The sequence below is a fragment of the Streptomyces sp. NRRL F-5630 genome, assembly GCF_000719475.1.
Taxonomy (GTDB): Bacteria; Actinomycetota; Actinomycetes; order Streptomycetales; family Streptomycetaceae; genus Streptomyces.
Genome location: NZ_JOGO01000029.1, coordinates 1 through 55,239, shown reverse-complemented (window position 1 = coordinate 55,239; position 55,239 = coordinate 1). Strand labels below are relative to the sequence as shown.

General features: G+C 73.0%; 53 protein-coding genes. 13 read left to right on the top strand and 40 right to left on the bottom strand.

Annotated elements, in window-relative coordinates:
- Positions 1–206: 206 nt before the first annotated feature.
- The 3 genes from IF99_RS0115800 to sigE all read right to left on the bottom strand — a co-directional run bounded on the left by IF99_RS0115800 (position 207) and on the right by sigE (position 3,399).
- On the bottom strand, positions 207–1,466 hold the full coding sequence (locus IF99_RS0115800) for a S1C family serine protease (protein WP_234340715.1): 1,260 nt from the start codon (positions 1,464–1,466) through the stop codon (positions 207–209).
- Positions 1,467–1,678: 212 nt separating this feature from the next.
- Positions 1,679–2,602 (bottom strand): zf-HC2 domain-containing protein, encoded by a 924-nt coding sequence (locus tag IF99_RS0115795; protein ID WP_051703521.1) that lies wholly within the window; start codon positions 2,600–2,602, stop codon positions 1,679–1,681.
- Positions 2,599–3,399, bottom strand: a complete 801-nt coding sequence (gene sigE, locus IF99_RS0115790) for an RNA polymerase sigma factor SigE (protein WP_078655110.1) — start codon at positions 3,397–3,399, stop codon at positions 2,599–2,601. Before sigE ends, IF99_RS0115795 begins: the two co-directional genes overlap by 4 nt.
- 219 nt (positions 3,400–3,618) lie before the next feature.
- On the opposite strand from sigE, the gene IF99_RS0115785 reads away from it, so the two are divergent.
- Positions 3,619–4,317, top strand: coding sequence for an O-methyltransferase (locus IF99_RS0115785; protein WP_078655109.1), 699 nt, complete (start codon positions 3,619–3,621; stop codon positions 4,315–4,317).
- 243 nt (positions 4,318–4,560) lie between these two features.
- Here IF99_RS0115785 and IF99_RS32355 read toward each other — a convergent pair whose 3' ends face one another.
- Positions 4,561–4,728: a DUF3117 domain-containing protein gene (locus IF99_RS32355; protein ID WP_003966491.1), complete on the bottom strand. Its 168-nt coding sequence runs from the start codon at positions 4,726–4,728 to the stop codon at positions 4,561–4,563.
- A gap of 388 nt (positions 4,729–5,116) precedes the next feature.
- Here IF99_RS32355 and IF99_RS0115775 point away from each other — a divergent pair, with 388 nt between their 5' ends.
- Positions 5,117–5,917, top strand: a complete 801-nt coding sequence (locus IF99_RS0115775; RefSeq protein ID WP_030997130.1) for an enoyl-CoA hydratase/isomerase family protein — start codon at positions 5,117–5,119, stop codon at positions 5,915–5,917.
- Positions 5,918–6,085: 168 nt separating this feature from the next.
- On the opposite strand, the gene IF99_RS0115770 is transcribed toward IF99_RS0115775, so the two are convergent.
- Both IF99_RS0115770 and IF99_RS0115765 read right to left on the bottom strand, forming a co-directional pair.
- A complete protein-coding gene (locus IF99_RS0115770) occupies positions 6,086–6,718 on the bottom strand; it encodes a DNA-3-methyladenine glycosylase I (protein ID WP_030997129.1) in 633 nt (210 codons plus the stop codon).
- Positions 6,715–7,047 carry a DivIVA domain-containing protein gene (locus IF99_RS0115765; protein ID WP_030997128.1) on the bottom strand — a complete coding sequence of 111 codons (333 nt, stop codon included), beginning with the start codon at positions 7,045–7,047 and terminating at the stop codon, positions 6,715–6,717. Before IF99_RS0115765 ends, IF99_RS0115770 begins: the two co-directional genes overlap by 4 nt.
- 185 nt (positions 7,048–7,232) lie before the next feature.
- Here IF99_RS0115765 and folP point away from each other — a divergent pair, with 185 nt between their 5' ends.
- Positions 7,233–8,093, top strand: coding sequence for a dihydropteroate synthase (gene folP, locus IF99_RS0115760; protein WP_030997127.1), 861 nt, complete (start codon positions 7,233–7,235; stop codon positions 8,091–8,093).
- A gap of 324 nt (positions 8,094–8,417) precedes the next feature.
- Here folP and IF99_RS0115755 read toward each other — a convergent pair whose 3' ends face one another.
- From IF99_RS0115755 to IF99_RS0115740, 4 genes are all read right to left on the bottom strand, one after another.
- The gene (locus IF99_RS0115755; RefSeq protein ID WP_030997126.1) at positions 8,418–8,630 is read right to left on the bottom strand and encodes a DUF397 domain-containing protein; all 213 of its coding nucleotides are present in this window, start codon (positions 8,628–8,630) and stop codon (positions 8,418–8,420) included.
- A 102-nt stretch (positions 8,631–8,732) separates the two neighbouring features.
- The gene (locus IF99_RS0115750) at positions 8,733–8,945 is read right to left on the bottom strand and encodes a DUF397 domain-containing protein (RefSeq protein ID WP_030997125.1); all 213 of its coding nucleotides are present in this window, start codon (positions 8,943–8,945) and stop codon (positions 8,733–8,735) included.
- Positions 8,946–9,106: 161 nt separating this feature from the next.
- Positions 9,107–9,316, bottom strand: a complete 210-nt coding sequence (locus IF99_RS0115745; protein WP_030997123.1) for a DUF397 domain-containing protein — start codon at positions 9,314–9,316, stop codon at positions 9,107–9,109.
- Positions 9,313–10,143 carry a helix-turn-helix domain-containing protein gene (locus IF99_RS0115740; RefSeq protein ID WP_030997122.1) on the bottom strand — a complete coding sequence of 277 codons (831 nt, stop codon included), beginning with the start codon at positions 10,141–10,143 and terminating at the stop codon, positions 9,313–9,315. The genes IF99_RS0115745 and IF99_RS0115740 overlap by 4 nt, the downstream gene beginning before the upstream one ends.
- 107 nt (positions 10,144–10,250) lie before the next feature.
- Between IF99_RS0115740 and IF99_RS34315 the strand changes: the two genes are divergently transcribed.
- Together IF99_RS34315 and IF99_RS0115730 are read left to right on the top strand one after the other, a co-directional pair.
- Positions 10,251–10,409: a hypothetical protein gene (locus IF99_RS34315; protein ID WP_199806500.1), complete on the top strand. Its 159-nt coding sequence runs from the start codon at positions 10,251–10,253 to the stop codon at positions 10,407–10,409.
- Positions 10,406–11,134 (top strand): hypothetical protein, encoded by a 729-nt coding sequence (locus tag IF99_RS0115730; protein WP_030997121.1) that lies wholly within the window; start codon positions 10,406–10,408, stop codon positions 11,132–11,134. The genes IF99_RS34315 and IF99_RS0115730 overlap by 4 nt, the downstream gene beginning before the upstream one ends.
- A 23-nt stretch (positions 11,135–11,157) precedes the next feature.
- Here IF99_RS0115730 and IF99_RS0115725 read toward each other — a convergent pair whose 3' ends face one another.
- Entirely contained in the window at positions 11,158–11,907 is a 750-nt protein-coding gene (locus IF99_RS0115725; RefSeq protein ID WP_030997120.1) for a TIGR00730 family Rossman fold protein, read from the bottom strand.
- Between the two features lie 189 nt (positions 11,908–12,096).
- Entirely contained in the window at positions 12,097–13,215 is a 1,119-nt protein-coding gene (dapE, locus tag IF99_RS0115720) for a succinyl-diaminopimelate desuccinylase (RefSeq protein ID WP_051703520.1), read from the bottom strand.
- Between the two features lie 288 nt (positions 13,216–13,503).
- Here dapE and IF99_RS0115715 point away from each other — a divergent pair, with 288 nt between their 5' ends.
- The gene (locus tag IF99_RS0115715) at positions 13,504–14,517 is read left to right on the top strand and encodes a hypothetical protein (protein WP_030997118.1); all 1,014 of its coding nucleotides are present in this window, start codon (positions 13,504–13,506) and stop codon (positions 14,515–14,517) included.
- Positions 14,518–14,718: 201 nt separating this feature from the next.
- Positions 14,719–15,132 carry a hypothetical protein gene (locus tag IF99_RS0115710; RefSeq protein ID WP_030997117.1) on the top strand — a complete coding sequence of 138 codons (414 nt, stop codon included), beginning with the start codon at positions 14,719–14,721 and terminating at the stop codon, positions 15,130–15,132.
- Positions 15,133–15,245: 113 nt separating this feature from the next.
- Here IF99_RS0115710 and dapC read toward each other — a convergent pair whose 3' ends face one another.
- Both dapC and fdxA read right to left on the bottom strand, forming a co-directional pair.
- A complete protein-coding gene (gene dapC / locus IF99_RS0115705) occupies positions 15,246–16,355 on the bottom strand; it encodes a succinyldiaminopimelate transaminase (protein ID WP_030997116.1) in 1,110 nt (369 codons plus the stop codon).
- A gap of 190 nt (positions 16,356–16,545) precedes the next feature.
- Complete coding sequence (gene fdxA, locus IF99_RS0115700; RefSeq protein ID WP_010267089.1) at positions 16,546–16,866, bottom strand: ferredoxin; 321 nt, start codon at positions 16,864–16,866, stop codon at positions 16,546–16,548.
- A 143-nt stretch (positions 16,867–17,009) separates the two neighbouring features.
- Here fdxA and IF99_RS0115695 point away from each other — a divergent pair, with 143 nt between their 5' ends.
- The gene (locus IF99_RS0115695) at positions 17,010–18,185 is read left to right on the top strand and encodes a GNAT family N-acetyltransferase (RefSeq protein WP_030997115.1); all 1,176 of its coding nucleotides are present in this window, start codon (positions 17,010–17,012) and stop codon (positions 18,183–18,185) included.
- On the top strand, positions 18,182–19,003 hold the full coding sequence (locus IF99_RS0115690; protein WP_030997114.1) for a transglutaminase-like domain-containing protein: 822 nt from the start codon (positions 18,182–18,184) through the stop codon (positions 19,001–19,003). Before IF99_RS0115695 ends, IF99_RS0115690 begins: the two co-directional genes overlap by 4 nt.
- Before the next feature lie 213 nt (positions 19,004–19,216).
- On the opposite strand, the gene IF99_RS0115685 is transcribed toward IF99_RS0115690, so the two are convergent.
- From IF99_RS0115685 to IF99_RS0115650, 8 genes are all read right to left on the bottom strand, one after another.
- Entirely contained in the window at positions 19,217–19,837 is a 621-nt protein-coding gene (locus IF99_RS0115685) for a response regulator transcription factor (RefSeq protein ID WP_030997113.1), read from the bottom strand.
- Positions 19,834–21,063, bottom strand: a complete 1,230-nt coding sequence (locus tag IF99_RS0115680) for a sensor histidine kinase (RefSeq protein ID WP_030997112.1) — start codon at positions 21,061–21,063, stop codon at positions 19,834–19,836. The genes IF99_RS0115685 and IF99_RS0115680 overlap by 4 nt, the downstream gene beginning before the upstream one ends.
- Before the next feature lie 8 nt (positions 21,064–21,071).
- Positions 21,072–21,896, bottom strand: a complete 825-nt coding sequence (locus IF99_RS0115675) for an ABC transporter permease (RefSeq protein ID WP_078655108.1) — start codon at positions 21,894–21,896, stop codon at positions 21,072–21,074.
- Positions 21,893–22,834: an ABC transporter ATP-binding protein gene (locus IF99_RS0115670; protein ID WP_030997110.1), complete on the bottom strand. Its 942-nt coding sequence runs from the start codon at positions 22,832–22,834 to the stop codon at positions 21,893–21,895. The genes IF99_RS0115675 and IF99_RS0115670 overlap by 4 nt, the downstream gene beginning before the upstream one ends.
- A 263-nt stretch (positions 22,835–23,097) precedes the next feature.
- Complete coding sequence (locus IF99_RS32350) at positions 23,098–25,344, bottom strand: hypothetical protein (RefSeq protein ID WP_030997109.1); 2,247 nt, start codon at positions 25,342–25,344, stop codon at positions 23,098–23,100.
- A 227-nt stretch (positions 25,345–25,571) separates the two neighbouring features.
- Complete coding sequence (locus IF99_RS0115660) at positions 25,572–26,009, bottom strand: DUF6113 family protein (RefSeq protein WP_030997108.1); 438 nt, start codon at positions 26,007–26,009, stop codon at positions 25,572–25,574.
- Entirely contained in the window at positions 26,006–26,935 is a 930-nt protein-coding gene (gene mshB / locus IF99_RS0115655) for an N-acetyl-1-D-myo-inositol-2-amino-2-deoxy-alpha-D-glucopyranoside deacetylase (RefSeq protein WP_030997107.1), read from the bottom strand. Before mshB ends, IF99_RS0115660 begins: the two co-directional genes overlap by 4 nt.
- A gap of 156 nt (positions 26,936–27,091) precedes the next feature.
- Complete coding sequence (locus IF99_RS0115650; RefSeq protein ID WP_007822441.1) at positions 27,092–27,286, bottom strand: DUF2304 family protein; 195 nt, start codon at positions 27,284–27,286, stop codon at positions 27,092–27,094.
- Between the two features lie 223 nt (positions 27,287–27,509).
- Here IF99_RS0115650 and IF99_RS0115645 point away from each other — a divergent pair, with 223 nt between their 5' ends.
- Entirely contained in the window at positions 27,510–29,648 is a 2,139-nt protein-coding gene (locus IF99_RS0115645; RefSeq protein WP_030997106.1) for a prolyl oligopeptidase family serine peptidase, read from the top strand.
- Here the strand turns inward: IF99_RS0115645 and IF99_RS0115640 are convergent.
- The 14 genes from IF99_RS0115640 to IF99_RS0115575 all read right to left on the bottom strand — a co-directional run bounded on the left by IF99_RS0115640 (position 29,632) and on the right by IF99_RS0115575 (position 48,995).
- Entirely contained in the window at positions 29,632–30,579 is a 948-nt protein-coding gene (locus IF99_RS0115640; RefSeq protein ID WP_234340714.1) for a hypothetical protein, read from the bottom strand. The two genes, IF99_RS0115645 and IF99_RS0115640, sit on opposite strands and share 17 nt — an antisense overlap.
- 258 nt (positions 30,580–30,837) lie before the next feature.
- A complete protein-coding gene (locus IF99_RS0115635; RefSeq protein ID WP_030997104.1) occupies positions 30,838–31,965 on the bottom strand; it encodes an ABC transporter ATP-binding protein in 1,128 nt (375 codons plus the stop codon).
- Complete coding sequence (locus IF99_RS0115630) at positions 31,952–32,932, bottom strand: ABC transporter ATP-binding protein (RefSeq protein WP_030997103.1); 981 nt, start codon at positions 32,930–32,932, stop codon at positions 31,952–31,954. Before IF99_RS0115630 ends, IF99_RS0115635 begins: the two co-directional genes overlap by 14 nt.
- Before the next feature lie 10 nt (positions 32,933–32,942).
- The gene (locus tag IF99_RS0115625; protein ID WP_030997102.1) at positions 32,943–33,956 is read right to left on the bottom strand and encodes an ABC transporter permease; all 1,014 of its coding nucleotides are present in this window, start codon (positions 33,954–33,956) and stop codon (positions 32,943–32,945) included.
- A complete protein-coding gene (locus IF99_RS0115620; protein ID WP_030997101.1) occupies positions 33,949–34,872 on the bottom strand; it encodes an ABC transporter permease in 924 nt (307 codons plus the stop codon). Before IF99_RS0115620 ends, IF99_RS0115625 begins: the two co-directional genes overlap by 8 nt.
- Before the next feature lie 257 nt (positions 34,873–35,129).
- A complete protein-coding gene (locus IF99_RS0115615; RefSeq protein WP_030997100.1) occupies positions 35,130–36,770 on the bottom strand; it encodes a peptide ABC transporter substrate-binding protein in 1,641 nt (546 codons plus the stop codon).
- A gap of 184 nt (positions 36,771–36,954) precedes the next feature.
- Positions 36,955–38,100, bottom strand: a complete 1,146-nt coding sequence (locus tag IF99_RS0115610) for an ABC transporter ATP-binding protein (RefSeq protein WP_030997099.1) — start codon at positions 38,098–38,100, stop codon at positions 36,955–36,957.
- Positions 38,093–39,154: an ABC transporter ATP-binding protein gene (locus tag IF99_RS0115605; protein ID WP_030997098.1), complete on the bottom strand. Its 1,062-nt coding sequence runs from the start codon at positions 39,152–39,154 to the stop codon at positions 38,093–38,095. The genes IF99_RS0115610 and IF99_RS0115605 overlap by 8 nt, the downstream gene beginning before the upstream one ends.
- 11 nt (positions 39,155–39,165) lie before the next feature.
- The gene (locus IF99_RS0115600) at positions 39,166–40,134 is read right to left on the bottom strand and encodes an ABC transporter permease (RefSeq protein WP_030997097.1); all 969 of its coding nucleotides are present in this window, start codon (positions 40,132–40,134) and stop codon (positions 39,166–39,168) included.
- Positions 40,127–41,056, bottom strand: coding sequence for an ABC transporter permease (locus IF99_RS0115595; RefSeq protein ID WP_030997096.1), 930 nt, complete (start codon positions 41,054–41,056; stop codon positions 40,127–40,129). The genes IF99_RS0115600 and IF99_RS0115595 overlap by 8 nt, the downstream gene beginning before the upstream one ends.
- 146 nt (positions 41,057–41,202) lie before the next feature.
- Entirely contained in the window at positions 41,203–42,831 is a 1,629-nt protein-coding gene (locus tag IF99_RS0115590; RefSeq protein ID WP_030997095.1) for a peptide ABC transporter substrate-binding protein, read from the bottom strand.
- 817 nt (positions 42,832–43,648) lie between these two features.
- Positions 43,649–44,230, bottom strand: a complete 582-nt coding sequence (locus tag IF99_RS0115585) for a hypothetical protein (RefSeq protein WP_030997094.1) — start codon at positions 44,228–44,230, stop codon at positions 43,649–43,651.
- A 335-nt stretch (positions 44,231–44,565) separates the two neighbouring features.
- Positions 44,566–46,470, bottom strand: a complete 1,905-nt coding sequence (gene typA, locus IF99_RS0115580) for a translational GTPase TypA (protein ID WP_030997093.1) — start codon at positions 46,468–46,470, stop codon at positions 44,566–44,568.
- A gap of 155 nt (positions 46,471–46,625) precedes the next feature.
- On the bottom strand, positions 46,626–48,995 hold the full coding sequence (locus IF99_RS0115575; protein WP_030997092.1) for an ABC transporter family substrate-binding protein: 2,370 nt from the start codon (positions 48,993–48,995) through the stop codon (positions 46,626–46,628).
- 173 nt (positions 48,996–49,168) lie between these two features.
- Between IF99_RS0115575 and IF99_RS0115570 the strand changes: the two genes are divergently transcribed.
- Entirely contained in the window at positions 49,169–49,783 is a 615-nt protein-coding gene (locus tag IF99_RS0115570; protein ID WP_030997091.1) for a dihydrofolate reductase family protein, read from the top strand.
- Positions 49,784–49,862: 79 nt separating this feature from the next.
- On the opposite strand, the gene IF99_RS0115565 is transcribed toward IF99_RS0115570, so the two are convergent.
- Both IF99_RS0115565 and IF99_RS0115560 read right to left on the bottom strand, forming a co-directional pair.
- Positions 49,863–50,417, bottom strand: coding sequence for an isochorismatase family protein (locus IF99_RS0115565; RefSeq protein WP_030997090.1), 555 nt, complete (start codon positions 50,415–50,417; stop codon positions 49,863–49,865).
- A 392-nt stretch (positions 50,418–50,809) separates the two neighbouring features.
- Entirely contained in the window at positions 50,810–51,286 is a 477-nt protein-coding gene (locus IF99_RS0115560) for a MarR family winged helix-turn-helix transcriptional regulator (protein ID WP_037827015.1), read from the bottom strand.
- A gap of 176 nt (positions 51,287–51,462) precedes the next feature.
- Between IF99_RS0115560 and IF99_RS0115555 the strand changes: the two genes are divergently transcribed.
- Positions 51,463–52,548: a LacI family DNA-binding transcriptional regulator gene (locus IF99_RS0115555; protein WP_030997088.1), complete on the top strand. Its 1,086-nt coding sequence runs from the start codon at positions 51,463–51,465 to the stop codon at positions 52,546–52,548.
- Between the two features lie 24 nt (positions 52,549–52,572).
- On the opposite strand, the gene IF99_RS0115550 is transcribed toward IF99_RS0115555, so the two are convergent.
- Positions 52,573–53,376, bottom strand: coding sequence for an AraC family transcriptional regulator (locus tag IF99_RS0115550; RefSeq protein ID WP_030997087.1), 804 nt, complete (start codon positions 53,374–53,376; stop codon positions 52,573–52,575).
- Positions 53,377–53,438: 62 nt separating this feature from the next.
- On the opposite strand from IF99_RS0115550, the gene IF99_RS0115545 reads away from it, so the two are divergent.
- Positions 53,439–53,870, top strand: coding sequence for a DUF2000 domain-containing protein (locus IF99_RS0115545; RefSeq protein WP_030997086.1), 432 nt, complete (start codon positions 53,439–53,441; stop codon positions 53,868–53,870).
- Positions 53,871–53,915: 45 nt separating this feature from the next.
- On the opposite strand, the gene IF99_RS0115540 is transcribed toward IF99_RS0115545, so the two are convergent.
- Positions 53,916–54,941, bottom strand: coding sequence for an acetylxylan esterase (locus IF99_RS0115540; protein ID WP_030997085.1), 1,026 nt, complete (start codon positions 54,939–54,941; stop codon positions 53,916–53,918).
- Between the last annotated feature and the right edge of the window lie 298 nt (positions 54,942–55,239).

Here is a 55,239-nt window from a genome sequence, read left to right as displayed (position 1 = left end):
GCCGTCCCCGGCGAGCGGCGCGTCCACCGCACGTCCCCGGGCCTGCTCCACGGTACCCGGCGCCTGACACGGAGGGTACGGCGCCGCCCGTCCCGTTTGCGGCGGTGGCGCCCGTGGCCCCGGAGGTTCGCGGAAGCTTGGCCGGGTCTTTGCCTCCGCCCTCTTGTCCCGTGCCGGGCCTCCGTCCGCCCGGCCCTCACCGGGCTTCAGTCCGCCGCCGCCAGCGTCAGCGTGGCGTGGTGCTCCTTGCCCTCGCGGACGTAGGTGAGGCGCAGGCGGTCGCCGGGGCGGTGGGCGCGGATGCGGACGATGAGGTCCTCGGTGGACGTGACCGGCCTGCCGTCCGCGGCGGTCACCAGGTCGCCGGGGGCGAGGCCCGCGCGGTCGGCGGGGCCGCCCGGCGTCACGGCGTCCTCGTCGCCGCCGATGAGGGCGCCGTTCCTGTCCTCGCGGGAGTCGAGCGCGACTCCTATGACGGGGTGGGCGACGTGTCCGTGGGCGAGGAGTTCACCGGCGACCCAGCGGGCCTGGTTGACGGGGATCGCGAAGCCGAGCCCCACGCTGCCGGCCTGCCCCTCGCCCGTGGTGTCCGCGGAGCGTATGGCGCTGTTGACGCCGATGACGTGCCCGGTGGCGTCGAGCAGGGGGCCGCCGGAGTTGCCGGGGTTGAGCGGGGCGTCGGTCTGGAGCGCGTCGACGTAGGAGATGTCGCTCTGTTCGCCCTCGCCCCCGGCGGTCACGGGGCGCTCCTTGGCGCTGATGATCCCCGAGGTGACGGTGTTGGGCAGGTCGAAGGGGGAGCCGAGGGCCACGACGGGGTCGCCGACCCGGACGCCTTCGGAATCGCCGAGGGCGAGCGGGGTGAGGTTCTTCACGCCGCGCACGCGGACCACGGCGAGGTCGTAGCCCGCGTCCCTGCCGACGACTTCGGCGCGCAGGGTCTGCCCGCCGGAGAAGGTCACGGTGAGCGCGCCGCCTCCGGCCGCCGGGGCGACGACGTGGTTGTTGGTGAGGATGTGGCCCCGCTCGTCGAGGACGAAGCCCGTCCCGGTACCGGCCTCGCCCGAGCCCGAGGCGCGCAGGGTGACAACGCCCGGCAGGGAGCGGGCCGCGAGGTCGGCGACGCTCCCGGCGGGCCGTTCGGGGCCCGGGGCGGGCGCGGGCAGGACGAGCGTGCGGGCGCCGCCGTCGCGTTCGTACCGCGCGCCGAGGTAGCCGCCGAGTGTTCCCGTGACGAGCGCGGCGAGCGTCACGGCGATGATCACGCCCCGCCGCCGGGCCCGGGTGCCGGGTTCGGAAGGGGACTCCGGGGAGGGGGCGGACTCGTGCGAGGGGTCTGTGGGCCGGGTGGGGGGCGGCTGCGCGCCGCTCGGCGTCGCCGGGGCGCTCCTCCACGGGTCGTACCTGGCCCAGGGCTCCACCGGACCGTCGTCCGCACCGGTGCGGCCACGCTCACCGAGATCCATGCTCTCCCGCATCTCCACCCACCGGCCGCCCCCTCCACCGGGGCCGGCGCACAGGGAAATTGAACCAGGTCGGCGGCAGGCGCGGGCCCGGCTCGACGCGGGGCACGGGCGTACGGTTCTGCGCCGGGCACCGGCGTGGCGTCGGTCCCGCGCGGGGCTGGGGACATCCGGACGGCCCGCACGGCAGGGGCGGCGTCGCCGCGCGGGACGGGTCAGTCGTCGGCCGCCGGGCGCTGCGGGGAGGGTTGGGGGGTCGGGTTCTTCTCCGTCGCCCCGGCCCGGAGGGGGCCGGGGAGCGCCGCGCCGACCGGGGGGAGGGCGAAGGCGGAGTAGGGGGCGGCGACCGGGAGCACCGGGGTGCCGGGGAGGAGGGGCGCGGAGACGAGGAGGGGGCGGGCGGGGCCCGACCGCGTGCCGCTGCCGCCCGAGCGGCTGCCGAGGAGGCCGGGGGCGCGACGGCGTACCGCCTCGCCGGGCTGGCCCGCCGCGCTCGGTGCGCGCTGCGGGGTGACGCTGCTGCCGCGCGCCTCGGGGACGTCACCGGCCGGGGCTCCGGAGGAGACCCCGCCGAGGGCGAGCGCGGCGAGCGAGACGGCGCCCGCCGCCGCGTAGGCGAAGCGGCGTCCGCGCGAGGAGGTGCGGCCGCTCTCGGCGTGCGGCGGGGAGGGCAGGGGGAAGGGGGCCACGGGGCTCAGCACGGGGGCGAGCGCGGGGCGGGTCAGGGCGGCGACGGCGGTGCGTCCGGCGGGGGTGCCGAGCCGTCCGGCCGGTCGCGGGGTCGCCGCAGGTGCCGGGGGGATGCCGAATCCTGCTCCCGGGCCGCTCGCGAAGGGGGCGAAGCCGCCGGTTCCGCGTTCGTGTCCGAGGCCGGGTGCGCGGGGAGGGCCTCCGGGAAGCCCTTGAAGACGCTCCAGAAGAGCGGGCGGCAGCGCGGGGGCCGCGGCCTGGGCGAAGGCGTTCTTCAGCCGCCGCTGTTCGTCGGCGTCGGCCTTGCAGCGGGGGCAGGTGGCGAGGTGGGCGAGGACTCGCTCACGGGCCTCGTGATCCAGCTCACCGTCCACGAAGGCGGCGAGGCGGTCACCGAGGTGCTGCTCGGAGAGGCAGCGCCGGGTGGCTGGGGGACGTGATCCGCTCACGCGCTCGCGCTCCTCCCTCCCAGCGCGGGCACCGGGCTCCTCAGCAGCCCGCGCCGCTCGGCGCGCGCTTCGGGGGAACGGTGCTTGAGGGCCTTGCGGAGCTGGGAGCGGCCCCGGTGGATACGGCTGCGCACGGTGCCGAGCTTGACGTCGAGGGTCGCCGCGATCTCCTCGTACGAGAGTCCCTCAATGTCGCACAGGACGACGGCGGCGCGGAACTCGGGCGCGAGGGTGTCGAGCGCCTGCTGCACGTCGGCGTCGAAGTGCGTGTCGTGGAGGACCTGCTGCGGCGAGGGCTCGCGGCTCGGGAGCCGCTCGGCGGCGTCGTCGCCGAGGGCGTCGAAGCGGATGCGCTGCTTGCGGCGGACCATGTCGAGGAACAGGTTCGTCGTGATGCGGTGCAGCCAGCCCTCGAAGGTGCCGGGCGTGTACGTGGACAGCGAGCGGAAGACGCGGACGAAGACCTCCTGCGTGAGGTCCTCGGCGTCGTGCTGGTTGCCCGTGAGTCGGTAAGCGAGGCGGTAGACGCGGGCGCTGTGGGTGCTGACGATCTCCTCCCAGGTGGGTGGCGTCCACGCCTGCGATTCCGCGTCGGCGGCGAAGGTCGCGGTGCGTACGGAATCGTCGGCGGGGCCGCCCTCACGGGCCGCGCGGGCCTGCGGAAGGGCTCGGTCAGCGGTGTCGGTCACGGATTTCGGCTTGGCGGGCGGTCCGGGACGCCAGGGTGGCGCCGTCTCACCAGCCGCAGCCGCACCTCCCCTGTCAGCTCTGGTGGTGTCCAGTGGAGCACCCACCATAGCCATACGGACCGTTAGCTCCGGATAAGCGATTTTGCCGGGATTGACCTCGGCATCGCCGCTGGTCATCCCGCACGCCCGCGTTCTCTCGCGCACCGCGGTCGCGGCCATCCTCCACCTCCCGAACCTGCCTGGGGCCTGACTTCCCGTACTTCCCGTGCGGCCGCGCGGCGGGGGCACTGCCCGCGACCGGCGCACACCCTCTTAACGTCCGGTCCCATCTGCGGGTTCCCTTGGCCAACGGATACAGTCACGGCCAGGCAACTACGGGGCAAGGAGAGGCTCATTACCGGCAACCGGGAGACGGGCTGGGCGTTCGCCGACGCCTTCGTCGCCGAGGACGAGACGCTGTTGTGGGCCCGGGAGCGGGCGCGCGAAGCGGGCCTGCGTCCGGTGTCCCCCGCCACCGGCGCGGCGCTCGCGCTGCTCGCCGCCTCCGTGGACGCCAAGGCGGTGGCCGAGATCGGCACGGGCACGGGCGTCTCGGGGCTGTACCTGCTGCGCGGGATGCGCCCGGACGGGGTGCTCACGACGGTGGACCCGGAGCCGGAGCGGCAGCAGTTCGCGCGGCAGGCGTTCCGCGCGGCGGGCTTCGCGGGCAACCGGGCCAGGTTCATCCCGGGCCGCGCCCTGGACGTCCTGCCCCGCCTCGCCGACAACGGATACGACCTCGTCTTCTGCGACGGCGACCGGCTGGAGTGCCTGGAGTGCCTGGAGGAGGCGCTGCGGCTGCTGCGCCCGGGCGGCGCGGTCTGCTTCGAGGGCATCTTCGCCGACGGCCGGACGTACGCGGCGGGCCCGCAGCCCGTCGAGGTGGTCCGCCTGCGCGAACTGGTCCGCGCGATACGCGAGCACCCCACCCTCGTACCGTCGCTGCTGCCGGTGGGGGACGGGCTGCTCAGCGCGGTAGCGAGGTAAGGCGGCCGAGCCGAAGGAAGCGCGACGGTGTCGGGACGCCCGTCGCGCGCGGGTCGTGAGGAACGAACGACCGAGCACGTCGGGGGCCAGACACCGGCACCGGCGCTTCCGGAGGCGAAGGCCGCCGCGAAAAGAGGCAGGCATGACTCTGCCCCGCGTCGCGGAGCGGCGCGGGGCAGAGTCATGGTGACGTGCTCGGCGGTCACGGTGGAACGTGTGTGACAGGCCGTGCGGGAGATTTCGTCAGCCGACTACCTTCTTGAGGGCGTCGCCCAGGGCGTCCGCCTCGTCAGGGGTCAGCTCGACGACGAGTCGGCCGCCGCCTTCGAGCGGAACGCGCATGACGATGCCCCGCCCCTCCTTGGTCACCTCGAGCGGGCCGTCGCCCGTTCGCGGCTTCATGGCCGCCATGCTCGTTCCCCTTCCTGAAACCAGCTCATCGCAGCCGGCGGCCCCGTCACAGGCGCTGCCTCACCGGCATCGAACACATTGCTTCCGCTGTCATTATCCCGCATGCGGGGGCTTGGTGACCAACATCGGGCGGACTCATCTGCGCAACCCGCTTGTTCAAAACCACTCATTCCGGCGATGTGACTGGAATACTGCCCCACTTCACCCCGTACCCCCGCCTCTGATTTGTTGACGCAGATCACAGAGGCGGAAGGAATGCGTGGGCTTCGTGGAGCCCGTCGTGATCCCGGTCATGCCGGTACCGGGCGCTCGCGAGGATGATGGGACGGTTGCCCGTCCGCCCGGCAGCGGAGCCCGGCGGAGGGCTGGATCAGAGGGGACCTCCTTCATGGCCGACTCCGTCCTGTACGACGTGACCGACGCGCTCGCCACGATCACGCTCAACCGTCCCGATGCCATGAACGCCCTCGACACCGCGACGAAGGAGGCGCTGCGGGACGCCCTCCAGAACGCGGCGGCCGACCCGGAGGTGCGGGCCGTGCTGCTCACCGCGACGGGGCGGGCCTTCTGCGTCGGGCAGGACCTCAAGGAGCACGTCGCCACCCTCCAGCGGGCCAGGGAGACGGGCGACGGCGGCCCGATGAGCACGGTGCGCGAGCACTACAACCCGATCGTGCGGGCGATCACGGCGATGCCGAAGCCCGTCGTCGCGGGCGTCAACGGGGTCGCCGCCGGGGCGGGTTTCGGTTTCGCGCTGGCGGCGGACTACCGCGTCGTCGCGGACACGGCCACGTTCAACACCTCCTTCGCCGGGGTGGCGCTCACCGCCGACTCGGGGCTCTCCTTCACGCTCCAGCGCGCGGTGGGGCACAGCCGGGCGAGCGACTGGCTGCTCTTCCCGCGCAACATCAGCGCGCGGGAGGCGTACGAGCTGGGGCTCGTGAACCGCCTCGTCCCGGCCGCCGAACTGGCCGGGACGGCGCTGGAGGTCGCGCGCGAGCTCGCGGCGGGCCCGACGGTCGCGTACGCATCGCTCAAGGGCTCGCTCGCCTACGCGGCCTCCCACACGCTCGACGAGGCGCTCGACAAGGAGGACGAACTCCAGACCGTCGCGGGCACCTCCGAGGACCACGTGATCGCGGTGGAGGCGTTCCTGAAGAAGGAGAAGCCGCGCTACCTGGGGCGCTGAGACAGGCGCGCGGGGTCGGCGGGCGGCCGGTGGGCGGGGCGCCGGTACGCGCGGAAGCCGGAACGCCCCCGCCGGGAGGCGGGCACGGCCGCTCCCCCACCACGCCCGTCGTCCCCACCCGCCCCCGTCGTCCCGGCCGCGTCCGTACGGGACCGGGGCCCGGCCCGCTCAGTCCCTGTCCCTCTCCCCCGGCTCCCGTCGCGGCCGGTCCGCGCGGCCCCTGCCCCTGGCCGCGCAGGCCACGAGGTGGTCGTCGACGAGTCCGCACGCCTGCATGAGCGCGTACGCCGTGGTGGGGCCCACGAAGCGGACGCCCTGCTTCTTGAGGCCCTTCGCGAGCGCCGTGGACTCCTCGGTGACGGCGGGCACGTCGGCGGTCGTGCGGGGGGCGGGGCGGCTGTCGGGGGCGGGGGCGAAGGACCACAGGTACGTGGTCAGTTCGCCGGGCGCCCAGGTGGCGAGCAGGCGCGCGTTGGCGAGGACGGCGTCGATCTTGCGGGCGTTGCGGATGATCCCGGCGTCGGCGAGGAGGCGGGCGCGCTCGGCGGGGCCGTAGGCGGCGACGGCGGACAGCTTGAAGTCGTCGAAGGCGGCGCGGAAGGCGGGCCTGCGGCGCAGGATCGTCAGCCAGGAGAGCCCGGACTGGAAGGCTTCGAGGCTCAGCCGCTCGAAGAGCGCGTCGTCGCCGAGCAGCGGCCTGCCCCACTCCTCGTCGTGGTAGCCGAGGTAGTCGGGGGCGCTCAGGCCCCAGGGGCAGCGGAGTCTGCCGTCGGGGCCCGGCAGCGCGCCGGTCGCGGTCACGGCCGCTCGCCCTCCTCGGCGACCCGCGCCGGACGGCTCGCGAGCGCCGATTCCAGGTCGGCGATGCGGGCCTCGCGCTCGGCGAGTTCGGCGGCGAGACGGGCGAGTGCCTCGTCTACGTCCCCCATGCGGTAGCCGCGCAGGGTCTGCGGGAAGCGCAGCGCCTCGATGTCGGCGCGGCGCACCGGCCGGTCGGCGGGGAGCGGGTCGGTGAGCCGCTCGGGCGGGGCCTCGGGCAGGGCAGCGCCCTCACCGTGGCCGAGCACGGCGAGCGTGACGGCGCCGACCACCACGACCAGCGCGATGACCAGGAACCAGAACATCAGCATGCGTCTTCCCCAACTCCCCGGGCGCGGTCCCCGCCCGGTGCTCTTCTCGTACGGCCCGCCCGACGACCGGTGCCGCGTGGCCACGATCGTGCCACGTCCGGGCGCGGGCTAGGGTCGCAGGCGGCCCGGGAGCCATGATCACGGGTGACGGCTTGGGGCCTTCGGCCCGGAAGGGAAGCGCTGGGATGTTGCGTCTGGGTCGCAGGGAGTTCGGCGAGCACGAACCGGTGATCATGGCGATCGTGAACCGGACCCCGGATTCCTTCTACGACCAGGGGGCGACCTTCGCCGACGAGCCGGCGCTCGACCGGGTCGAGCGGGCGGTCGCCGAGGGCGCGGCGATCATCGACGTCGGCGGGGTGAAGGCGGGGCCCGGCGAGGAGGTGAGCGCCGAGGAGGAGGTGCGGCGCACGGTGGGCTTCGTCGCGGAGGTCCGCAGGCGCTTCCCCGAGGTCGTGATCAGCGTGGACACGTGGCGGCACGAGGTGGGCGAGGCGGTCTGCGCGGCGGGCGCGGACCTGATCAACGACGCGTGGGGCGGCGTGGACCCGAAGCTCGCCGAGGTCGCCGGGCGGCATCGCGCCGGAATCGTGTGCACGCACGCGGGCGGCGCCCGTCCCCGGACGAGGCCGCACCGCGTCGCGTACGAGGACGTCATGGCGGACATCCTGGAGGTGACGACGGCCCTCGCGGAGCGTGCCGTCTCGCTCGGCGTCCCGCGCGAGTCCGTCCTCATCGACCCCGGCCACGACTTCGGCAAGAACACCCGCCACTCCCTGGAGGCGACCCGGCGCCTCCCCGAGATGACGGCGACGGGCTGGCCGGTCCTCGTCTCCCTCTCCAACAAGGACTTCGTCGGGGAGACCCTGGACCGCCCGGTGAAGGAACGCCTCCTCGGCACGCTCGCGACGACAGCGGTCTCGGCGTGGCTGGGTGCGCGGGTCTACCGCGTCCACGAGGTCGCGGAGACCCGCCAGGTCCTCGATATGGTCGCCTCGATCGCAGGATGGCGCGAACCGGCGGTGGCGCGGCGGGGGCTGGCGTGAGAGAGGTTCAGGGCGCGGCGCGCTGAGCGGCTTCGCGCCAGTGGCCACCGGGCATCCCGGTGGGCCGGGCGGGCCGACGCGTCGCGGCCCGGGGGCATCTCTCGGAAGTACGGGACCAGGCCGGGCACCGGGTCCCGTCCACCGCGCCGAGGTTCGCCGGTCGAGCGCCTTCCCGTACAGCGGGATTCCTCCGCCGGACAGTACGGGCCGCCGTGGCCTCGGGCCAGGTCGGGGCCGAAGCGGCCGCGACGCCGTGCGCACTCCGGGTACGCCGAGACCACGTCGTCAGTGGCGGCCTCAAGGCACGGCCCGTACCGGCCCCGCTCAGGCGGAAACCCCGCCGGACTTGACGCCCGCCACGAAACCGGCGAACGCCGACAACGCGACCGTAAGGACCGGACCGGCCACGCACTTCGAGTCACGCACGGGGACGACGCCCTGCGAGACGACGAGATCGGCGGCCACCTCCACACACGAGCCACCGTTGTTACCGCTGTAGGAAGACTTGAACCAGTGGAGACCAGCAACGGGGATCATGTGAGCGCTCCTTCTACGTCGCTTGTCACGATGATGCGCCCGGAAGACGTCCAGCGCCACCGTCCCGAGAGGGCGGCAAGCTGTCGTGAGTACCAGGCGCGATCAGGCGGCATACTCACCGGACTTGACGCCCGCCACGAAACCAGCGAACGCCGACAACGCGACCGCGAGAACCGGACCCGCCACGCACTTCGAGTCACGCACGGGGACGACGCCGCGCGAAGCAACGAGATCGGCGGCCACCTCCAGGCACGCACCACCGTTGTTTCCGCTGTAGGAGGACTTGAACCAGCGGAGGCCAGCAACGGACGTCATGTAAGCACTCCTTCTGCGCCGCTTGGCGAGCGCGCTTCCACGCACACACCCTTCACACGATGATGCGCCCGAAAGACGTCCAGCGCAGCACCGCACCCGACATGACGAAGCCCACCGGCCCCCAGGAGAGGGCGGCGGGCTGTCATACCTACCAGGCGCGATCAGGCGGAAAAATCGCCGGACTTGACGCCCGCCACGAAACCAGCGAACGCCGACAACGCAACCGCGAGAACCGGACCCGCCACGCACTTCGAGTCACGCACGGGAACCACGCCGCGCGAAGCAACGAGATCAGCGGCCACCTCCAGGCACGCACCACCGTTGTTCTCGCTGTAAGAGGACTTGAACCAGTGGAGGGGGTGGGTCGTCACGATGTTCCCTTTCGTACGCGTTCGATCATGGCCGCGGACTCTGCCTGGGGCAGCGATTCGACCTGTAGGTGATGGTAGTCCGTGAAAAGAGGCTCCACATAGCGCGATTCACGCTCCAAGCATCCCCTCTGGGCAGATTCGGTATACGCGACACGTGACCCATTGCGGAATGTCAACAGATAGACCGGAAACCCCAAGGGTCGATGCTCACCTAGGGAGAAAGGAGCCACTTGCAGCACCGAGTTGGGAAGAGCCGCGAAGTCGAGCAGCCGCTGATACTGGTCAGACATGGTGTCCGCCCCGCCTACGCACCGCCGCAGAGCCCCCTCGTCAATCACCATAAAGATCTTGGGCGGAGACTCGCGCTCAAGGTCGCCCTGCCGTGCAAGTAGTCGGGCCATTCGCTCCTCTGCTTGCTGCGCGGTAACGGCGCCTCGTGCCATCACACCGGCTTGTATGGCACTGGCGTAGCGCAGAGTTTGGACGAGTCCAGGCATGATGCCCAGCTCGAAAACCCTGATTTCGATAGCTTCTCGCTCCAAAGCCACATAGTCGTCGAAGCCGTCCAGTATCGCCGGGTTCCGCAGCGCGTCACCCTGCTGGGTCAGCGCATCGCCCGTACCGAACACACGGTCAGCGCTGGCAGTGAACTTGGCAGTTGCATTTCGCGAACCAATTTCGACGCCTGAAATATGCGAGGGGGCATATCCCATCCGCGCGCCCAACTCCGGCTGCGTCCAGCCCCGTTGCTCCCGCAAGCTGCGCAAACGCGCACCGAAGGCCGCGCGCGGGCCTCCCTCGGGGTCGAGCGTTCTGCGGTTGACCATGAATCCCCCGGCCTATCTGCCAACAGGATGAAACTTGATAGCTCGTTCAGGCTAGTTCAGCCTGAGGACTCCCGGTAGCCGCTTCGCTACAACGAGGAGTGATCCGTATGCCCGTTCCCTTCCCTCCCCCCGCCGAAGACTGCCCTGTCTGCGAACGGCTCCGTGCCGTCGAGCGGGACGCCGAGGCCGCCGGGGACCGCTCGAAGGCCACCGACTGCCGGGTGCTGCGCGCGCGGCACCCGCACGGGCGAGGAGAGGGCGCGTGAGCGGGCAGGTCGCGGGGAGGGGCGCCACTCTTGAAGTCGGCACCGTCTTCCTCGCCACCTCGCGTGGTGGGGACGCCTCCGGGGGGTGGTTGCTCGCGCGGGCGCGGTTGGAGGACGTGGCCGAGGCGGCGGGATGGCTGCGCGGGGAGGCGTGCCGGCTCGCCGATCGGCTCGATCCCGAGCCGGGGGCCCGGTGGGCCCGCGCGGGTGCCGTTCACCCGGCGACCGGGACGGGACCCGATGCTCCGGCCGCCCTGCGGGCGTGGGCCGTGGACGGCGAACGGCAGTCGCTCGTGCGGGAGTTGCTCCGTCTTCGGCAGCCCTTCGCCCTGCGCTTCCCCGATCCCGGGGGTGCCTGGTACGAGCTGGGCGCGGGCCCCGTTCCGGCGTACGCCTCACGCGCGGACGGCGCGCCGGGGCCGCCCCGGTGCGAGGCGGCCGGGCACGTCACGCCGTACGTGGCCGACATGGCGCTGCGTGCGGCCCGTCCACCCGGGGACCCGCCCCGTACGCTCGTACGCTGCGCCCTCGCCCCGCATCTGACGCACGAACACGAGGGCATCGTGCGGGAGTTGAGCGGGCCGGGCGGGCACGTATGGGGCTCGTTCGGGATCGGGGTCCCCGTGTGGCGCCTGCGCGTCGCGGCGCCCTGTTCCCGGCAGGCGGGACGCGGGCCCTGCGGTCTCTACGCGGACCACCCGGGCGGTTGCGTCCCCGCCGCCTGAATCACCGGGAAACGAGGGCCGCCTCAGGTCCCCGCCTCCTTCGTCACGAGGGCCACCGCCTCGTCCACGTCGTCCGTCAGGTGGAAGAGGTCCAAGTCGTCAGGGTTCGCCTTGCCCTCGGCGATGAGGGTGTCGCGGAGCCAGTTGACGAGGCCGCCCCAGTACGCCGTGCCGAAGAGGACGATCGGGAAGCGGGTGACCTTCTGGGTCTGGACGAGGGTCAGGGCCTCGAAGAGTTCGTCGAGCGTGCCGAAGCCTCCGGGGAGGACGACGAATCCCCTCGCGTACTTCACGAACATGATCTTGCGGACGAAGAAGTAGCGGAAGTTCACCGCGATGTCGACGTACCGGTTGAGCCCCTGCTCGAAGGGAAGCTCGATGCCGAGGCCGACGGACGTCCCCTGCGCCTCCCACGCGCCCCGGTTCGCCGCCTCCATCGCTCCCGGGCCGCCCCCGGTGATCACCGCGTAACCGGCCTCCGTGAGGGCGCGCCCGAGGCGGACTCCGAGGGCGTACTCCGGCGCGTCGGGCTTCGTCCGAGCGGAGCCGAAGACGCTGATGGCCGGGGGGAGTTCGGCGAGGGCGCCGAAACCGTCGACGAGTTCTGACTGCATCCGCATGACCCGCCAGGGGTCCGTGTGCACCCAGTCCGTGGCGCCGCGCGAGTCGAGCAGCCGTTGGTCCGTCGTCCCGGACTGCACCTGGTCACGCCTGCGCACCACCGGTCCCAGACGCTGTTCCTCCACCGGGCCGTTCGATTCGAGACTGGCCATCGCGCTCCCCTCTCATTCGTGCGTCCGGACAGCGTAGGACCTCCGGCATGGCCAGGGACGCAAGCGGAGATGAGCGGGAGGTGGTGGCGGACCGAAGGGGCGGAATCCGGCCGTCCGCGCGCGCCCGCCCCGGGCCCCGCAGGGCCGGACAGCGTCGCGCTCCCGGAGGCGAAGCCGACGCGGAGAAGATCAGAGCGTGAGCCAGCTCCGCAGGCGCTCCTCCGCCGCCAGGACGTGGCGGATCTCGACGTTCTCCTCGCGCTTGTGGGCGAGCAGCGGATTGCCCGGCCCGTAGTTGACGGCCGGGACGCCGAGCGCGCTGAAGCGGGCCACGTCCGTCCAGCCGAACTTGGGGCGGGGAGTCCCGCCGACGGCCGCGACGAACGCGGCGGCGGCCGGGTGGGTCAGCCCCGGGCGCGCGGCGGGGCTGTGGTCGTCCACGACGAAGTCCGTGACACCGCAGCCCGCGAAGACCTCCTCGACGTGCGCGAGTGCCTCGTCCCCCGAGAGGTCGGGTGCGTAGCGGTAGTTGACGGTGACGACGCACGCGTCCGGGATGACGTTCCCGGCGACCCCGCCCTCGATCCGCACCGCGTTGAGGCCCTCGCGGTACTCCAGCCCGTCGACGAGCGGGCGGCGCGGCTCGTACGCGGCGAGCCGGTCCAGGATCGGTGCGGCGGCGTGGATCGCGTTCGCGCCCATCCACGCGCGCGCCGAGTGCGCGCGTTCGCCGCGCGTGTGGAGGTGGACGCGCAGGGTGCCCTGGCAGCCGCCCTCGACCTCGCCGTCCGAGGGTTCGAGGAGGACGGCGAAATCGCCCGCGAGCCAGTCGGGGTGCGCGCTCGCGAGGTGGCCGAGGCCGTTGCGGTCGGCGGCGACCTCCTCGTTGTCGTAGAAGACGAAGGTCAGGTCGCGGTTCGGGTCCGGCAGGGTCGCGGCGAGGCGGAGTTGCACGGCGACGCCGGCCTTCATGTCGCTCGTGCCGCAGCCCCACAGGAGCCCGTCCGCGTCGAGGCGCGAGGGCACGTTGTCCGCGATCGGGACCGTGTCGATGTGGCCCGCGAGGACGACGCGCTCGGCGCGGCCGAGGTGCGTGCGCGCCACGATGTTGTTGCCGTGGCGGTCGACGGTGAGGTGCGGCAGCGGGCGCAGCGCGGCCTCGATCGCCTCGGCGAGCGGCCCCTCCTCGCCGCTGACGGAGGGCACGTCCACGAGGGCGGCCGTGAGGGTCCCCGCGTCGAGCCCGAGGTCGAGCACGGGCGCCGCCGCGGCGGTCCGGACGGGGCGGGGGGCGGTGGTGTCACGCATGTGGCGAGCCTAACGCGCGGGCCCGAGGGGCTTGGGGGGCGGCGGCGCGGGGGCCTCACGCGGTACGGGGCGGGCGGTGCGGGGCCGGGCCCGGCGCCGGTACCCGCCGCTCCGTCCCGCCCGCTCGCCCCCGTCCCGACGGCCGGTCCCGTACGGGCCGCGCACAGGCCGCGCACAGGTCCGTACGGACCCCGCCCCGCCCCGTACGAGCCCTCTCCCACAGGCCGCGCACAGGGTTTCCGGTGTCTCCCCAAGGGGGCTCGTCCCGGAGCCCGGAGCCGTTACCTTATGGACGTGCCCGAGCTTTCGCCCTCCCGTCCCTCGCGCCGCCGCAGGCTGCTCCGTCTCGGAGCCGCGCTGACCGTCTCGTGCGCGCTCGCCGGTTACCTCGTGGTGCGCTTCGGGCCCGACGCGCAGCACGCGCGGCCGGGCTGCGAGGTCGTCTCGGCGGACGGCGACGGGGCCACGTACTCCTTCGGCGCCGACCAGGCGGTGAACGCCGCGACGATCGCCGCCGTGGGCACCTCGCGGGGGATGCCCGAACGGGCCGTGACGATCGCCCTCGCGACCGCGCTCCAGGAGTCGGGGCTGCGCAACCTCGACCACGGCGACCGCGATTCCGTCGGTCTCTTCCAGCAGCGGCCCTCGCAGGGCTGGGGCACTGTGGCGCAGATCATGGACCCCGTCTACAGCGCGGGGAAGTTCTACCAGCGGCTCGACAAGGTCGACGACTACGCGAACCTGCCGCTCACGGTCGCCGCGCAGAAGGTGCAGCGCTCCGCCTTCCCCGAGGCCTACGCGAAGCACGAGCCCGACGCGGCGCTCCTCGCCGCCGCGCTCACCGGGCGGGCCGAGGCCGCGCTCACGTGCGAGTCCACCGTGCCGGACGGCCCCGGCGACCCCTCGGCGGTACGGGCCGCGCTCATCAGGGACTTCGGCGCGAGCGTGCTCCCCGGCGCCCCCGAGGCGCGGAAGAAGGCCACGACCGCCGCTGCCACCACCACGCCCGCGCCGGTCGCGGGCACGCTCGCGCAGGCGCCCGCGCGGGCCCGCACCGTCGTCGTGCCGGTCGCCGCACCCGCGACCGCCAAGGACCCGAAGGCCGGGCGGCGCGGCTGGGAACTCGCGCAGTGGGCCGTCGCGCACGCCTCGGTGCTGCACCTCTCCGAGGTCGCCTACGCGGGCCGCGAGTGGCGTGCTTCGGGCACGGGGCACACGTGGCGCGAGATCGGCGCGGAGAAGTCCGCGGGAGCCCGCCAGGCGGACGGGGCCGAGGGCGTACGGATCGTCACGGCGCCCTGAGCGGCCCGCGCGGGCTCAGCCGTACGACACCTCGCCCGCAAGGGGGACTCCGGGGCCCAGGAGAGGCCGACAATACGACGCATTGCAAAGTCTTTGCCCGCGCGCCCCGCAACCTTCGCCCGGCTCACGCGGTAGTCACGGCGTCGTCCGGGGCCCCGGTGGGTCCCGTACGCGTTCACTGATCCCCCGCGAAGGAGCACCATGTCCAAGCCCCTCACCCGCCGCCTCGCCGGTGCCGCGCTGCTGCTCGCCGCCGGTGCCGCGCCCGTGATCGGCGCGGCCGGCGCCGCGAACGCCGCCGAGCTTCCCTCGACGAACGGCCTCGGGGTCTCCTCGCTCGACGGCGACGCCGTGGGCTCGACCGTCGACGGTGCGGCCAAGGGCGCCACGCAGACCCTCGGCGAGACCGGCGGCAAGGCGGTCGGCAAGGCGGCGCCCGAGGCCGGGAAGCTCGTCGGTCACGCCGGGCACACCGTCGCCCCCATCACCGAGCGCGCCGGCAACGGCGACCTGCTCGGCACGACGGGCAAGACCGTCAGCGGCTCCGGCAAGGGCGGCGGCCTCACGGGCGGCCTCACCGGCATCCTGCCCACCAAGGGCCTCCCGCTCGGCTGAGCCACGGGCACCGCACGCACGAGGGCCGGGCCCCGGGGAGCACGAACTCCCCGGGGCCCGGCCCGTTTACTACTGCCCGTGGACGGCCGCGGTCGCCCGCGACCGATCCGCGCTCAGGCCGTGAGCCGCGCCACCGCCGAGGCGATCCGCTCATCGCTCGCCGTGAGGGCGACGCGTACGAAGTGCTCGCCCGCCTGCCCGTAGAAGTCGCCGGGCGCCACGAGGATGCCGAGCGAGGCCAGGTGCGCGACCGTCTCCCAGCAGGACTCGCCGCGCGTCGCCCACAGGTAGAGACCGGCCTCGCTGTGCTCGACGCGGAAGCCGTGGTCGAGCAGGGCGGTGCGCAGCGCGGTGCGGCGGGCCGCGTAGCGCTCGCGCTGCTCCTCGACGTGCTTGTCGTCGCCGAGCGCCGCCGCCGCCGCGGCCTGCACGGGCGCGGCCGTCATCATGCCGCCGTGCTTGCGGACCTGGAGCAGGTGGCCGAGCACGTCGGGGTCGCCGAGGACGAACGCGGCGCGGTACCCGGCGAGGTTGGAGCGCTTCGAGAGCGAGTGGACGGCGACGAGTCCCTCGAAGGAACCGCCGCACACGTCCGGGTGCAGCACGGAGACCGGGTCGGCCTCCCAGCCGAGTTCGAGGTAGCACTCGTCGCTCAGGACGAGAACGCCGTGCGCGCGCGCCCACGCGACGATCCGGGTCAGCTCGTCCTTGCCGAGCACGCGACCCGTCGGGTTGGAGGGCGAGTTGAGCCAGAGGACGCGCAGGCCCTCGGGGTCGAGCGCCGTCGGGTCGTCGTAGGCGACGTGCTCCGCGCGGGCGAGGCGGGCGCCGACCTCGTAGGTGGGGTAGGCCAGGCGCGGGTAGGCCACGCGGTCGCCGGGGCCGATACCGAGCTGGAGCGGGGCCCAGGCGACGAACTCCTTGGAGCCGACGACGGGCAGGACGTGGCGGTGGCTCAGGCCGCGGGCGCCGAGGCGCCGCTCCGCCCACTCCACGATCGCGTCGCGCAGCGCGGACGTGCCCCACACGGTCGGGTAGCCGTGCGCGTCGGTGGCGGCGGTCAGCGCGTCCTGGACGAAGCCGGGTACGGGGTCGACGGGGGTGCCGACGGAGAGGTCGACGATCCCTTCGGGGTGCGCCGCCGCGGTCTTCTTGTACGGCTCCAGCTTGTCCCAGGGGAAGTCGGGGAGCAGCGCGTCGAGCGGCTGCGGGTGTGCGGGCACGGTGTCTCTTTCCGGGCGAGGGGGCGAGGGGACGGGGCGGTGCGGGGGACGGGGCACGCCGGGCGCGGGCGGGTGGCGGCGTGCGGCCCGTCCCGCCAACGCGCAGGTCCCGCCGGTGCGGGTGCACGGGCGGGACCGGAAGTGCGCGGGCGCACCGGGGAAGCGGAGACGGGCCGCAGGGGCCCGCGGCTCACCCGTTCTGCGGCGGAAGGGCGGCGACGAAGGGGTGGTCGCGCTCGATCAGGCCGAGCTTGCTGGCACCGCCGGGCGAGCCCAGCTCGTCGAAGAACTCGACGTTCGCCTTGTAGTAGTCCTTCCACTCCTCCGGGGTGTCGTCCTCGTAGAAGATCGCCTCGACCGGGCAGACCGGCTCGCAGGCACCGCAGTCGACGCACTCATCCGGGTGGATGTAGAGGGAACGCTTCCCCTCGTAGATGCAGTCGACCGGGCACTCCTCGATGCAAGCCTTGTCCTTGACGTCGACACAAGGCTGCGCGATGACGTAGGTCACGCTGTCGTTCCTCCTCGATAGGGCGCTGGCGGGCCCGTCCTGGGGTCCCGCCGCCTGGCGCGCGCGGGAGCGGCGTCGTCGATGCCCGGCACCTAGTATCTCCGCTCGGGGTCATGATCCGAACAGGAGGGGCGGTCCACACCATGGAATTCGCGGCGGGAGCACGCCTTGAAGTCCGGATCACCGCGTCTGACGTGGGCAAACGGGTCACCGTGCGGAGTGTCGCCGAAGAGGCCGCTCCCGGGGCCGCTTTCACGGACACGGTGGGCATTCTCACATCCTGGGAGGAGGGCGTGCTGCTCGTGACCCGGCGGGACGGGACGCGGGTGCGGCTCGCGGAGGAAGCCGTGGTCGCGGCGAAGACCGTCCCGGCGGCCCCGGCGCGTCGGCGCGGTCCCGCGGCGGACTACGCGGAGCTGGCGGGGGTTCAGGAGCGGGGCTGGCGGGCGGCGGAGCGCGAGGCGCTCGGCGGCTGGCTGCTGCGGGCCTCGGTGGTGGACGGGGCCGGTTTCACGCGGCGCGCCAACTCCGTGCTGCCGCTCGGGGACCCGGGGATGCCGCTCCCGCTGGCCCTCGACCGGGTGCGGGAGTGGTACGGGGCGCGGGGGCTGCCCGCGTACGCGCAGCTCGCGACCGGTGCGGGGGACACGCAGGAGGTGCTGGCCGCCGAGCTGGAGGCGCTCGGGTGGCGGCGCGAGGTGTCGGCGCTGGTGATGGTCGGCGCGCTGGCGCCGCTCGCCGAGCTGGGGCCCGAGCCCGTGGGTTCCCTGGCCGTCGCGGCGCCGGTCGCCGAGGGGCCGGAGGCGGTCGATCCGGGGGTGCGGCTCGGCAGGACGCCGGACGAGGCGTGGCTGAGGCGGTACCACCGGGCGGCGGGCCAGGAGTCCGGCGGGGTGCCGGAGGGGGTGCGGGCCGTGCTGGCGAGCGGGCCCTCGCCGTGGTTCGCGCGCATCGACGCGGCGGACGTCCCAGCGGGCGGGGGCGGGGAGGGCGTGGAACCGGCCTCCGGGGGCGGGGGTTTCGCACATACGGGCACGGGGGTGTCCGGGACCGCCGGGGTGCCGGACGCCATCGGCCGGTGCGTCGTGGACGGACGGTGGGCCGGGTTCGCCGCGGTCGAGGTGGCCCCGGAACAGCGGCGGCGCGGGCTCGCGCAGCGGGTCATGGGGGCGCTCGCGCGGACGGCGCTCGCGGAAGGCGCCTCGGCGGCGTGGCTCCAGGTCGAGCGGGACAACGAGGCGGCGATCGCGCTGTACACGCGGCTCGGCTTCACGGTCCACCACCACTACCACCACTACCGGGCCCCGGAGGCGGCGTGAACCGGGCCGAGCGCAGGGCGCTGTTCGCCGCCGAGGCGCGCGAGGAGCGGCCCTCGCTCTCGCGCCTGTGCCTGCTGCTCGCGGCCGAGGGCGACGAGGAGCTGACCCCGGCGGGCATCGAGGCGGCCGAGGCCGAACTCGACCGGCTCGCGGGCGCGCTGCCCTTCCGTCCCGGGGGCCCGGCGGACTGGGCGCGGGCACTGCGCGAGGTGCTCGGCGCGCGCGAGGGCTTCCACGGGGAGCCGCGCGACTACGCGCGCCTGGAGTCCTCGCTCCTGCACGAGGTGCTGCGGCGCAGGCGGGGGCTGCCGATCCTGCTCTCCGTGGTGTGGATCGAGGTGGCGCGGCGGGCGGGGGCGCCGGTGCACGGGGTCGCGCTGCCGGGTCACTTCGTCGTGGGTCTCGGCGAGCCGGGCGAGGTCCTCGTGGACCCCTTCGGCGCGGGACGGCCCCTGGACCGTGCGGAGGCGGCCGGCCTCGTGGAGCGGACGGCGGGCGGCCCCCTGACGCCTGACCGCCTCTCCCCGGCGGGCCCGCTGGAGATCGTCCGGCGCGTCCTCGGCAACATCGCCGCCTGGGCACAGGCCCGCCCCGAGCGCACGGACGTCGCCCTGTGGGCGGCCGAGCTGGGCCTGCTCCTCCCCTCCCACCCGGCCGGACTGCGCCGCGACCGGGCGCGCCTCCTGGTGCGCCGCGGCGACTACCTGGAGGCGGCGGCGGAGTTCGAGCGGTACGCGGAGGTCGTCGAGGCGGTCTCGGGCGAACTCGCGGAGGCGGTACGAGCCGAGGGCCGCGCGGCGCGGGCACATCTGAACTGAGGCCGCGCGGGTGCCCGTGCGGGTGTGCCCGTGCGGGAGGGGGGTCCGCAGGCGCACCCGGGCCGGGGCCTGCGGCACTGAGGCCCGGTCCGGCGCGAGGTCCCGCCCCCGCGCGGGCGGCCCCGGGCGGCGCCGGACGCGGGCGGAGCGGGAGGCGCCGGGCGACCGGGACGCGACGCGTCTCCCGCTCTACGGGTGACCGGGCTCAGGCCCTCACAGCCACCCCTTCTCGCGCGCGATGCGGACGGCGTCGGCGCGGTTGCGGGCGGCGAGTTTCTGGATCGCCGTGGAGAGGTAGTTGCGGACGGTGCCCTGGGAGAGATGGAGGGCGGTGGCGAGTTCGGCGTTGCCCGCGCCTCCGGCGGCGGCGCGCAGGACCTCCGCCTCGCGTGCCGTGAGGGGGTTGGCTCCCTCGGCGAGCGCCGCGGCGGCGAGGGCGGGGTCGATGACGCGTTCCCCGGCGAGCACCTGGCGCACGGCGGCGGCGAGTTCGGCGGCCGGGGCGTCCTTGACGAGGAAGGCGCTCGCGCCCGCCTCCATGGCGCGCCGCAGGTACCCGGGCCTGCCGAAGGTCGTGAGGATGACGACGCGGACGCCGGGCAGCGCGCGGTGCAGCGCGGCGGCGGCGTCGAGCCCCGTCATGCCGGGCATCTCGATGTCGAGCAGCGCGACGTCCACGGCGTGGGCCCGCGCGGCGGCGAGCACCTCGTCCCCGCGCGCGACCTGCGCGACCACGGTCATGTCGCCCTCCAGGCCGAGCAGGGCGGCGAGCGCCTCGCGCACCATCGCCTGATCCTCGGCGAGCAGGAGGCGTACGGGGGACTGCGTCGTCATGCGGGCAGCTTAGGCGGGTCACCGGGCGGCGCGTCGTCCAGCGGCACGTGGGCGTGCAGGACGAATCCGCCGCGGCGCCCCGCGCGGGCCGGCCCCGTCGTCAGGGTGCCGCCGACCGCGGCGAGGCGTTCCCGCAGCCCCGTCAGGCCGTTGCCGTACGAGGCTCCGGCCGGGCCCTCGCCGTCGTCCTCGACGCGCAGGTCCAGGTATCGGCCCTGGAGGCTCTGGCGGGTCGTGAGGCTCACGTGGCAGGCGCGGGCGCCGCTGTGGCGCACGACGTTGGTGACGGCCTCGCGCAGGACCCAGGCGAGCGCGGCGGCGGGCTCAGGGGGCAGCGCGGGCGCCTCGTCGGGGAGGTGCGCGGCGATTCCGGCGGTGGCGAGGGCGATGCGGGCACCGGCGAGTTCGCCGTCGAGCGTCGGCTGCCGGTAGCCGCCCACGGCGGCGCGGACGTCGGTGAGGGCCTGGCGGCCGACCTGTTCGATCTCGGTGACCTGGCGGGCGGCCTCGGCGGGGTGCGCGGGCAGCAGGCGGCCCGCGAGTTCGCTCTTGAGCGTGATGAGCGAGAGCGAGTGCCCGAGCAGGTCGTGCAGGTCGCGGGCGAGGCGCAGCCGCTCCTCGTTCGCCGCGAGTTCGGCCACGGTCGCGCGGGCGCGGCGCAGTTCCACGGTCGTGCGCACCAGTTCCCGCACCCCCGTCATGGCGAACCCGCCGAGCAGGACGGGGATCACCGTCTCCCAGGCGGGGTCGTGGCCGCGCAGCGGCGGCAGGGCGAGGAGCAGCGCGGCCGAGGCGACGACCGCGTACCGCGAGTACGGCAGCGGCAGCGCGGCGGCGCACGAGACGGCGAAGTACACGAGCAGGACGTACCAGGACTCGCCGAGGCCGAGCGGCAGCGCGACGGCCAGGGCGAGCATGAGGCCGAGCAGGACGAGGGCGCGGAGCGACGTGTACGGCCGGGTGACGTCCCGTACGACGAGCGTCAGGTAGCACGCGACGAACACGAGCAGCCCCGCCCACCCTGCGGCACGCGCGGGGGCTCCGTGGGGGCCGCTGACGAGGTCGTCGAGCGGGTCGATCAGGAAGACGAGCCAGACCCCGATCCACAGGACCTTCCCGCGCAGCGCGCGCCGGTTGCCCGGCGGGCTGCCGAGGAGCGCGGGGCGGGCGAACGGCGCGAGCAGACGTGGAAGGCGGGAGCGGGGCGGGGGTGCGCTGGTCGTCATCGGTGCCGTCACGCCTTCAGGGTGTCCTTGCGGTAGAGCCGGGCGGCGACCGCCGTGAAGAGGAGAAGGTAGCCGACGACGAGGAGGATGTCCTTCAGGTGCGGCGCGCCGCCCGCCTCGACGGACTGGCCGAGCGCCGCGTAGGCGTGGGTCGGGGTCCAGGAGGCGATGCTCTGGAGCCACTGCGGGAAGTTCGTGGTGGGCAGCCACAGCCCGCCCAGCAGGGAGAGCCCGAAGTAGACGAGCATCGTGAGCGGGCGGACCGCGTCGCCCGTCGCGAGGTAGCCGATCGCGACGCCCAGCGCGGCGAAGACGAGGCTGCCCGCCCAGATGAGGCCGAGGAGCGCGAGCCACTGCCAGGCGTCGAGCCGCACGCCCTTGGCGAGCGCGCCGACGACGAAGACGACGACGATCGAGGGCAGGCTCACGACGGCCGCCGAGCCGATCTTGCTGACCACGTAGCCGTGGCCCGGCAGCGGTGTGAGCCGCAACTGCCGCACCCAGCCCTTCTCCCGCTCCCTCGCGATGCGCTCGCTGTTGCCGACGAGCACGGCGGTGAGCGCGCCGAAGGACGCCATCGAGACCATGAAGTACGCGGACAGGCTCAGGTCGCCGACCTTGGCGTCGCCGTTCTGGCCCGCCGTGATGAGGAGGAAGAGACCGGCCGGGTAGAGCACCGAGAAGAAGAGGAACTTCCCGTTGCGCGTGGTCCTCGCGATCTCCAGGCGCAGGAGGGCGAGGGTGCGGGTGAGCGAGGAGCGGGGGACGGTGGCGGGCGCGGGGCGGGCCGGGGCCGTCAGGGGGACCGTGGCGGCGGCGGGTTCGTTGCTCATGCGGTCGTGGCCTCCTCGGCCGTGGTGAGGGCGATGAATGCCTGTTCGAGGCCGAGGCCCCGGACTTCGAGGTTGCGCGGGTAGAGGTCGCCGAGGGCGTACAGGGCGTGCACGGTGGCGTCGGCGTCGTGCGAGGCGAGGCGTACGGAGTGGCCCGAGACGGTGACCTCGGTGAGCCCGGGGAGCGGGCGCAGGCGCTCGGCGAGTCCCGGGGCCGCGGCGGGTTCGAGGTCGAAGGAGATCCGGCGGGCACCGGCGCGCGCCTTGACCTCGGCGGCCGTGCCGTCGGCGAGGAGGCGGCCCTTGTTGAGGACGAGGACGCGGTCGGCGATCGCGTCGGCCTCCTCCAGGTAGTGGGTCGCGAAGAGGACCGTACGGCCGGAGGCGGCCTGTTCGCGCATCGTCGCCCAGAAGGCGTGGCGCGCGGTGACGTCCATGCCGGTGGTGGGCTCGTCGAGCACGATGAGGTCGCAGTCCCCGACGGTGGCGAGCGCGAACCGCACGCGCTGCTCCTGCCCGCCGGAGAGCTTGTTGACCTTCTGCTCCGCGACTCCGGTGAGCCCGGCGACCGCGAGGGTGTCGTCGACCGGGTACGGGCGCGGGTGGAGCCGCGCCGCGAAGGTGACGAGTTCCCGTACCGTCACGTCCTCCATGAGCCCGCCGCTCTGGAGCATCGCCCCGACCCGCCCGGCGGCGAGGGCGCGCTCGGGCGAGCCGCCGAAGAGCCGCACGGTGCCCGCGTCGGGGCGGCGCAGGCCGAGGAGCAGGTCGAGCGTGGAGGATTTGCCGGCGCCGTTGGGGCCGAGCAGCGCGACCGTCTCGCCGGGGCGCAGGACGAGCGAGAGCCCGGCCACGGCCCGCACCTCGCCGTAGCTCTTCGTCACGTCGTCGAAGGCGACGACGGGAGGCTGCGCCGTCACATCACGTGTATCCGTCATGCGGTAGAGGATGGCGCGCGAGCGGGGCGCGGCGGCAGTGGCGCGCGTCGCGACTCGGGGATGACAGATGTCATGCGGCGCCGCGAGGAACGCCCCACCGACCAGCCCCGACGATCAGGCCCGCCCGCGCAATCCAGCCCCTCCGGCGTTCGAGGAGCGGGGGCGCGGGGGCGGAGCCTTTGAAGGGGCCCGCCCGGCAGAGGGCCGAACCCACGACGGGGGACGAGTCCCCCTCAGGACCCGCCCCCCGCCCGTCCCCGACGTCAGCTGGGATTCGTCTTGATCTCCACCGTCCGCTCGGCGGCCGTCTTCCCGCGCAGCGCCTCCCGCAGCGCCCCCACGACGTCCTGGGGGGTCACGGCCGTCTTCTCGCCCGTGCCACGGGTGATGAGCACGCCCTCGAAGGTCGAGCCGTACAGGGTCTCCAGGGCCTTGAGGTCGTACGTGTCGACGAGCTTCCCGCCGACCGCCTTCACGCCGAGGATCTGCGGCAGCGACCGGTCCGGGCCGAACTGGATCGACGCCGTACCGGCCTTGATCGTCACGAGTCCGGACATGGCCGGTTCGGCGAAGTCCTTCATCATGCGGTCGACCTCGGCGTCCGAGATCTCCGGCTTGTGCTCGGTGAGCGGCAGCGAGACGGGCTTGGTGGCCCCCGCCTCGACCTGGTCCCGGTACGCCCGCGCCACGATGTCCATCGACTTGTCGACGTCGAGCGTGCGGCCCGGCTTGCCGTGCACAGGCGTGGCCTTGCCCGGGGAAAACTTGATCGTTCCCTCCCGGAGGCTGCCCGACGTTCCCGCGACCCGGCTCAGCGAGTCGGCGAGCTTCTCCTTGTCGACGGGCATGACCGGGTCGACGACGCGCTCCTTGCCGACGAGCGAGCCGAAGACGGAGACCGGGTTGTAGTCGCTCGTCGCCGCGCCGCGCACGGTCGCCTGAGTGTCGAGCGAGAGCCCCGACTTGTCCGGCTTGAGGCTCACCGCCTTGCCGTCGACGCTGAGCGGCAGCGCGGTGAGGGACCGCTTGGCGAGGGCCGAGTCCAGCTTGTTGACGGCCTCGTCGCGCGTGCCGCCGCCGATGTCCACACCGAGCACGGTGGTGCCCTTGGGAACGTCGGAACGGTTCATCAGGAGGCCCGCCCCGTAACCGCCCGCCGCGATGACGACGACGGCGCCGAGGAGGAGGCCGAGCTTGCTGCGGCCCTTCTTCTTCGGCTTCGCGGACTTCGCGGCCTTCGAGGACGGCTGCTCGGGCCCGGCGGGCGAGGTGACCGGCTCGGGGAACCGCGCGGCGGCTCCCGGGACGGGGAAGGAGGGCGATCCGGCGCCGGGGCCCAGCGGGTCCTGGCGCATCGTCACGCGGTCGCCGCCCTGGTCGCTCTCCCACCGCGGCGGGACGACGGGGAGGCCGCCCGTGAGCGTGTCACCGGAGACCTGACCGGCGGACGCGCCGCCGCTGCCGGGGCCGCCGTTGCCCGGGCCGCCCGCGCCACCGTCGCCGGGGCCGCCCGAGGGGCCGCCGGGGGCGCGGAGCTGCTGCGGGGTGAGGATCGCGGTGTCGTCGACGGAGGGCCACGGCGAACGGGGCGTACCGGGCGCGGGGTGCTGCGCGGTGGTCTCGGCCTCCGAGGCACCGGCCTGCGGGCCACCGCTCCGCGGCCCACCGGCGCGCGGCGTCGCCTGCGGCGGCGCGTCGGCGAACGCCTGCGTGACGTCGTAGGCCCCCGTGCTCCGGCCGCTTTGCGGGGGCTGCTGCCTCCCCGCGTCCCGGCCGAGGGGCGTACCGGCGGCGGGCGTCTGCGCACCGTACCCGCCGGCGGCGGGCGCACTCCCGCCGGAGGCGCCCGGAGCACCGGCCGCGCGGGGAGCGCCAGGCGTGCCGGGAACACCCGCTCCCTGCGTCCCGCCCCCCGGCAGCCCCGCGCCCTCGGTCCCGCCGCCCTGCGACGGCGCCACCGGGCTCGGCGTGTTGCCGCCCCGGGTCCCGTTCTTGCGCGGCGCGAACCAGTCGCTCGGCGGCTTGTCCTCACGCGGCGCGCCACCGCCCGCGGTCTGCCCCGACGCCCCCGCGGGACCGGGCCGCGCGGGCTGCCCCGAGGGGCCCGGCCGCTCGGCGGGCCCCTGGCCGCCGTCCCGCTCGCCCGGGGGCGGCGGCACGGGCGCGGGCCGCGAGCGCTCACGGCCTTGCGGAGCGCCGCCCTGCGGGGGCCCTGTGTCCTCGCCCCGCGCGGCGCGCTCCTCCTTCTCCCTGTCACTCATCGGCGTGCGCAGCACGACGGGCGGGATGGGCCGCGACCCGGGGATGTTGATCTTGATCCGGGTCGTCATGGTCGTCTCGGTCCTGCGCTCCTCGGAGCGACCCGCGCCGGAGGCCGCGGCGTCCTGCGGGGCGGCTGCGCCGTCCTCGCCCTGCGCCGGGGTGCCGTACGGGGGCGTGCCCGAGGGGTAGGCGGCACCGCCGCCGCTCCCCCGGGGGCCGGAGGACGAACTCTCAGTATCACGACTCAAGGCAGGCTCTCCTGTTTGGCTCCACCGCCCGTCACGACCTCCCGCGAGGGGGCTCCCCTGCCGAAGGTGGGGGGTGGCTCGGCGGCGCGCACCACCATACTGGCCGCCGGACGCGCTCCGTCCGGCCCGCGGGCCGAAGTCGGGACTTCCGGGGCTTTCGCGTGAATGGTCAGGTGCGCGCTCACGACTTCGCCGGGTCCTGGACCGGTACCGGTCCGGGTACCCCGTCAGGCGCTCGTACGCACCGTTCCGGGACCCGCCCAGCCGCCGGGCCGCCCGCCGGTGGCACAGATCACAGCCACGGCCATGCCGCCGAGCAGGAAGCCGTACGAACCGAGCCCGGCGCCGAAGACGTAGTCGCCCTCGGGGCGTGTCGTGGTGAGCAGTACGACGGCGAGGAGCCAGCCGAGGGCCGGGATCAGGCCGCCCGCGAGGGTGCGGGCGAGCTGGGCACCGCCGTAGCAGAGCCCGGCGAGCGCGGCGAGCGCGAGGGCGAGTCCGCCGGGCGGCAGCGCCGCGTGCACGAGCGCCCCGGCGAGCCCCGTGACGAGGCCGAGCAGGGCGCCGCCCACGTACCCGGCGATGCGCGCGGGCTTGGGCGGCGCGGCGAGGAAGTGTCCCTCGGGAGCGGTGCGCTGGGCGGGGACCTTGGGCTTGTTGCTCATGACTGCGGCTCCCTGGCGGAGGAAGAGGAGGGCGGCACGAGCCCGGCGAAGAGCCCCGCCTCGTAGCCGTCCGGGCCCGGCGGCCCCGCCTCGCCGCGCACCAACTCGTAGTACTCGATGCCGAAGACGGGCTGAGCGAGGTCGTTGGAGAGGGCGAAGAGGGGTTCGGCGACGGTGATCTGGGTGGCGTGGGCGCGCATCGCCGCGAGCTTCGCCGGGAGGTGGGCGCGGGCGTCGACGGCGGTCGTGACGCGCGCGGCCTCGACGACTCCGGGGACGTCGTCGACGGCGGCGAGCGTGGTGAAGGGGCTGTCGGGCAGCGCGCGGCGGGCTTCGGCGAAGGCGGCTTCGGCGACGGGGCGCGGGAGCCGGTTCCAGTACGTCTTGGCGATCGTGTGCGCGGGTCCGGCCTCGGGCAGGCGGCCCGGCGCGGCGGCGAGTTCGGCGGCGCGCATCGCGACGCGGTGGGCCTGGATGTGGTCGGGGTGGCCGTAGCCCCCGTCGGGGTCGTAGGTGACGAGGACGTCGGGCCGCACCTCGCGGATGACCGCGACGAGGTGCCCTGCCGCCTCGTCGAGCGGCGCGGACCAGAAGGAGCCGGGGCGGTCGTTCTGCGGGGCGCCCCGCATCCCGGAGTCGCGGTAGCGTCCCGGCCCGCCGAGGAAGCGGTGGTCGCGGACGCCGAGGGCGGCCATGGCCGCGGTGAGTTCGCCGCTGCGGTACGTGCCGAGCCGGTCGGCGCGGTCGGCGGCGAGGGGGGCGAGCGCGGGCGGGATGATCTCGCCCTCCTCGCCGAGGGTGCAGGTCACGAGGGTGACCTCGGCGCCGCTCGCGACGGCGGCGGCCATCGTGGCCCCGGTGGTGATCGACTCGTCGTCCGGGTGCGCGTGGACGAGGAGCAGTCGCGGACGGGCGTTCTCGGTCATGGCCCCAGCCTACGAGCCCCGCCGGGACGGCACCCCGCCACCCGCCGTGAGCGGAACGGCGGGCCCCCGCACCCGCGCGTGCCCCCCACCGCGCGGCCCCCGCGCCCGCCCGCACTCCGCCCCGGACCCCGTGCTCGCCGTCCGGGTGGCGGTGGCTCAGAACTTGATGTCCCCCAGCATCCCCGCCACGTTGTTCGTCAGTTCCCTGATCGTCGGTGCGATCGAGGAGCCGGCCAGGAAGAAGCCGAGCAGCACGCAGACGACCGCGTGCCCCGCTTTCAGCCCCGACTTCCTGACGAGCAGGACGACGATGATCAACATCAGGACCACCGCCGAAATCGAGAGCGCCACGGCGGCTCACCTCCCATGCTCGCGAACTGCGGAGAAGTCTCCCGGCGGTCGGCGCCGGGAGTGCGAACGCACGGGAACAGCGCTGTCCCCGGGCACCCGCTTCGCACGGCGGACCTGCACCCACCTTGCGCTACGGATCATAACTATGAGTGCCTGAGCATGAGTCGTCGCACCGGAGCATGAGGGGCGCACCGTCCGCCAACCGGGCTTCTAGGCTGGGGTCATGACAACGGAGTCCCTGAGTTTCCCCCGCCAGTACGCGCGCAGTCAGCGCTTCACCCTCGGAGCGCCACGCTCCCTCACCGTCGCCCCGGACGGCTCACGGATCGTTTTCCTTCGTTCCAGGTCAGGGACTGATCGGTCGCAGATGCTCTGGGTTCTGGACGTGACCGAGGACGGCAAGAGCGCGGAGCGGCTGCTCGCCGATCCGGCCGCGCTGCTCGGCGCGGGCGGCGAACGGCTCTCGGCGCGGGAGCGCGCCCGGCGTGAGCGGGCCAGGGAGAGCGCGACGGGGATCGTCGGGTACGCGGGCGACGCGGCCCTCACGACGGCGGTGTACGCGCTGTCGGGACGCCTGTGGACGACGGATCTGCGCTCCGGGGCGAGCCGCGCGCTCGCCGTGCCCGGACCGGTCATCGACCCTCGCCCCTCGCCCGACGGCTCGCGGATCGCCTACGTGTCCGAGGGCGCCCTGCGGCTCGTGGACGCGGACGGCAGCGGGGACCGGGCTCTCGCGGCCCCCGAGGAGGCCCAGGTCACCTACGGGCTCGCGGAGTTCGTCGCGGCCGAGGAGATGGGCAGGACGCGCGGCTTCTGGTGGTCGCCCGACAGCGCGCGGCTCCTCGTCGCGCGCGTCGACGAGTCCCCCGTGCGGCGCTGGTGGATCGCCGACCCGGCGCACCCGGACCGCGAGCCGGCCTCGGTCGCCTACCCCCGGGCCGGCACGCCCAACGCGGACGTGCGGCTCTTCCTCCACGACCTCGAAGGGGGCCGCACCGAGGTCGTGTGGGACCGCGCGCGCTACCCGTACCTCGCGCGCGTGCACTGGTCGGCCGCCGGGGCGCCGCTGCTGCTCGTGCAGTCCAGGGACCAGCGCGCGGTCCTCTACCTCGGTGTGGACGAGGAGAGCGGCGCGACGCGGATGGTGCACGCGGACGAGGACCCCGACTGGGTGGAGCTGCGCGAGGGTTCCCCCGCCTGGACGCCGGACGGCAAGCTCGTACGGATCGCGGACGAGGGCGGGGCGCGGGTCCTCGCGGTCGGCGACCGGCTCCTGACCGGCGGGACGCTCCAGATCCGCTCGGTGCTCGACGTGGGCGCCGACGACGTGCTGGTCTCGGCGTCGGCCGGCGCGGAGGCGGCGGAGCGCGAGACCGGCGAGATCCACGTGCACCGCGTGAGCGCGCTCGGCGTCCAGCGGGTCAGCGAGGGCCCGGGGGTCCACTCGGCCGTGCGCGGCGGCCCGCTGACGGTCCTCACGAGCGCGACCACGGACACCTGGGGGACGGCGTACCGCGTGCTGCGGGACGGCGAGGAGATCGCGCGGCTCGCCTCGTACGCCGAGACGCCGGGGCTGACGCCGCGCCCGGTGCTCACGACGGGGGGCGCGCGGGAGATCCCGTGCGCGGTGCTGCTGCCGTCCTGGTACCGCGAGGAGGAGGGGCCGCTCCCCGTCCTCATGGACCCGTACGGGGGCCCGCACGGCCAGCGCGTCGTGGCCGCCCGCAACCCGCACCTGACCTCGCAGTGGTTCGCGGAGCAGGGCTTCGCCGTCGTCGTCGCCGACGGGCGCGGCACGCCGGGCCCCTCGCCCGCGTGGGAGAAGTCGGTGAACCGCCGTCTGACGCTGAGCCTGGAGGACCAGGTCGAGGCGCTCCACGGTCTCGCGGACCGCTTCCCGCTCGACCTCACGCGCGTCGCGATCCGGGGCTGGTCCTTCGGCGGCTACCTCGCCGCGATGGCGGTGCTGCGCCGCCCCGACGTCTTCCACGCGGCCGTCTCCGGGGCCCCCGTGACGGACCTGCGGCTCTACGACACGCACTACCAGGAGCGCTACCTCGGCGACCCCGCGGCGGAGCCGGAGGCGTACGCGCACAACTCACTCGTCACCGACGAGGGCCTCTCCGAGGCGCGCGAGCCGCACCGCCCGCTCCTGCTCGTCCACGGCCTCGTGGACGACAACGTCGTCGTCGCGCACGGGCTGCGCCTGTCCTCGGCGCTCCTCGCCGCGGGCCGCCCGCACGAGTTCCTCCCGCTGAGCGGCGTGACGCACATGACGCCGCAGGAGGAGGTCGCGGAGAACCTGCTGCTCTTCCAGGTCGACTTCCTGCGCCGCTCACTGGGGCTCAGCGCGCGCGACTGACGGGCACGGGGGCCGTCGCCGCCGGCTCCTCGGCGGCGGCCCCGCTGCGCGCGGGCGTGCGCAGCAGCGCGAGCACGGCGAGCCCGGCGAGGACGTAGGCGAGGGTGCTGGCGAGCGAGAGCTGCACGCGCGGTGTGCCGCTCAGCGCCCCGTCGAAGCGCTCCTGGCGCAGGGCCACGGAGAGCCTGACGAGCCCCCAGGCCAGGAGCATCGCCCCGGCGGCGGTGCCGAGCGCGCGCCCGGACCGCGCGCGGGCCGCGCAGGCGATCCCGGCGGCGAGGGCGAGCAGCACGAGCGCGGCGGCCCACCAGGGCTGGGGGGTCGCGAGGAGCGTGAGGGTCGTGCTGCGGTTGCCGAGCAGGGCGCCCCGGTAGGCGGCGGCCCCGTAGTCCCCGGCGCGCACGGCCTCCCAGACGGCGAGGAGCCCGGCGGACAGCAGCAGGACCACGGCGGCGGTACGGGCCGTGGGCGGCCTGTCCCCGCGCGGGCGCCGCACGGCGAAGGCGCAGCCGAGCAGGAGCACCCCGAGCAGCAGCCCCGCGAGATCGGTGACCCGCGCGAGTCCCCGCGGCCCCTCCCCCGCCCACGGCCCCGTCCAGGGCTGCGCGAGCAGCCAGGAGGGCGGCAGCCGCACGACGAGCGCGCAGGCGCCGACGGCGGCGAGCGCCGGGGCGGCGGTGCGGGGGGCTCTGACGCCCCGTACGGCGCCCCACACGCCGAGCACGAGCAGCACGGCGTCCCCGAGCGAGGTGACCTGCACGGAGCCCCCGCCCCAGGCGGACGGCGAACCGGCCCACAGCCACCAGACCCTGCCGGGATGCCAGTGGGCGACGGAGAGGTCCCGCACGGCCCACACCAGACTGCCCAGCGCGAGCAGCGCGCAGGCGAAGACCCCGGCCCACCGCGCACGTCCACCCGAAACACGCCCCATGCGCCCAAAGGTGCCACACAGGCGCGGGGCGGCATCGGCCACCAGACGTCCCACCCGCACCTCGCCCCCCGGTCGGAGCCCTGCGGCGAGGCAGGAGCGGAGCCCCGGGGACCGAGCAAAAACCGGCCGGGGCGGCAAGAGCCGCCCCGGCCGGTCCAAACGGCACCCGCACGGCCGTACAGGAAGAAGCTTCCCCCGTCCGTATATCGGAACGACGTCCGCCGGGTTGCCTGCGTGTTAAGCCCCTGCCGTACCCGTTCACTCGGTGGGCACGATCCGCTTCTCCTCCGCGAAGTGGCAGGCGGAGGGGTGTTCCGCCAGGATGCCGCGTCCCCTGAACCACTCGGGGACCGCGAGCACCGGGTCCTCCACCGCGCACTTCTCCTGCGCCTTGAAGCACCGCGTCCTGAAGTGGCAGCCGCTCGGCGGGTCGGCGGGCGAGGGCACGTCCCCGGTGAGGATGATCCGCTCGCGGTGCTCGCGGTGCGTGGGGTCGGGGACGGGGACGGCGGAGAGGAGCGCCTGCGTGTAGGGGTGCGTGGGGTGCTCGTAGATCTGCTCGTCGGTGCCCGTCTCGACGACGCGGCCGAGGTACATGACGGCGACGCGGTCGGAGATGTGCCGGACGATCGAGAGGTCGTGCGCGATGAAGACGTAGGAGAGGTCGAACTCCTGCTGGAGGCGCTCCATCAGGTTGATGACCTGCGCCTGCACCGAGACGTCGAGGGCCGAGACCGGCTCGTCGGCGACGATGATCTCGGGGCGCAGCGCGAGGCCGCGGGCGATGCCGATGCGCTGGCGCTGGCCGCCGGAGAACTGGTGCGGGTAGCGGTTGATGTACTCGGGGTTGAGCCCGACGACGTCGAGCAGTTCCCGCACGCGCTTGCGCCGGTCCCCCTTGGGCGCGACCTCGGGGTGGATGTCGTAGGGCTCGCCGATGATGTCGCCGACGGTCATCCGGGGGTTGAGCGAGGTGTACGGGTCCTGGAAGACCATCTGGATGTTGCGGCGCACGGCTTTGAGCGCCCGGCCCGACAGCTTGCTGATGTCCTCGCCCTTGTAGCGGATCGTGCCGCTCGTGGGCTCCTCCAGGTGGACGAGCATCTTGGCGACGGTCGACTTGCCGCAGCCGGACTCGCCGACGATGCCGAGGGTCTCGCCGCCCCGCAGGTCGAAGTCGACGCCGTCGACGGCCTTGACGGCGCCGACCTGGCGCTTGAGGACGACACCCTGGGTGAGCGGGAAGTGCTTGGCGAGGCCGCGTACTTCGAGGATCGCCTCACCGGCCGCGTAGGCGTTCTTCCGGTGCGCCGCGGACATGAGCCGTTCGGCCTCGCGCCCCTCGCGCCTGGCCTCCCGGCGGCTGCCGTGCTCATCGCGATGCATCGAGGGTCTCCTTCCAGTAGTGGCAGGCGCTGGCCCTGGTCGGCGAGACCTCGTAGAGCGGCGGGTCGTCGTGCAGGCAGCGTTCGCGGGCGCGCGGGCAGCGGGGGTTGAACGAGCAGCCGTCCGGGATGTGCAGGAGGTTGGGCGGCAGCCCCTTGATCGCGTACAGCTCGCGGCCCTTCCGGTCGAGGCGCGGGATCGACTGGAGCAGCCCTTCGGTGTAGGGGTGCGCGGGAGCCCGGTAGATCTCGTGGACGGGCGCGGTCTCGACGATGCGGCCCGCGTACATGACGGCGATCTTGTCCGCGACGTCGGCGACGACGCCGAGGTCGTGGGTGATGAGGATCAGGCCCATGTGGTACTCGCGCTGGAGTTCCGCGAGCAGGTCCATGACCTGGGCCTGCACCGTCACGTCGAGGGCCGTGGTGGGCTCGTCCGCGATGATCAGCTTGGGTTCGAGGGCGAGCGCCATCGCGATCATGATGCGCTGGCGCATCCCGCCGGAGAACTGGTGCGGGTACTGGCGCACGCGTTCCTTGGCGGCGGGGATGCGGACGCGTTCCATGAGCTCGACGGCCTTGGCGCGGGCGTCCTTCCGGGACAGGCCCTGGTGGACGGTGAACATCTCGCCGAGTTGCTGGCCGACGGTGAGGACGGGGTTGAGCGAGGAGAGCGCGTCCTGGAAGATCATCGCGATCTCGGCGCCGCGCACCCTGCGCCTGCGGTCCTCCTTCATCCTCAGCAGGTCCTGGCCCTCGAAGAGGATCTCGCCGGAGGGGATGCGGCCCGGCGGTGTGTCGAGGATGCCCATGATCGCCTGGGCGGTGACGGACTTCCCCGAGCCCGATTCGCCGAGCACGGCGAGGGTCTCGCCCGCGTCGACGTCGTAGCTGACCCCGTTGACGGCCTTGACGACGCCGTCCCTGGTCGCGAACTCGACGTGCAGGTCTCGCACTTCCAGCAGCATGGCGGGCTCCTCAGCGCAGCTTGGGGTCGAGGGCGTCGCGCACCGCGTCGCCGAGCATGATGAAGGCGAGCACGGTGATCGCCAGGGCCCCGGAGGGCCACAGGAGCATGTGCGGGGCATTGCGCACGTTCCCCGAGGCGTCCGAGATGTCGATGCCCCAGGAGACCGTGGGGGGCCGGAGCCCGACGCCGAGGAAGGACAGGGTGGCTTCGAGCGCCACGTACGTGCCGAGCGCGATCGTCGCGACGACGATGACGGGCGCCACGGCGTTCGGCGCGATGTGGCGGAGCAGCATCCGGGTGTTGGAGGCGCCGAGGGCGCGCGCGGCCTCCACGTAGTCGTTCTGCTTCGTCGTGATGACGGAGCCGCGGGCGATGCGGGCGATCTGCGGCCAGCCGAGGAGCACGATGAAGCCGACGACGGGCCAGACCGTGTTCGAGGTGACGACGGAGAGCAGGACGAGGCCGCCGAGGACGACGGGGATCGCGAAGAAGATGTCGGTGAGGCGGGAGAGGATCGAGTCCCAGAAGCCGCCGAAGAAGCCCGCGAGCCCGCCGAGGATCGAGCCGAGGATCGCGACGCCGAGGGTCGCGCAGACGCCGACGGTCACCGAGGCGCGGGCGCCGTAGACGGTGCGGGTGTAGACGTCGCAGCCCTGGTTGGTGAAGCCGAAGGGGTGTCCGGCGCGGGCGCCCTTCTGGGCGTCCGAGAGATCGCACGTGAGCGGGTTGCCCGAGGCGATGAGGGACGGCCAGATCGAGATCACGATCAGGAAGAGGATGATCAGCGCGGAGATGATGAAGACCGGGTTGCGCCGCAGGTCGCGCCAGGCGTCGGACCAGAGGCTGCGGGGTTTCTCGCGCGGGTCGCCGCCCTCGGGTTCCTCGCCGACCAGGCTGCCGCCCTCACCGGTCGCGAGGGCCGTCGCGCCGCCCTGGCCGACGGCGCCGACCGCCTCGTCGGCGGGCGGGAGGTGGTTCTCCGGCTCCGGCTCGGACTCCGGAGTGGGCTCGGGCTCACGCATAGCGAATCCTCGGGTCGAGAACGGCGTAGAGAAGGTCGACGAGGAGGTTGGCGATCAGGAAGACGAGGACGAGGACGGTCACGAAGCCGACCACCGTCTGCGTGTTCTGCCGCAGGATGCCCTGGTAGAGCTGGTAGCCGACGCCGTGGATGTTGAAGATGCGTTCGGTGACGATCGCGCCGCCCATGAGGGCGCCGATGTCGGTGCCGATGAAGGTGACGACGGGGATGAGCGAGTTGCGCAGCAGGTGCCGCACGATGACGCGGTGGCGCGGCAGCCCCTTGGCGACGGCGGTGCGGACGTAGTCGGAGCGGCGGTTCTCGGCGATCGAGGTACGCGTCAGCCGGGTGACGTAGGCGAGCGAGACCGAGGCGAGCACGAGTCCGGGCAGGATCAGTTCGCCGAAGGGGGCCTCGGCGGACACGGCCGGTCGGATCCAGCCCCACTTCACGCCGAGGAGCAGCTGGAGCAGCAGGCCGGTGACGAAGGTCGGCACCGAGATCACGACGAGCGTGAGGATGAGGACGCCCGTGTCGTCGGGCCTGCCGCGGCGCAGTCCGGTGAGGACGCCGAGGCTGATGCCGATGACGATCTCGAAGATGATCGCGATGATCGTGAGCCGGATCGTGACCGGGAAGGCGTCCCCCATCAGGGCGAGGACGGACTCGCCGTTGAAGGCGGTGCCGAAGTCCCCGGTGAAGAGGTTGCCCATGTAGGTGAGGTACTGCTGCCACACGGGCTTGTCGAGGCCGAGGTCGTGACGGAGCTGGCTGGCGGTGGCCGGGTCGCACTGGCGGTCACCGCACAGGCCCGCGATGGGGTCGCCCATCACGTTCACCATCAGGAAGATCAGCAGCGTGGCGCCGATGAAGACCGGGATCATCTGGAGCAGACGCCGGATCACATAACGTCCCATGGACAGCTCCGGGATTGGGGGCGCGGGCCCTGGCGGGTGGGGGCGGGAGGAGGGGCGGCGGCCACGGGGCCCGGGGGCGTACGGGCGGCGGGGCGGGCCGGGAGGGCGTACGGCCGCGGGCCGGGGGCCGGGAGGGCGGCGTACGGCCGCGGCGGCACGGGGGCCGCGCGGCCCGTACGGGTGAACGCCGACGCCCGGCGCACGGGGAGTGCGCCGGGCCGGCGGGACACCCTTCGACGGCCGGGGCCCTCCGGCCGTCAGCTGACCTTGATCTCGTTGTAGACCGGGACGCTGAAGGGGTTCAGGGCCACGTGCGAGAGGCGGTCGGAGTAGCCGGCGTTGCCGTTCTGGTACCAGAGCGGGATCGCGGCCATGTCGTCGCGCACGACCTTCTCGGCGTCCTGGAAGGTCGTCACGGCCTTCTTGGTGTCCGTCTGGGCGTTCGCCTTGTTGACGAGGCTGTCGAACTTCTTCGAGCTGTACTTGCCGTCGTTGGAGGAGGCGTCGGTGTAGTACAGCGGCTGGAGGAAGTTCTGGATGAGCGGGTAGTCCATCTGCCAGCCGGCGCGGAAGGGCCCTGGCATCTTGTGCTGGCCGATCTTGTTGCGGAAGTCCGCGAAGGTGCCGGTCGGGTCGCCCACGCACGCCTTGTCGTTGCCCAGGGCATTGTTGATGTTGTTGCAGACGGCGTCGACCCACTCCTTGTGGGAGCCGGTGTCGGCGTTGTAGCCGATCCTGACCTGGCCGTTCGGGATGCCGCCCGCGCCCTCGATGAGCTTCTTCGCCTCGGCCGGGTTGTAGTCGCAGGCCGCGCCGCACAGCCCCGGCTTGTACCCGCCGTCCGTGCCGAGCACGGGTGAGGTCCAGTCGGTGGCGGGGGTGCGGGTCTTCTGGAAGATCGTCTCGGTGATCTGCTTGCGGTTGATCGCCATCGACAGGCCCTTGCGCAGGTCCGCGCTCTTGGGTCCGTCCCACGCCTCGTCGTAGAAGGGGAAGGCGAGGGTCTGGATGATCCCGGCCGGCTGGTTGATGTACCGGTTGCCGAGGTCGTTCTTGACGTTCCGGAGCTGGTTGGCCGGGATGTCGTCGGCGAGGTCGAGGTTCCCCGCGGTCAGGTCCGTGTAGGCGGTGTTGACGTCGGTGTAGACCTTGAGGTCGACGCCGTTGTTCTGCGCCTTGTCGCTGCCGGGGTAGCCGTCCCACTTGCGGAGCTGCATCTGCGAGCCGCGCTTGTACGACTCGATGGTGTAGGGGCCGTTGCCGACGGGCTTCTTGAGCCACTGGGCGTGGTTGTCGAAGAAGGACCGGGGCAGCGGGGCGAAGGCCGCGTAGCCGAGGGTCTCGGGCCAGGTCGAGAACTTCTGGTTGAGCCGCACGGTGAAGGTGCGTGCCCCGGTGACCTTGAGCCCGGAGAGCGTCTGGGCGCTGGCCTGCCCGGACGAGGGGTGCACCTTGTCGTATCCGTCGATCTGGCCGAAGAAGTACGCGTTCTTCTGGTTGTTCTTCAGGTTCGCGCCGTAGTTCCAGGCGTCCACGAAGGACTTGGCGGTGACCTTCTCGCCGTTCGAGAACGTCCAGCCGCTCTTGACGGTGATGTCGAAGTTCTGGGAGTCCTTGGTATCGATCTTCTCGGCCAGCATGTCCTCGGCCTTGCCGGTCTTGGGGTTGTACCGCTTGAGACCCCGGAAGACCAGGTCGAGGACCTTGCCGCCCTGCACCTCGTTGGTGTTCGCCGGCTCCAGGGGGTTCTGCGGATCGCCCCACGAGGCGCGCACGATGCCACCGCCACCACCGCCGCCCCCGCCACCACCGCCACCGCCACCGCCGCCGCAGGCCGTCGCGGCCAGCGCGACGACCGCCGCCCCCGCGGCCCATTTCGCGTGCGTGGCTCCTCGCATCGGTGCCTCCTCGTGAGCGTCATATCGCACTTAGTGCCTCATACCATCGCATAAGGTACAAGCGCGCACGACGAGCTGAGCCGGGTGAGTCACAGGAGAGGGCGCGGCCGGAGGGGGGCCGGGTACGGCGGAGGCCCCGTCACCTCGCGGTGACGGGGCCTCCGGGCCGGACGGGCGGGACGCCTCAGGCGGCGTTCACGACGTCCTTCTCCTCGGCGAAGTGGCACGCCGACTCGTGCGCGGCCGGGATCTCCTTCATACGGAAGACCTCCGGCACCGCGAGGAGGGGCGTCTCCTGCGCGCACCTGTCCTGCGCCTTCCAGCAGCGGGTGCGGAAGGAGCAGCCCGACGGCGGGTTCGCCGGCGAGGGCACATCGCCCGAAAGGATGATGCGCTCGCGGTGGTCGCGCGCCTCCGGGTCGGGGACCGGGACGGCGGAGAGCAGCGCCTGCGTGTACGGGTGCGTGGGGTGCTCGTAGATCTGCTCGTCGGTGCCGATCTCGGCGATCTTGCCGAGGTACATGACCCCGACCCGGTCCGAGATGTGGCGGACGATCGACAGGTCGTGCGCGATGAAGATGTAGGACAGGTTGAACTCGTCCTGGAGCCGCTCCATCAGGTTGATGACCTGCGCCTGCACCGAGACGTCGAGCGCGGAGACCGGCTCGTCGCAGATGATCACCTCGGGGTTGAGCGCGAGGCCGCGGGCGATGCCGATGCGCTGGCGCTGACCGCCCGAGAACTGGTGCGGGTACCGGCTGATGTACTCCGGGTTCAGCCCGACGACGTCCAGCAGCTCCCGCACGCGCTTGCGCCGGTCCCCCTTCGGCGCGACCTCCGGGTGGATGTCGAAGGGCTCGCCGATGATGTCGCCGACCGTCATGCGGGGGTTGAGCGAGGTGTACGGGTCCTGGAACACCATCTGGATGTTGCGGCGCACGGCCTTCAGGGCGCGACCGGACAGCTTGGTGATGTCCTGGCCCTTGTAGAAGACCTCGCCCGCGGTCGCCGTCTCCAGCGTCATGAGCAGCTTCGCGACGGTGGACTTGCCACAGCCGGACTCGCCCACGATGCCGAGGGTCTCGCCCTGGTAGAGGTCGAAGGAGACCCCGTCCACGGCCTTGACCGCGCCGATCTGGCGCTTGAAGACGATGCCCTGCGTGAGCGGGAAGTGCTTCTTCAGGTTGCGCACCTGGAGGATCGGCTCCCCGCGCCCGACGTTCGCGTCGAGCGCGGCGACGGCCTCCTCCTCGGAGGACGCCTCCACCGTCTCCACGGCGGAGACGTTGGGGGCGGCGTCCGCCTTCTTCTGCTCCGGCTTCTCAGCCATTGACCGTCTCCTTCCAGAAGTGGCAGGCGCTGCGGCGGCCCGCGAGCGGCTCGCCGTCGGGGCCGAGCACGTCCACCAGCGGCGGGCGGTCGGTGCGGCAGATGTCCTGCGCCATGGTGCAGCGGGGGTTGAAGGCACAACCCTCCGGGATGCGGAGCAGGTTCGGCGGCAGGCCCTTGATCGCGAAGAGTTCCTGCCCCTTCATGTCCAGGCGGGGAATCGACTGGAGCAGCCCCTTGGTGTAGGGGTGGGCCGGGTTCCTGTAGATCTCGTGCACGGGCGCGGTCTCCACGATGCGGCCCGCGTACATGACGGCGATCTTGTCCGCGACGTCGGCGACGACGCCGAGGTCGTGGGTGATGAGGATCAGGCCCATGTTGTACTCGCGCTGGAGCTCCGCGAGCAGGTCCATGACCTGCGCCTGCACCGTCACGTCGAGCGCCGTGGTGGGCTCGTCGGCGATGACGAGGTCGGGCTCCAGGCAGAGCGCCATGGCGATCATGATGCGCTGGCGCATCCCGCCGGAGAACTGGTGCGGGTAGTCGTTGACCCGCTGCGCGGCCGCCGGGATCTTGACCTTGTCCATCATCTCGATGGCCTTGGCCTTGGCGTCCTTGCGGGACAGCCCCTGGTGCACCCGGAACATCTCACCGAGCTGGTAGCCAACGGTGAGGACGGGGTTGAGCGAGGAGAGCGCGTCCTGGAAGATCATCGCGATCTTCTGGCCGCGGATCTGCCGGGCCTCCTCGCGGGACATCTTGAGCATGTCCTTGCCGCGGAAGAGGATCTCGCCCTGCGGGACCTTGGCGGGGGGCATGTCGAGGATGCCCATGATCGCCTGGGCGGTGACGGACTTGCCGGAGCCGGACTCGCCGAGCACCGCGAGGGTCTCGCCCGGGCCGACCGTGTAGTTGACACCGTTGACCGCCCTGACCACGCCCTCGCGGGTGTGGAACTCGACATGCAGGTCGCGCACGTCCAGGAGCGGGGCGCCCTCGGCGCCGGGTTCGCGCGGGGAGGGGACGGTGTCCGGAGTGGAATCGATGATGGTCACGAGCGTCTCCCTCAGCGGAGCTTCGGGTCGAGGGCGTTGCGGACGGCTTCGCCGAGCATGATGAAGGCGAAAACGGTGAGCGTCAGCATGATCGAGGGGTACAGCAGCACGTGCTGGGCCACCCGGATCTGGGCGAGGCCGTCGGAGATGTCGGCGCCCCAGGAGACGGCCGGGGCGGAGAGCCCGAGGCCGAGGTAGGAGAGCGTCGCCTCCGCGCCGATGTACGTGCCGAGCGCGATGGTCGCGACGACGATCACGGGGGCCATGGCGTTCGGCAGGATGTGCCGGACCATGATCCGCGAGGTGCTCGCGCCGAGGGCCTTCGCGGCCTGCACGTAGTCGGACTGCTTGACGGTGAGCACCGAGCCGCGCATGACGCGGGTGATCTGCGTCCAGCCGAGGATGCCGAGCGCGGCGGCGACGAGCCACCACTTGCGGTCGGTGAAGGCGTTCATGACCAGCATGGCGCCGAGCAGGAACGGGATGCCGAAGAAGATGTCGGTCAGGCGGGACAGGATGGCGTCGAGCCAGCCGCCGAAGTACCCGGCGATCATGCCGACGAAGCTGCCGAGCAGCGTCACGATGATCGTCGCGCCGAAGCCCACGAGGACCGAGTTGCGGGTGCCGTGGACGAGGCGGGAGTACACCGAGCGGCCCTGCTGGTCGTAACCGAGCCAGTCGGCCTGGAAGACGTGGCCGAGCTTCGGCTTGCTCAGGTAGTGGTTCTGCAGGTCCGTCGCCGTCGGGTCGGCGCCCGTGAAGAGACCGGGGAACGCCGACATGACGATGAGCAGCAGGATGATCAGCACGGAGATGATGAACATGGGCCGGCGGCGCAGGTCCACCCAGGCGTCGCCCCACAGGCTGCGGTTGTTGTTCGTCGCGGCCTTCTCGACGACGGCGGTGTCAGCGGTGGGGACCGCCTCGCCGAGCGTGTGCTGCGCGGCTTCGTCGGCCGCTTCCTTGGTGAGGTCAGGCATAGCGAATCCTCGGGTCCAGGACCGCGTAGAGCAGGTCGACGAGCAGGCTGCACAGCAGGTAGACGAGGACGAGGATCGTCACGAGTCCCACCAGCGTGGTGCCCTCACGGCGCACGAGGGATTCGTAGATCGTCCCGCCGACGCCCTGGATGTTGAAGGCGCCCTCGGTCACGATCGCGCCACCCATGAGGGCACCGAGGTCGGTACCGAGAAAGGTGACGACGGGAATCAGCGAGTTGCGCATGAGGTGCACACCGATGACGCGGCGCCGGGGCAGGCCCTTGGCGACGGCGGTGCGCATGTAGTCGGCGCGGCGGTTCTCGACGAGCGTGCCCCGGGTCAGGCGGGCGACGTAGGCCAGCGACGCCGTCGCCAGCACCGCCGCGGGCGCGAGCATCTGCCCCAAGTTGTTGCTGTCGTTGACGTTTGGTGGCAGATCCGCCGGGAACAAGATCGCGGTCTTGACGAGGAACGCGAGCACGAACACCGGGATGGCGATGAAGAGCAGCGTCAGGACCAGGATCGCCTGATCCAGGAACTTGCCCGCGAACATGCCGGAGAGGATGCCGAGGGTGATGCCGAAGACGATCTCCAGGACGAGCGCGAGGACCGCGAGCCTGATGGTCACCGGGAAGGCGTCGCCGAGGATGTCGGTCACCGGACGTCCGCTCGCGATCTGCGTGCCGAAGTCGAAGTGGGCAACCATGTTCCACATGTAGTTGCCGTACTGCACAAATATGTTGCGGTCGAGACCGTATTCGTGCTTGAGCGAGTCGAGCTGCGCTCCAGAGGGGGTTTTGTCCCCGAAAAGACCTCTCACGGGGTCGCCGGGCAGGGCGTAGACCGCGATAAAGATCAGCAGAGTGGTCCCGATGAACACCGGGATCATCTGGAGCAGGCGTCGTATGACGTAGCGCCCCATCGTGCCTCCATGTAGTCACAGCTGACAGCCAACGGGCCCTCCCCCGACGTCCGGTGCGTCCGTCGGAAAAGGGCCCCCAGCTGCGGCTATGCGCCCGGCCGGCGGTGTTCGCACCGGCCGGGTCGCAACGAGCCTGGATTCTTTTGTTACTTCTTGACCTGGATCTGCGTCAGGATCGGGTCACCGGTCTGCGAGTAGTCCACGTTCTGGACCTTCGGGGAGTAGCCGGCGTTGACCTTGTAGTACCAGAGCGGGATCGCCGGCATGTACTCGACGAGCTTCTTCTCGACCTCCTGGTACTCCTTCACGGAGTCCTCCAGGGTCTTGGCCGAGTCGGCCTTCGAGATCAGCTCGTCGACCTCCTTATTGGCGAAGCCGCTCTGGTTGCCGTCCGACTTCGAGCCGTAGAGGTCACGGAGGAAGTTGGCGTTCATCGGGTAGTCGAGCACCCAGGCGCTGCGGTAGAAGGACTTGACCTGCTTGGCGTCACGGGCGTCCAGGTCGGCCTGGAAGTCGGCCTTCGAGTCGCCCACGCACTTGATGCCGGTCGCCTTGGTGATGGAACCGCAGACGGCCTCCACCCAGTCCTTGTGCCCACCGTCGGCGTTGTACTGGATCGAGATCTTGTTGCCCGGGACGCCGCCGCCCTCCTTGATGAACTTCTTGGCCTTGGCCGGGTCGTACTTGGTGACGTCACCGGCGACGTTGGCCTGGTAGCCGTTGACGCCCTTGGCGACGAAGCCGGTGGCGGGCTCGCGGGTGCCCTGGAGCACGGTCTTGGTGATCGTGTCGCGGTCGATCGCCATGGACAGACCCTGGATGACCTTCGGGTCGACGTCCTTGAACTGCTTGCCGTAGAAGGCGGGGGTGATCGACTGGATCGCGGAGTAGGCCTTGTCCACCGCGCGGTCGCCGAGGTCGGTCTTGTAGACCGGGAGGTCCTTCGTGCCGATCTGGCGGAGCACGTCGACGTTGCCGGACTTGAGGTCCTCGTAGGCGGTGTCCAGGGTGGAGTAGTTCTTGAAGACCACCCCGCCGTTCTGTGCCTTGTCCGGGCCCTGGTAGCCGTCGAACTTGGTGACCTTGATCTGCTTCTTGTGGTCCCAGCTCACGAACTTGTAGGGGCCGTTGCCGATCGGCTTCTCACCGGCGGCCTTCGGGTCCTTGTAGAAGGACTCGGGGAGCGGGGAGAAGACCTCGTAGCCGAGCTTGTACTCGAAGTACGGCAGGGACTTGCTCAGCTCGATCGTGAAGGTGTTGTCGTCGACGACCTTCAGGCCGGACATCTCCTCGGCCTTGGGCTTGCCCTTGGCCGGGGCGACGTCGTCGTAGCCCTTGATGTCGGAGAACCAGGCGCTGTTCTTCTGCTTGTTCGCCGGCTGGGCGGCCCAGTTCCACGCCTTGACGTAGGACTCGGCGGTGACGGTGGTGCCGTCGTGGAACTTCCAGCCCGGCTTCAGCTTGACCGTGTAGGTCTTGCTGTCCTTGGTGTCCACCGACTGGGCGTTGACCATCTTGATCTTGCCCTTGGCGTCGTAGTCGACGAGCTGCGAGAACAGCGACTTGACGACGAGGCTGCCGTTGGACTCCATCGTGTTCGCCGGCTGGAGCGGGTTCTGGGGCTCGCCGGTCTCGACGGAGAAGACCCCCTTGGCGTTTACCGCGCCCGAGGCGGGCTTCTTGCTGCTGTCGCCGTCGTCGCTGCCACAGGCGGTAGCCGCCAGGGCGATGATCGCCGCGCCCGCAACCCACTTGGCGCTTGTCGCACCACGCATGGGGTTCCTCCTCATGAGTCCACTTGTCCACTGCAAAGAGAGGGGCGCACGACACATGCCGACGACGGTGCCTTCATGGAGTGCTGCGCCTCAGTGTGCTCGTGAGTCGGCGCGACAGCGCGTGACCCATTGACCCGAGCTCTACGGCGAACACTATTCGTCATTTGAACGACGACTGACCACACCCTTTTGGTCTCGGTTCGGTCACACCTGTGCCAGTCGGCTCTTAAAATCCGGACAAATAGAGGCGAAGCAGATGGGTGCGAAACGGACTCGTTACACAGTTATCGGTCAGGGTGTTCCGCTATTCGGACACTTCTCGAAGGAAAACCGGTTGCGGAAAGTACGCATCCGCATCGCTTCGTCCGGTGGTGACCCTCCGTGGTCGACGCGCGTCAACCTGGCGAACGGGAGGCGGCCTCATGGGTATTGAGGAGCGCGCCGCGCACCAGGGTGCCATGAGGGGGCGGCGGAGGGGAGGGCACCTCGGGAAAACGGGCGGCCGAGGGGCGGGCCGAGGGGTCGGACCAACGGCGGGACGGCCCGACGGTGAGGCGGGCGGGCCATGGGATGGGCCGACGGTGAGGCGGGCCCAGGGGGCGGGCCAACGACGCGGCGGGCCAACAGGGGCCGCGACAAGCGGGCCGCGCAGGGGGCGGCCGAGAGAGGCGGGTCTTCCACCGCGGGCGTACCTGCGCCGCGATGGGCCAACGGCGGGCCGAGGGTGGGGCGGGGCGGCCGTAAGGGGCCGAAGGTGGGCCGGGGCGGCGGTGGGGCGGGCGGGAGAACCCGGCCGCCCCACCGCCGTTCAGCGTTGTCAGCAGTACTTCTTCTTCACCGCGTACGCCATGCTCTTGGTGCTGACCTTCTCACCGCAGCGCACGACGCCCCTCCCCAGGGGGCCGAAGCTCTTGGCGGTCCCGTAGTTGACCTTGATCCACTTGGTGCCCCGGTCGCACTTGTACCCCTGCCAGGTCCCCTTCGCCGTCTGCCGACCGCTGTAGAAGTAGTAACGACCCTTCTTCGTCAGCGTTTGGGTGACCTTGACGGTCTCCGCCTTCGTGGTTTCCTTCTTGTGGGTGTAGGAGCCCGAGAGGCTCGCGTCCAGGCTGCCGAGGACCTTGCCGATGCTGAAGCCCGCCTTGCCACCGGCGGTCACGGACCAGTCGGAGCTGACCTTCTTGGTGGACTTGAGGGTCCTGCTGACCTTGTACTTCCCCCCGGAGGGGTTGTCGTAGGACGTCACCTTGTTGGTGAGGGCGTAACTGCTGCTCTTCTGCACCCAGCTGACTGTCTTGGAGTTCGGCGTGCAGATGTTCTGCCCCGCCTGCGCCGTCGCGGCCGGTCCGAGCGCCAGGAACGAGGCTCCGAGACCGATACCGGCCAGGGCGACCGTCATGCGTCGCGTTTTCATGAATCCCCCATGAATGCTCCGGCCCCGGGCGGAAACCCGGGCGTCCGGTGCCCGCCGCGACCGGCGGGCACCACCGATACAAGCAGCGGCTTTCGCCGTCGACCGGCAAGTTGAGCGAAACTTGAGGCTTCTGTAAACGGACGACCACTCCCCGTGCCCAGGGAGCGGAGGCGATGTCCGGTCATGCCGAGGGCCCGGCGCTCCTTCGCGGGAGCGCCGGGCCCTCGGTGCATGGCTCAACTCGGCGGCGTACGGCTCGTGTCGGCCGCGCACGGCTCAACTCGCCCGCGTACGAGGTGTGTCGGCCGTCTACCGGAGTGTCAGCCGTGCTTCGCGCGGGAGGCGGAGCGGGCGCGGTCGCGGCCGTCGAGGACGACCTTGCGGATGCGGACCGTCTCCGGGGTGACCTCGACGCACTCGTCGTCGCGGCAGAACTCCAGGGACTGCTCCAGGGAGAGCTTCCGCGGCGGCACCAGGGACTCGGTGACATCGGCCGTGGAGGAGCGCATGTTGGTGAGCTTCTTCTCCTTGGTGATGTTGACGTCCATGTCGTCGGCGCGCGAGTTCTCGCCGACGATCATGCCCTCGTACACCTCGGTGCCGGGCTCGACGAAGAGGACGCCGCGCTCCTGGAGGTTCGTCATCGCGAAGGCGGTGACGGAGCCGGCGCGGTCGGCGACGAGCGAGCCCGAGGAACGGGTGCGCAGCTCGCCGAACCACGGCTCGTGGCCCTCGAAGATCGAGTGCGCGATGCCCGTGCCACGCGTCTGCGTGAGGAACTCCGTACGGAAGCCGATGAGGCCGCGCGCGGGGACGACGAACTCCATGCGGACCCAGCCGGAACCGTGGTTCGTCATGGTCTCCATGCGGCCCTTGCGGACGCCCATGAGCTGCGTGACCGCGCCCATGTGCTCCTCGGGGACGTCGACCGTCATGCGCTCGACGGGCTCGTGCAGCTTGCCGTCGATCTCCTTGGTGACGACCTGCGGCTTGCCCGCCGTCAGCTCGAAGCCCTCGCGGCGCATCTGCTCGATGAGGATGGCGAGCGCCAGCTCACCGCGGCCCTGCACCTCCCAGGCGTCGGGACGCTCGGTGGGCAGCACGCGGAGCGAGACGTTGCCGATCATCTCGCGGTCCAGGCGGTCCTTGACGAGACGGGCGGTGACCTTGCGGTCCTTGACGGCCGACTTGTCGGCGCCCTTGCCGCCGGGGCCCCGGCCCACGAGCGGTGAGGTGTTGGTGCCGAGCGTCATCGAGATGGCGGGCTCGTCGACCGTGATGAGCGGCAGCGCGACCGGGTTCTCGGGGTCGGCGAGGGTCTCGCCGATGGTGATCTCCGGGATGCCCGCGACGGCGCAGATGTCGCCGGGGCCCGCCTTCTCGGCGGGCTTGCGGGTGAGCGCCTCGGTCATGAGCAGCTCGGTGATGCGCACGTTCTGGATCGAGCCGTCGCGCTTGATCCACGCGACGGTCTGGCCCTTGCGCAGCTCGCCCTGCTCGACGCGGCACAGCGCGATGCGGCCGAGGAAGTTGTCGGCGTCGAGGTTGGTGACGTGCGCCTGGAGGGGCGCGGCGTCGTCGTACTCGGGGGCCGGGACGGTGTCCAGGAGGGTGGAGAAGAACGGCTCCAGGCTCGTGGAGTCGGCCGGGACGGTGCCGTCCTCGGGCTTGGTGAGCGAGGCCACGCCGTCGCGCGCGCAGGCGTAGACGATCGGGAACTCGATCTGCTCCTCGTCCGCGTCGAGGTCGAGGAAGAGGTCGTACGTCTCGTCGATGACCTCGGAGATGCGCGAGTCGGGGCGGTCCGTCTTGTTGATGCAGAGGATGACGGGCAGCCGCGCCTCCAGCGCCTTGCGGAGCACGAAGCGGGTCTGCGGGAGGGGGCCCTCGGAGGCGTCGACCAGGAGCACCACCGCGTCCACCATCGACAGGCCGCGCTCGACCTCACCGCCGAAGTCGGCGTGGCCGGGGGTGTCGATGATGTTGATGGTGATGGGCTCGCCCCCGTCCTTGGGGTGGTACTTCACGGCCGTGTTCTTGGCCAGGATCGTGATGCCCTTCTCACGTTCCAGGTCGTTGGAGTCCATCATGCGGTCGTCCAGGTTCTCCGCCGCGTGCGCGGCGAAGGCCCCGGCCTGCTTCAGCATGGCGTCGACCAGCGTCGTCTTCCCGTGGTCGACGTGGGCGACGATGGCGACGTTACGGATGTCATGGCGCGTGGGCACTTGCGGCGATTCTCCCGAGTCGTGGATGGCTGCGCGTCCGGTGTCGTACGCGCGCCCTGCCGGGCGGAACATGCCACGGCCTCACCCCATCGTACGGGGCCCGTACCGGGTGGCGCGGTACGGGCCCCGTGGGCGGTCCCGGGAGGAGACGGGGGTCACTCCCCGGCGGGCGCCTCCGTCTTCCTCGCCGGCTTCTCGACCGGCGCCTTCGTCCCCTTCGGGCCGTTCCCGCCCTTCTTCGCGAAGCCGATGTTCTCCCAGTCCGGGGTGGCGAAGCCGAAGGCCCCGGCGTTACGGAGGTCGGAGCGCGCGGCGACGAGTTCGGGGCGCTGGTAGAGCGGGATGGAACCGGCGGCGGCCCAGATGCGGGCGTCCGCCTTCTTCACGAGCTGCCCGGCCTCCTTGGCGTCCAGGGTTCCGGCCGCCTGGTCGAGGAGCTGGTCGATGCGGTCCGTGCCGACGCGGGTGTAGTTCTGGTCGACGTTGAGCGAGCCGTCGGCCGCCGGGACGGGCTTGCCGTAGACGGGGCGCGCGTCGGTGGCGGGGAAGGCGGTGCCCGGCCAGGACCAGAGCGCCATGTCGTAGTCGCCGGTCGCGATGTGGTCCTTGAAGTAGGAGGCGTCGGACACCTTCTGCACCTGGGTGCGGATGCCGATCTTCTCGACCATGCCCGTGATCTTCTCGCCGACCTCACGGAGCTGCGCGGAACCGGCGCCCGAGGGGACGACGAAGCGGAGCGTGAGGGGCTTGCCGTCCTTGCCGAGCACGGCGGGGACCCCGGCGGGGCCCGCCTTGGGCGCGGCCTCGCCCTTCTCCTCCGGCGACCGCGGCGCGGGGGTGCCCTTGGGGGCGTAGGCCCCGGCGGCGCCCGCGGCCTTCGCGGGCGGGGCCGCCATCGCGTACGCCTGGTGGAGGAGGACGGACTGCGGGGGCACGGGGGCGGGCGCGAGCGGAGCGGAGTCCTTCGCCTTCTTCCCGGCCTCGCTCTTCTTCTTCGAAGCGGCCTTCTTCCCGGCCGCCGCGTGCGCCTTCCCGGCGTCGGCGCCGCTCTTCTCGCCGCGCGCCTCGTCCGCGGGCGCCTTGCCGTCCGTACGTGCCGCGCTCCCCGCCTTGCCGTCGGCGCCCGCGCCCGCCTTGCCCTGCGCGGCCTCGTCCTTCTTCGCCTCCTCGCCGGAGACGGCCGGCCGGTAGCCCGCGTCGGAGAGGAGGGCCTGCGCCTCGACGGCGTCCTGCTTGCCGAGGGCGCCGCTGCTGTCGGCGTAGGCGTCCTGACCGGCGAGGGCGAGGTGGCTGCCGACCGGGTCGGCGGGCAGGCCGAGGGGCTTGAGCACGAGCTGGGCGAGGGACTTGCGGTCGAGGGCGCGGGCCACGGCGCGGCGGACGCGCTCGTCGGAGAGGGGGCCCGACTCGCCGTTGAGCGCGAGCTGCGTGTAGGCGGGTTCGAGGCTCTTGCGCAGGCGGTAGCGGCCCAGGCTCCGCTGCTGGGCCTCCTCGACGGCGCGGGCCTCGGCGAGGTCGGCGCGGTTCTGCCGCTCCAGGCGGTTGACCTGCTCCGGCGAACCCTTCGCGAAGGCGCGGGAGTAGACGTCGGCGGCGACGGCGCCCGCGGCGTTCGGGCCGCTTCGCGGGGCGAGCGGACCGCCGTCGCCCTTGCCGGCGCGGGCGACGCGGGCGGCCTCGTCCTGTTCGACGGGGGCGAGGTCGACACGTCCGTCGAGCATCGCCTTGACCCGCTTGCCGGCGGGGACCGCGCGCAGGACGAGGGCGTCGAGCTTGGCGCGGTCGCCCCACCAGCGGGTGTCGCGCTCCAGGGTGAGATCGCCGCCGCCGCGGTCCTCCTTGCCGACCCGGAAGGGGCCCGCGCTCACGGCCAGCCCGGTGCGGGCGCTGTCGTTGAAGGTCTCGGGGCTGCCCATGACCTCCTTCGGGTACAGCGGCGAGAAGAGGGCGCGCCAGTCCGCGTACGGCTTGGCGAAGGTGATCCGCACCTCCTGCGCGTTCGCGCCGCGCTCGACCTTCGCGATGCGGTCGTAGCCCGCGTTGCGCGCGGTCGAGTACTTGCTGTGGGAGCCGCGCAGGGCCTGCCACTGGGCGGCGAAGTCGTCGGCGCCGATGTCGCGGCCGTTGTTCCAGGCCGCCTTGGGGTCGAGGTGGTAGACGACGACCTGGCGGGGCTCGGTGGTCTCGACCTTCGCGTCGCGCAGGTAGGCGGCGGAGCGGGTGGGGCGGCCCTGCCGGTCCAGGTGGAACATCGAGGGCAGCGTGGCCGAGGCGACGCGCGCCGTGGTGGTGTCGGCGTCGGCCTGGAAGGTGTTGAGGGTGCTGGGGAGCCGGTCGACCGCCCAGTGCAGGGTGCCGCCCTCGGCGACACGGTCACGTGCGGCCTGGTGGACGTCGGGCGCGACGACGTGCGCCGCGTGCGCGCCGCCGCCGTCGCCGGAGCAGGAGGCGAGGGCGGGCACGGCGAGCACGCCTGCCACCAGGAACACGGCGGAACGCAGTCTCGGGCCGCTGTACGACGACATCGTGCTGGTACCTCCGTGGCGTGACGCCCTTGTCCGACTGTCTGCTTACTGTCCGATCACATCTATTGCCCTCCACGCGGGAAGTGCTGAGCACCGCACCCGGTTGGCCCACGGAAGTCCCCCGGGGGAAGCAGCGGCGGGAGAGGCGGGCGCGGGACGGGTACCTCTCCCCCATGACCCGCATCGTCGCCGACATCTCGGTCTCCCTCGACGGCTTCGTCACCGGCCCCGCTCCCGGGCCCCTCAACGGGCTCGGTGACGGCGGCGAGGCACTGCACACCTGGGCGTTCTCGGACGATCCCGAGGACCGGCGGGTGCTCGGCGAGGGGACGGCGCGCTCCGGGGCCGTCGTGCTGGGGCGGCGGCTCTTCGACGTGGTGGACGGGCCCGGCGGGTGGGACGACGAGGTGGGGTACGGGGCGGGGGTGGCCGGGCGGCCCGCCTTCTTCGTCGTGACGCGCGCGAAGCCGCGGTCCGTACGGCTCGGAGCGCTCGACTGGACCTTCGTCACGACCGGCCTGCCCGACGCCGTCGCCGCCGCGCGCGTCCGCGCCGAGGCGGCCTCGGCCGCGGCGGGACGGGAGCTCGACGCCGTGCTCATGGGCGGCGCCGCGCTCATCCGCTCGGCCTTCGAGGCGGGGCTCGTCGACGTCCTCTCGCTGCACCTCTCCCCCGTCCTGCTCGGCGCGGGCACCCCGCTCTTCACCGGCGGCACGGCGCGCTCGCTCGTGCAGCGGGACGTGCGCGTGACGTCCACGGCGACGCACCTCACGTACGACGTGCTCTGACGGCGTACGCGGGAGGGGAGTATGCGGGAGGGGAGGCCACCGCGCCGGTGGCCTCCCCTCCCGCGCCGGGCGCCCGGTCTCAGCCGAGGAGCGCGGTGATCTCCTCGGTCGTGCCGGTCTCGCCGAGACGCGGGAAGACGTGCGCGACGCTGTTGGCGTGGGCGTCGGCGTTCATGTCGGTGACGGCGTCGGTCACGACGGTGACGTTGTAGCCGTACTCGTGCGCGAAGCGCGCCGTGGACTCGACGCCGATGCTCGTCGCGATGCCGGTCAGGACGACCTGGGTGACGCCCCGGCGGCGGAGCTGCGAGTCGAGGTCGGTGCCGTAGAAGGCGCCCCACGTCCGCTTTGTGACGCGGATGTCGGAGTCCTGCGCGTCCAGCTCGGAAACGAGGTCCGCCCAGTCGGCCGGGGGCTGCTCGCCGCGTGCGGGGGCCTCGTTGCGGCCGGGGGCGGCGCCCGTCACGTTGACGAGCACGACGGGCAGGCCCTTGGCGCGGAAGGCGGCGGCGAGACCGGCGGAACGCGCGACGACGTCCTTCGAGGGGACGGGCGCGCCCGTCAGGGCGGCGATGCCCTTCTGGAGGTCGACGACGATCAGCGCGGTGCGGGCGTCGAGAGTGGTGGCGGTCATGGGTGGTGCTCCTTCGTGGCGGGGAAGAGGGGCCGCTCAGGCGCGGGGGCGCGGGGAGCGGCGCGGGAGGGTGCGGGCGAGGGCCGGGGGCGGGGGCGTGAGCGCGCGCCGGGCGGTGCGGGCGGCCCCGGTGCCGGGGGCTCCGGGGACGGGCGCGAGGGCCGGGGGGCGGTCGGCTCCCGGGCGGCGGCCGGGGCCGCCGGGGGTAGGGACGGCGGCGTAGTGGGTCCGCGTGGCGGCGTGGTGGGCCGGGGCGGCGGCGTCTCGGACCGGCGCGGGAGCGCGAGGTATCGGCGCGAGAGGCATCGGCGCGGGAGGTATCGCCACCGGAGCGTGAGGTGTCCGCGCGGCGGCTTCGGCCAGGGCGGCAGCAGGGGAACGCGGGGCGCCGGTCACCCTTCGGCCACCTTGCCGAGGAGGGTCACGGCCTCGGCGACGAGGGCGCGTTCCCCGGGGGTCAGCTGGGTGTCGAGGGCGTGGGTGAGCCACGTGCGTTTGGCGGCGCGGACCTCGGCGAGGACGGCCCGGCCGCGCTCGGCGACCGAGACGACGGACTGGCGGCCGTCCCCGGGGTCGGGCGTGCGCGCGACGAGGCCCTGGTCGTGCAGGTGGCCGAGCGTCGCGCGCATCGACTGGGGGCGGACGTGCTCGGCGCGGGCGAGCGCCGCCGTGGTCATCGGGCCCTCGCGGTCGAGGCGGGAGAGCGCGGAGCGCTGGGTGGGGCTGAGGAGGCTGCCCGCGGACTGCGTCCGCAGGCGCCGCACGAGCAGCCCGGCCACCGAGGTCAGCTCGTCGGCGAGCCGCGCGCTGTCCGGGTGCGGCGCGCCGGGGCGCCCGGTCGGGGCGGTGGGCTCGGTCATGACGGCCACCGTACGAGTTCGACAGGGAAACTTGCAAACCTACTTGGCTATTCTGACGTCGGCAGAGGCCGCGCCCGAGCCGGGCGAGCAGCCGCCCACCCTCGGAGGCCCTTGCTCTCACCCGTCGCCGAACCTAGGATGAATGCGCTTTCATTCGGTGTGACAGGACAGGCGATGGTGCTGCTGTGAGCGACACTCCCACGGTCTACGACGTGGCGGAGCAGTCGGGCGTGTCCATCGCCACCGTCTCCCGCGTCTACCGCAGCCCCGATTCCGTGCGTCCGGCGACGCGCGAGAAGGTGCTCGCCGCGGCCCGCGCCCTCGGCTACGTGCCGAGCGGCAGCGCGCGCGGTCTCGCGAGCCGCACCACGGGGATCATCGGCCTGTGCTTCCCCGACTACGCCGACCCGGACGCGGAATCCGGGGCCGGCGAGGGCGACGAGGAGGCGGGCACGCTCTACTCGGACCAGATCATCAGGGGCATGGAGCGCGCGGCCCGCCGCCACGGCTACGCGCTGCTCATCGCCGCCTCGCTGGCGGGCGGCCCGGAGAGCCTGGTCGCGAAGGTCGCGGGGCGCGTGGACGGCTTCGCCGTGCTCGCGCGGACGGTGCCGACCGAGGACCTGGAGGTCATCTCGCGGCGCGTGCCCGTCGTGATGCTCGCGGGGCCGCGCGAGATAGACCACATGGACCACATCGAGGTCGCCAACCGCGACGGTGAGTACCAGCTCACGCGCCACCTCCTCGCGGACCACGGGCTGCGCCGCCTCGCCTTCATCGGCAGCGCCGACGAGTCGCCCGACGTGGGCGCCCGCTTCGAGGGCTACCGCGACGCCCTGCGCGAGGCCGGGCTCCCCGTGCCCGAAGCACCCGACCTGCGCGCCCCGCTGATGACACGGGCCGAGGGCTCCCGCGCGACGCGCGCCCTCCTCGACCGCCCGGGCCCGCGTCCCGAGGCACTCGTCTTCGCGAACGACCAGATGGCGGTCGGCGCCCTGCACACGCTGGAGGAGGCCGGGGTACGGGTCCCGGAGGACCTCGCCGTCACGGGTTTCGACGGCATCCCGCTGAGCCGCGTCGTCCGCCCCCCGCTCACCACGGTGCGCCAGCCGATGCGCCGCATGGGCGAGGAGGCCGCCGAACTCCTCATCCAGCGCGTCTCGGAGCCCCAGCGCACCCCACCGGTCTCCCGGGTGCTGCCCGTCGCGGTGACACGACGGGCTAGCTGCGGGTGCGGGGAACCCTGGGAAGGCGGGGCCGGGGGGCGCTGAGTCCGTATCCCCCGCTCCGCGCCCTCACCCCTCCGCCGCCGGGCGGCCCCGGGCGAACCTCGCCGGGGTCGTGCCCAGGAAGCGGCGGAAGTGGCGGGTCAGGTGCGGCTGGTCGTAGAAGCCGGACTCCGTGGCGGCACGGGCGGCGGGGACGCCGCCCAGGAGGAGGCGGCGGGCGCGGTCGAGGCGGCGGGAGGTCACGTACTGGTGGGGCGCGATGCCGAAGGCGCGCGTGAAGGCGCGGATGAGGTGGGTCTCGTCGGCGTGCAGGAGGCGGGCCGCCTCGGCCAGGCTCAGGGAGGCAGGGAGGCGGGCGTCGAGCAGGTCGCGCAGGTCGTGGGGCAACGACCTGGCGTGGGGCGGCTGTTCGGGCGGCGCGCCCAAGTGGCGGCGCAGGCGCTCCACGACCAGGGCCAGCCTGCTCTCCGCCTCCAACTCCTCGCCCGGGTACGTCAGTACGGAGTGCAGGCGCCCGACGCGGTCGCGGAGCAGGGGGTCGGCGAGGTCCGGGCTGTCGGCGGCCGGGCCCGTCAAGTCCGTCCCCAGGCGCGTGAGATCGAGATACAGGACGCGTTTGCGGAAGCCGCCGGGGCTCGCCGCGGAGCCGTTGTGCGGGACGTACGGGGGCAGCAGCGAGACCATGCCGCGCGGGGTGCCGTGCGGGTGCCTGCCCAGGTCGTAGCGGACCGCGCCGTCGTCCACGATGAGCAGCGTCCACGCCTCGTGCACGTGCATGGGGTACGCGTGGTCCGTGAAGCGCGCGTGCAGCACCTCCGTCACCCCGGGGAGGGAGGGCCGCCACGCCGAGATCTCGTGCCGGGTCGCCATCCTTCGAACGTACGCCAGGAACGTACAAGAACGCGGCGCGCCCCCGCCGCGAGGCTGGCCCCATGACCAGCACCGACGCCCCCGTCCGCTTCGACACCAAGATCGCCGTCCTGCTCCGCGACGACCTCGCCCCCTGGCAGCGGCTCAACGTGACCGCCTTCCTCGTCAGCGGCCTGGGCACCGAGGCCCCCGAGGTGATCGGCGAGCCGTACGCGGACGCGGACAGCACCCCGTACCTGCCGATGTTCCGCCAGCCGGTCCTCGTCTTCGAGGGCCCCGCCGCGCTGCTCACCACGGCCCACTCCCGCGCCCTCGCGCGCGCCCTGCCCCGCGCCGTCTTCACCGCCGACCTCTTCGCGACGGGCCATGACGCGGCCAACCGCGCCGCCGTCCGCGCGGTCCCCGGGGCGAAGCTCGACCTCGTGGGGCTCGCGGTGTACGGGCCGAAGAACGCGGTGGACAAGACGCTGAAGGGGGCGCGGATGCACCCGTAGGAACGCGCGGCGGGAAACACGCTCCACCCGGGCCGCCGCCCCGGGCTACCCCGGCATGTGGGCGGCGAAGAAGTCCGTGCGGGCCTGTGCGAGCGCCGTGCGGTCGGTCGCCTCCTCCGCGTGCGGGTGGTGCCCGGCCCGCAGCAGGAAGGGCTCGCCCGCGGCGGGGAGCGCGTTGTGCACGGCGAACTGGCCGGGGGGCGGTACGGCGGGATCGTAGAGCGCGGCGGCGACGAGCGTCGGGACACGGATCAGCGTCGCCGCCGTCGCCGCGTCGAAGTACGCGAGGACGTCAGTGACCTCGGGGTGCTCGGCGTGGTACCTCCGTACCGACTCGCCGCTGCCCACGCTCGGCAGCGTGAGCCGCAGCGGGTGGTTGCCGAAGGTCGGCACGGTGAGCTGCGCCGCGACGAAGCGCTCGTCCCACGGCAGCGCGAGCGCGCCGAGGCCGCCGCCGAGGCTCTCGCCGAGGTAGCCGAGGCGGGGCCCGGCGAGGGCGGGCACGAGGTCGACGAGCGCGCTCGCCGCGCACCACAGATCGGCGACGCACTCGCCGAGCACGGACGTCTCGCGGCTCGCGATGCCGTGCAGCACGTGGGCGTCCGCCTCGGCCGGAACCCCCTCGACGAGCCCGCGCGCGGGCAGTCCGCGCAGGCACGGCAGGATCGCGGCGGACTGCCCGAGCGGCAGCGGCAGATCGGGCCCCGGGCGGTCGCGGCCCCCGTAGCCGTGCCCGATCACGAATCCGTGCCGGACGGGCCCTTCGGTGGGCAGCGCGCACCAGCCGCCGAGCCGCACCCCGCCGAGCGAGGTGTAGGTGACGGAGCGGATCACGAGGCCGTCGCGCTCGTCCTCGACGGGCCCCAGCTCGGGTTCCGTCACGACCGCGCGCGCCCGCTCCCGCAGCCGCCCCCAGAACGCGCCGAAGTCGTCGGGCGCGGGGGGCGCGGGCACGGCGAGCAGGGCGGGAAGCTCGTAGCCGTACGTGGGATCGAAGCCGTACGGGCCCTCGCCCGTGCCCGGCGAGGCGGCGCCAGGCCCCTGCGGCGGCGTGTCGTCTGCGTGCACCATGATTGCCGACCCTACGGCCTCCCATCGGCCCCAACGACTCGGTGGCGGCCCCACGGGTCACCCGGCCACCCTCCCCTTGGCTCGCCTCACCCGCCTCCCCGGTGACCGGGGGACGGCCGCGGGCCGAGCCGGGGCCCGCCGCGATCCGAGCCGGGGCCGCCACAACCCGAGCTGAGGCCCGCCGCGATCCGAGCCGGCGCCGCCGCCCACGGGGCCCACCGCGGCCCGAGCCGCGCCCCCGTCGCGGCCCCCGCCGGGGCCCGATCGCCTCCGCCCCCACCTCCCCGGCCCCCAATCC

What these genes read in the sequence shown, in the direction of transcription:
- IF99_RS0115800 (WP_234340715.1), bottom strand. Translation starts at nt 1,466, where the DNA reads ATGGATCTCGGTGAGCGTGGCCGCACCGGTGCGGACGACGGTCCGGTG.
- sigE (WP_078655110.1), bottom strand. Translation starts at nt 3,399, where the DNA reads ATGGTGGGTGCTCCACTGGACACCACCAGAGCTGACAGGGGAGGTGCG.
- IF99_RS32355 (WP_003966491.1), bottom strand. Translation starts at nt 4,728, where the DNA reads ATGGCGGCCATGAAGCCGCGAACGGGCGACGGCCCGCTCGAGGTGACC.
- IF99_RS0115775 (WP_030997130.1), top strand. Translation starts at nt 5,117, where the DNA reads ATGGCCGACTCCGTCCTGTACGACGTGACCGACGCGCTCGCCACGATC.
- IF99_RS0115765 (WP_030997128.1), bottom strand. Translation starts at nt 7,047, where the DNA reads ATGCTGATGTTCTGGTTCCTGGTCATCGCGCTGGTCGTGGTGGTCGGC.
- folP (WP_030997127.1), top strand. Translation starts at nt 7,233, where the DNA reads ATGTTGCGTCTGGGTCGCAGGGAGTTCGGCGAGCACGAACCGGTGATC.
- IF99_RS0115755 (WP_030997126.1), bottom strand. Translation starts at nt 8,630, where the DNA reads ATGATCCCCGTTGCTGGTCTCCACTGGTTCAAGTCTTCCTACAGCGGT.
- IF99_RS0115750 (WP_030997125.1), bottom strand. Translation starts at nt 8,945, where the DNA reads ATGACGTCCGTTGCTGGCCTCCGCTGGTTCAAGTCCTCCTACAGCGGA.
- IF99_RS0115740 (WP_030997122.1), bottom strand. Translation starts at nt 10,143, where the DNA reads ATGGTCAACCGCAGAACGCTCGACCCCGAGGGAGGCCCGCGCGCGGCC.
- IF99_RS34315 (WP_199806500.1), top strand. Translation starts at nt 10,251, where the DNA reads ATGCCCGTTCCCTTCCCTCCCCCCGCCGAAGACTGCCCTGTCTGCGAA.
- IF99_RS0115725 (WP_030997120.1), bottom strand. Translation starts at nt 11,907, where the DNA reads ATGGCCAGTCTCGAATCGAACGGCCCGGTGGAGGAACAGCGTCTGGGA.
- dapE (WP_051703520.1), bottom strand. Translation starts at nt 13,215, where the DNA reads ATGCGTGACACCACCGCCCCCCGCCCCGTCCGGACCGCCGCGGCGGCG.
- IF99_RS0115715 (WP_030997118.1), top strand. Translation starts at nt 13,504, where the DNA reads ATGGACGTGCCCGAGCTTTCGCCCTCCCGTCCCTCGCGCCGCCGCAGG.
- IF99_RS0115710 (WP_030997117.1), top strand. Translation starts at nt 14,719, where the DNA reads ATGTCCAAGCCCCTCACCCGCCGCCTCGCCGGTGCCGCGCTGCTGCTC.
- IF99_RS0115695 (WP_030997115.1), top strand. Translation starts at nt 17,010, where the DNA reads ATGGAATTCGCGGCGGGAGCACGCCTTGAAGTCCGGATCACCGCGTCT.
- IF99_RS0115685 (WP_030997113.1), bottom strand. Translation starts at nt 19,837, where the DNA reads ATGACGACGCAGTCCCCCGTACGCCTCCTGCTCGCCGAGGATCAGGCG.
- IF99_RS0115680 (WP_030997112.1), bottom strand. Translation starts at nt 21,063, where the DNA reads ATGACGACCAGCGCACCCCCGCCCCGCTCCCGCCTTCCACGTCTGCTC.
- IF99_RS0115675 (WP_078655108.1), bottom strand. Translation starts at nt 21,896, where the DNA reads ATGAGCAACGAACCCGCCGCCGCCACGGTCCCCCTGACGGCCCCGGCC.
- IF99_RS0115670 (WP_030997110.1), bottom strand. Translation starts at nt 22,834, where the DNA reads ATGACGGATACACGTGATGTGACGGCGCAGCCTCCCGTCGTCGCCTTC.
- IF99_RS0115660 (WP_030997108.1), bottom strand. Translation starts at nt 26,009, where the DNA reads ATGAGCAACAAGCCCAAGGTCCCCGCCCAGCGCACCGCTCCCGAGGGA.
- mshB (WP_030997107.1), bottom strand. Translation starts at nt 26,935, where the DNA reads ATGACCGAGAACGCCCGTCCGCGACTGCTCCTCGTCCACGCGCACCCG.
- IF99_RS0115645 (WP_030997106.1), top strand. Translation starts at nt 27,510, where the DNA reads ATGACAACGGAGTCCCTGAGTTTCCCCCGCCAGTACGCGCGCAGTCAG.
- IF99_RS0115640 (WP_234340714.1), bottom strand. Translation starts at nt 30,579, where the DNA reads ATGGGGCGTGTTTCGGGTGGACGTGCGCGGTGGGCCGGGGTCTTCGCC.
- IF99_RS0115635 (WP_030997104.1), bottom strand. Translation starts at nt 31,965, where the DNA reads ATGCATCGCGATGAGCACGGCAGCCGCCGGGAGGCCAGGCGCGAGGGG.
- IF99_RS0115630 (WP_030997103.1), bottom strand. Translation starts at nt 32,932, where the DNA reads ATGCTGCTGGAAGTGCGAGACCTGCACGTCGAGTTCGCGACCAGGGAC.
- IF99_RS0115625 (WP_030997102.1), bottom strand. Translation starts at nt 33,956, where the DNA reads ATGCGTGAGCCCGAGCCCACTCCGGAGTCCGAGCCGGAGCCGGAGAAC.
- IF99_RS0115620 (WP_030997101.1), bottom strand. Translation starts at nt 34,872, where the DNA reads ATGGGACGTTATGTGATCCGGCGTCTGCTCCAGATGATCCCGGTCTTC.
- IF99_RS0115615 (WP_030997100.1), bottom strand. Translation starts at nt 36,770, where the DNA reads ATGCGAGGAGCCACGCACGCGAAATGGGCCGCGGGGGCGGCGGTCGTC.
- IF99_RS0115610 (WP_030997099.1), bottom strand. Translation starts at nt 38,100, where the DNA reads ATGGCTGAGAAGCCGGAGCAGAAGAAGGCGGACGCCGCCCCCAACGTC.
- IF99_RS0115600 (WP_030997097.1), bottom strand. Translation starts at nt 40,134, where the DNA reads ATGCCTGACCTCACCAAGGAAGCGGCCGACGAAGCCGCGCAGCACACG.
- IF99_RS0115595 (WP_030997096.1), bottom strand. Translation starts at nt 41,056, where the DNA reads ATGGGGCGCTACGTCATACGACGCCTGCTCCAGATGATCCCGGTGTTC.
- IF99_RS0115590 (WP_030997095.1), bottom strand. Translation starts at nt 42,831, where the DNA reads ATGCGTGGTGCGACAAGCGCCAAGTGGGTTGCGGGCGCGGCGATCATC.
- IF99_RS0115585 (WP_030997094.1), bottom strand. Translation starts at nt 44,230, where the DNA reads ATGACGGTCGCCCTGGCCGGTATCGGTCTCGGAGCCTCGTTCCTGGCG.
- IF99_RS0115575 (WP_030997092.1), bottom strand. Translation starts at nt 48,995, where the DNA reads ATGTCGTCGTACAGCGGCCCGAGACTGCGTTCCGCCGTGTTCCTGGTG.
- IF99_RS0115570 (WP_030997091.1), top strand. Translation starts at nt 49,169, where the DNA reads ATGACCCGCATCGTCGCCGACATCTCGGTCTCCCTCGACGGCTTCGTC.
- IF99_RS0115565 (WP_030997090.1), bottom strand. Translation starts at nt 50,417, where the DNA reads ATGACCGCCACCACTCTCGACGCCCGCACCGCGCTGATCGTCGTCGAC.
- IF99_RS0115550 (WP_030997087.1), bottom strand. Translation starts at nt 53,376, where the DNA reads ATGGCGACCCGGCACGAGATCTCGGCGTGGCGGCCCTCCCTCCCCGGG.
- IF99_RS0115545 (WP_030997086.1), top strand. Translation starts at nt 53,439, where the DNA reads ATGACCAGCACCGACGCCCCCGTCCGCTTCGACACCAAGATCGCCGTC.
- IF99_RS0115540 (WP_030997085.1), bottom strand. Translation starts at nt 54,941, where the DNA reads ATGGTGCACGCAGACGACACGCCGCCGCAGGGGCCTGGCGCCGCCTCG.